The sequence below is a fragment of the Bartonella sp. OC16QHHD genome (assembly GCF_042194035.1).
GTDB lineage: Bacteria > Pseudomonadota > Alphaproteobacteria > Rhizobiales > Rhizobiaceae > Bartonella.
The window spans coordinates 1-57,671 of the sequence record NZ_JBHIMJ010000005.1; the positions used below are offsets into that span (position 1 = coordinate 1).

General features: G+C 38.0%; 31 protein-coding genes, 2 tRNA genes, 6 pseudogenes and 1 riboswitch (1 of these 40 running past the window's edge). Of the genes and pseudogenes, 18 read left to right on the plus strand and 21 right to left on the minus strand.

Annotated elements, in window-relative coordinates:
• Both ACFIK1_RS00750 and ACFIK1_RS00755 read left to right on the plus strand, forming a co-directional pair.
• Positions 1-211 (plus strand): annotated as a pseudogene (locus ACFIK1_RS00750) (late control protein); the annotation flags it as partial.
• Positions 168-1,633 (plus strand): annotated as a pseudogene (locus ACFIK1_RS00755) (replicative DNA helicase). The pseudogenes ACFIK1_RS00750 and ACFIK1_RS00755, both read left to right, overlap by 44 nt.
• 181 nt (positions 1,634-1,814) lie before the next feature.
• Here ACFIK1_RS00755 and ACFIK1_RS00760 read toward each other — a convergent pair.
• Positions 1,815-1,888 (minus strand) — tRNA-Gln (locus ACFIK1_RS00760).
• 261 nt (positions 1,889-2,149) lie between these two features.
• Between ACFIK1_RS00760 and ACFIK1_RS00765 the strand changes: the two genes are divergently transcribed.
• The 3 genes and pseudogenes from ACFIK1_RS00765 to ACFIK1_RS00775 form a co-directional block, all read left to right on the plus strand.
• Positions 2,150-2,539, plus strand: coding sequence for a VOC family protein (locus ACFIK1_RS00765; RefSeq protein WP_375661848.1), 390 nt, complete (start codon positions 2,150-2,152; stop codon positions 2,537-2,539).
• A gap of 181 nt (positions 2,540-2,720) precedes the next feature.
• Positions 2,721-2,852: a hypothetical protein gene (locus ACFIK1_RS00770; RefSeq protein WP_375612406.1), complete on the plus strand. Its 132-nt coding sequence runs from the start codon at positions 2,721-2,723 to the stop codon at positions 2,850-2,852.
• 1,238 nt (positions 2,853-4,090) lie between these two features.
• A pseudogene (locus ACFIK1_RS00775) lies at positions 4,091-4,296 on the plus strand (DNA adenine methylase); the annotation flags it as partial.
• 135 nt (positions 4,297-4,431) lie between these two features.
• Here the strand turns inward: ACFIK1_RS00775 and ACFIK1_RS00780 are convergent.
• From ACFIK1_RS00780 to ACFIK1_RS00800, 5 genes are all read right to left on the minus strand, one after another.
• A tRNA-Gln gene (locus ACFIK1_RS00780) sits at positions 4,432-4,505 on the minus strand.
• A gap of 64 nt (positions 4,506-4,569) precedes the next feature.
• A complete protein-coding gene (locus ACFIK1_RS00785) occupies positions 4,570-5,328 on the minus strand; it encodes an ABC transporter ATP-binding protein (RefSeq protein ID WP_375634197.1) in 759 nt (252 codons plus the stop codon).
• On the minus strand, positions 5,325-6,200 hold the full coding sequence (locus tag ACFIK1_RS00790; protein WP_375661849.1) for an iron chelate uptake ABC transporter family permease subunit: 876 nt from the start codon (positions 6,198-6,200) through the stop codon (positions 5,325-5,327). The genes ACFIK1_RS00785 and ACFIK1_RS00790 overlap by 4 nt, the downstream gene beginning before the upstream one ends.
• A 67-nt stretch (positions 6,201-6,267) precedes the next feature.
• Complete coding sequence (locus ACFIK1_RS00795; RefSeq protein ID WP_375661850.1) at positions 6,268-7,224, minus strand: ABC transporter permease; 957 nt, start codon at positions 7,222-7,224, stop codon at positions 6,268-6,270.
• Between the two features lie 105 nt (positions 7,225-7,329).
• Entirely contained in the window at positions 7,330-8,280 is a 951-nt protein-coding gene (locus ACFIK1_RS00800) for a siderophore ABC transporter substrate-binding protein (protein ID WP_375661851.1), read from the minus strand.
• A gap of 197 nt (positions 8,281-8,477) precedes the next feature.
• On the opposite strand from ACFIK1_RS00800, the gene ACFIK1_RS00805 reads away from it, so the two are divergent.
• From ACFIK1_RS00805 to ACFIK1_RS00835, 7 genes and pseudogenes are all read left to right on the plus strand, one after another.
• Entirely contained in the window at positions 8,478-14,999 is a 6,522-nt protein-coding gene (locus ACFIK1_RS00805; protein WP_375661852.1) for an autotransporter outer membrane beta-barrel domain-containing protein, read from the plus strand.
• Between the two features lie 676 nt (positions 15,000-15,675).
• Positions 15,676-18,801, plus strand: coding sequence for an autotransporter outer membrane beta-barrel domain-containing protein (locus tag ACFIK1_RS00810; RefSeq protein WP_375661853.1), 3,126 nt, complete (start codon positions 15,676-15,678; stop codon positions 18,799-18,801).
• Between the two features lie 1,178 nt (positions 18,802-19,979).
• Positions 19,980-22,829: an autotransporter outer membrane beta-barrel domain-containing protein gene (locus ACFIK1_RS00815; protein ID WP_375661854.1), complete on the plus strand. Its 2,850-nt coding sequence runs from the start codon at positions 19,980-19,982 to the stop codon at positions 22,827-22,829.
• Between the two features lie 445 nt (positions 22,830-23,274).
• Positions 23,275-26,580 (plus strand): autotransporter outer membrane beta-barrel domain-containing protein, encoded by a 3,306-nt coding sequence (locus ACFIK1_RS00820; RefSeq protein WP_375661855.1) that lies wholly within the window; start codon positions 23,275-23,277, stop codon positions 26,578-26,580.
• Positions 26,581-27,122: 542 nt separating this feature from the next.
• Positions 27,123-27,251: a hypothetical protein gene (locus tag ACFIK1_RS00825; RefSeq protein WP_375610851.1), complete on the plus strand. Its 129-nt coding sequence runs from the start codon at positions 27,123-27,125 to the stop codon at positions 27,249-27,251.
• Between the two features lie 28 nt (positions 27,252-27,279).
• Positions 27,280-28,006 (plus strand): annotated as a pseudogene (locus ACFIK1_RS00830) (autotransporter outer membrane beta-barrel domain-containing protein); the annotation flags it as partial.
• Between the two features lie 171 nt (positions 28,007-28,177).
• Complete coding sequence (locus ACFIK1_RS00835; protein ID WP_375661856.1) at positions 28,178-31,501, plus strand: autotransporter outer membrane beta-barrel domain-containing protein; 3,324 nt, start codon at positions 28,178-28,180, stop codon at positions 31,499-31,501.
• 486 nt (positions 31,502-31,987) lie between these two features.
• Here the strand turns inward: ACFIK1_RS00835 and ACFIK1_RS00840 are convergent, their stop codons facing one another.
• The 5 genes and pseudogenes from ACFIK1_RS00840 to ACFIK1_RS00860 form a co-directional block, all read right to left on the minus strand.
• Positions 31,988-32,170: a hypothetical protein gene (locus ACFIK1_RS00840; protein ID WP_375661857.1), complete on the minus strand. Its 183-nt coding sequence runs from the start codon at positions 32,168-32,170 to the stop codon at positions 31,988-31,990.
• A gap of 144 nt (positions 32,171-32,314) precedes the next feature.
• A pseudogene (locus ACFIK1_RS00845) lies at positions 32,315-33,108 on the minus strand (autotransporter outer membrane beta-barrel domain-containing protein); the annotation flags it as partial.
• Positions 33,109-33,641: 533 nt separating this feature from the next.
• Positions 33,642-34,613: a WD40 repeat domain-containing protein gene (locus ACFIK1_RS00850; protein ID WP_375661858.1), complete on the minus strand. Its 972-nt coding sequence runs from the start codon at positions 34,611-34,613 to the stop codon at positions 33,642-33,644.
• A gap of 10 nt (positions 34,614-34,623) precedes the next feature.
• The gene (locus tag ACFIK1_RS00855; protein WP_375661859.1) at positions 34,624-35,652 is read right to left on the minus strand and encodes a CobW family GTP-binding protein; all 1,029 of its coding nucleotides are present in this window, start codon (positions 35,650-35,652) and stop codon (positions 34,624-34,626) included.
• Positions 35,653-35,673: 21 nt separating this feature from the next.
• Positions 35,674-36,417 carry a creatininase family protein gene (locus ACFIK1_RS00860; RefSeq protein ID WP_375661860.1) on the minus strand — a complete coding sequence of 248 codons (744 nt, stop codon included), beginning with the start codon at positions 36,415-36,417 and terminating at the stop codon, positions 35,674-35,676.
• 1,480 nt (positions 36,418-37,897) lie between these two features.
• Between ACFIK1_RS00860 and ACFIK1_RS00865 the strand changes: the two genes are divergently transcribed.
• Positions 37,898-38,254 carry a hypothetical protein gene (locus ACFIK1_RS00865; protein WP_375661861.1) on the plus strand — a complete coding sequence of 119 codons (357 nt, stop codon included), beginning with the start codon at positions 37,898-37,900 and terminating at the stop codon, positions 38,252-38,254.
• An 803-nt stretch (positions 38,255-39,057) separates the two neighbouring features.
• On the opposite strand, the gene ACFIK1_RS00870 is transcribed toward ACFIK1_RS00865, so the two are convergent.
• Positions 39,058-40,392, minus strand: coding sequence for an NAD(P)H-dependent oxidoreductase (locus tag ACFIK1_RS00870; protein WP_375661862.1), 1,335 nt, complete (start codon positions 40,390-40,392; stop codon positions 39,058-39,060).
• A 163-nt stretch (positions 40,393-40,555) separates the two neighbouring features.
• Here ACFIK1_RS00870 and ACFIK1_RS00875 point away from each other — a divergent pair, with 163 nt between their 5' ends.
• On the plus strand, positions 40,556-41,035 hold the full coding sequence (locus ACFIK1_RS00875) for a MaoC family dehydratase (protein WP_375640770.1): 480 nt from the start codon (positions 40,556-40,558) through the stop codon (positions 41,033-41,035).
• Positions 41,036-41,206: 171 nt separating this feature from the next.
• Here the strand turns inward: ACFIK1_RS00875 and ACFIK1_RS00880 are convergent.
• The 4 genes and pseudogenes from ACFIK1_RS00880 to ACFIK1_RS00895 form a co-directional block, all read right to left on the minus strand.
• A pseudogene (locus ACFIK1_RS00880) lies at positions 41,207-41,505 on the minus strand (integrase); the annotation flags it as partial.
• Between the two features lie 441 nt (positions 41,506-41,946).
• Positions 41,947-42,606, minus strand: a complete 660-nt coding sequence (locus tag ACFIK1_RS00885) for a methionine ABC transporter permease (protein WP_375643374.1) — start codon at positions 42,604-42,606, stop codon at positions 41,947-41,949.
• The gene (locus tag ACFIK1_RS00890) at positions 42,599-43,633 is read right to left on the minus strand and encodes a methionine ABC transporter ATP-binding protein (RefSeq protein ID WP_375661863.1); all 1,035 of its coding nucleotides are present in this window, start codon (positions 43,631-43,633) and stop codon (positions 42,599-42,601) included. Before ACFIK1_RS00890 ends, ACFIK1_RS00885 begins: the two co-directional genes overlap by 8 nt.
• Positions 43,634-43,681: 48 nt before the next feature.
• Entirely contained in the window at positions 43,682-44,500 is an 819-nt protein-coding gene (locus ACFIK1_RS00895; RefSeq protein ID WP_375661864.1) for a MetQ/NlpA family ABC transporter substrate-binding protein, read from the minus strand.
• A gap of 505 nt (positions 44,501-45,005) precedes the next feature.
• Between ACFIK1_RS00895 and ACFIK1_RS00900 the strand changes: the two genes are divergently transcribed.
• On the plus strand, positions 45,006-45,644 hold the full coding sequence (locus ACFIK1_RS00900) for an SH3 domain-containing protein (RefSeq protein ID WP_375636988.1): 639 nt from the start codon (positions 45,006-45,008) through the stop codon (positions 45,642-45,644).
• Between the two features lie 284 nt (positions 45,645-45,928).
• Here the strand turns inward: ACFIK1_RS00900 and ACFIK1_RS00905 are convergent, their stop codons facing one another.
• From ACFIK1_RS00905 to ACFIK1_RS00920, 4 genes are all read right to left on the minus strand, one after another.
• On the minus strand, positions 45,929-46,960 hold the full coding sequence (locus tag ACFIK1_RS00905) for an aspartate-semialdehyde dehydrogenase (protein ID WP_375618537.1): 1,032 nt from the start codon (positions 46,958-46,960) through the stop codon (positions 45,929-45,931).
• A gap of 1,262 nt (positions 46,961-48,222) precedes the next feature.
• On the minus strand, positions 48,223-48,603 hold the full coding sequence (locus ACFIK1_RS00910; protein ID WP_375661865.1) for a helix-turn-helix domain-containing protein: 381 nt from the start codon (positions 48,601-48,603) through the stop codon (positions 48,223-48,225).
• A gap of 922 nt (positions 48,604-49,525) precedes the next feature.
• Positions 49,526-49,732 carry a Trm112 family protein gene (locus tag ACFIK1_RS00915; RefSeq protein ID WP_375661866.1) on the minus strand — a complete coding sequence of 69 codons (207 nt, stop codon included), beginning with the start codon at positions 49,730-49,732 and terminating at the stop codon, positions 49,526-49,528.
• Positions 49,733-49,745: 13 nt separating this feature from the next.
• Positions 49,746-50,408: an LON peptidase substrate-binding domain-containing protein gene (locus tag ACFIK1_RS00920; RefSeq protein ID WP_375610818.1), complete on the minus strand. Its 663-nt coding sequence runs from the start codon at positions 50,406-50,408 to the stop codon at positions 49,746-49,748.
• Between the two features lie 446 nt (positions 50,409-50,854).
• A riboswitch (glycine riboswitch) is annotated at positions 50,855-50,952 on the plus strand.
• A gap of 136 nt (positions 50,953-51,088) precedes the next feature.
• Here ACFIK1_RS00920 and gcvT point away from each other — a divergent pair.
• From gcvT to gcvP, 3 genes are read left to right on the plus strand one after another with little or no spacing between them, the layout of a single operon-like run.
• Positions 51,089-52,201: a glycine cleavage system aminomethyltransferase GcvT gene (gene gcvT, locus ACFIK1_RS00925; protein ID WP_375661867.1), complete on the plus strand. Its 1,113-nt coding sequence runs from the start codon at positions 51,089-51,091 to the stop codon at positions 52,199-52,201.
• 6 nt (positions 52,202-52,207) lie between these two features.
• The gene (gene gcvH / locus ACFIK1_RS00930) at positions 52,208-52,576 is read left to right on the plus strand and encodes a glycine cleavage system protein GcvH (RefSeq protein WP_375618535.1); all 369 of its coding nucleotides are present in this window, start codon (positions 52,208-52,210) and stop codon (positions 52,574-52,576) included.
• A gap of 5 nt (positions 52,577-52,581) precedes the next feature.
• Positions 52,582-55,377 (plus strand): aminomethyl-transferring glycine dehydrogenase, encoded by a 2,796-nt coding sequence (gene gcvP, locus ACFIK1_RS00935; RefSeq protein ID WP_375661870.1) that lies wholly within the window; start codon positions 52,582-52,584, stop codon positions 55,375-55,377.
• A 1,541-nt stretch (positions 55,378-56,918) separates the two neighbouring features.
• Here gcvP and alr read toward each other — a convergent pair.
• Positions 56,919-57,671, minus strand: the 3' portion of a protein-coding gene (gene alr, locus ACFIK1_RS00940) for an alanine racemase (RefSeq protein WP_375633817.1). It continues 363 nt past the right edge of the window; only the last 753 of its 1,116 coding nucleotides appear in the window; its start codon lies beyond the right edge, outside the window; the stop codon is at positions 56,919-56,921.

Genomic DNA, 57,671 nt, shown 5'->3' on the forward strand with positions numbered 1-57,671 from the left:
AGAGGGACGCCCTGAAATCATGGCGGATCAACCTCTCATCCTTCAAGGGTTTCGTGGGCAAATCAATGGACCATGGAAAGCTTCCACTGTCACCCACTGCTATGAAAAACAAAGCGGATACACAACAGAAATCACACTCGAGGCACCAAACAAGGGAAAAGAAAGCAATGAGAACACTGAACATGCTAAAAACAGAAAATCCAAGAGATAATTTTGCTTCTTCTTTTCGTCAACTTCCCCATAATATTGAAGCAGAGCAGGCATTGCTTGGAGCAATCCTGATTAATAATAATGCACTCGATCGCGTTTCAGACTTTCTCAAAGCAGAACATTTTTTTGAAACGCTACACCAAAAGATCTTTGAGATTGTCTTACAAATTATTCAAAAGGGTCATCTTGCAAACCCCATTACAATCAAGCCCTATATCCAAATGGAAGAAAAAGTTGGAGATATTACTGTATACCAGTATGTTGTTCGCTTAGCCACAGAGGCAGTCACTATTATTAACGCTGAAGATTATGGACGCGTCATTTACGATCTATTTATCCGCCGGTCTTTGATTAATCTTGGCAATGAAGTTGCCAATACAGCCTTTGATGCGCCTGTCGAACTTACACCTTCCCAACAAATTGAAACGATTGAAAATCAGTTATTTGAGCTCGCCGAAAAAGGAAAATATGGGGGTGGGTTTGAAAACTTTGATACAGCCATTGCAAAAGCACTTAACATGGCAAGCGCTGCAAAAAAGCGTTCCTCACAGCTCTCAGGGATAGCTACCCATATCAAAACCCTTGATGAAAAAATGGGGGGGGGCTACAGCCATCCGATTTGATTATCATAGCTGGACGCCCTGGAATGGGGAAAACCTCTCTGGCTACCAATATTGCTTTTAATATTGCCAATGCTTGCAAGCGTCATGATAACAGCCAAGAAAATGAAGGGGGCGTTGTAGGTTTCTTTTCACTTGAGATGTCAACTGAACAGCTTGCAACTCGTATTATCTCAGAGCAAATAAAGGTTTCTTCTTCTGATATGCGCCGTGGTAATATCTCAGAGGAGCAATTTACCAACATCATTTACGCAATGCGTTCCTTACAAACAATCCCTCTTTATATTGATCAAACAGGTGGTGTGTCTATTGCACAATTGGCCGCCCGTGCAAGGCGTCTTAAACGACAACATGGTCTAGATGTCTTGATTATCGATTATATCCAACTCATGACAAGCGGTTCAAAGCGTTCATTAGAAAATCGCGTTCAAGAAATTACAGCCATTACCACCGGATTAAAAGCACTTGCAAAAGAACTCAATATTCCCATCATTGCTCTGTCACAACTTTCGCGTCAAGTTGAAAACCGAACCGATAAACGTCCACAACTCTCCGACTTACGTGAATCTGGTTCAATCGAGCAAGATGCCGACATTGTTCTGTTCGTTTATCGTGAAGAATATTATCTCAAAAATGAAGAACCCAAAGAAGGCACTGCTGAGTATAACAAATGGCAAGAGGCAATGGAGCAAGCCAAGGGTAAAGCCGAGGTTATTATAGCAAAGCAACGCCATGGTCCGACAGGAATCGTCCCCCTTGCATTTCAATCCGACTTTACATGCTTTAGTGATTTGGAAAAATAGGAGCAGAAAAATGCGTTAAAGAGAGCTTTAAATACCCTTTGAAAGGTCTTTGAAGATCCTTTAAAACTCTTTGAGAAAAAATAAATTGGTACAAAACCTAGTGTCAAAATATACAAAACCTGCTGGCAAGCTACAATTATACAAAACCCGCTGGCAAGCTACAGCTACATACAAATACAACTGGCTGGGGAACTTGGATTCGAACCAAGATTGACGGAGTCAGAGTCCGCTGTTCTACCATTAAACTATTCCCCAATAAGCCAATTTTACCATTTCTAGCAGATTCTATAGTGTAGGCAAGTGCAAAAAATCTTTAGATTATCGATAATAAAGAGCGATAGGGATATCATTATAATCCCAGTAGGGGCGTCCTCGATATTTTAGCATATAGCAATAAGCGAGTAAAAATATATAAATAGAGCACACCGCGAACGGAGGTATCATAAACTCTTTTTGGAATATTCCCTAATATAGGTGTATCATGTCAGGCAGTTACTACTAAATCATGGAGAATTTATGAGTAATATCCCTACTTATCCTGTTACCCCAAACCTACAGTTGGTATACGTCTCAAACATAGAGTATTCTACGGCTTTTTACAAATTCATCTTCATGAAAGAACCTGTGTTTACCTCGCCACGCTATGTTGCATTTGCTTCTTCGGGGGATGCTCTCTTTGCTCTCTGGTCTGGGGGCGATAAGCCTGAGGAAAATGTGCCTCGTTTTTCAGAAATCGGCATTATGTTGCCTACTGGAGAGGACGTAGATAAGCTCTATGCGGAATGGAAAGAGCAAACCACTGTTGAGATAAATGTTTTGAAGGAACCGTATACTGATGTATTTGGACGTACCTTCCTAATCAAAGATCCAGACGGAGATATTATTCGTGTTTGTCCACTGGATTAAAAAGCTTGAGATCTGATCTTTAATTGTCTGAATTATAATACCTGAATTATAATAATTGTCTGTTTCCAAAACCTATAAGCTATGCAAGCTAAGAGGCTTACTTACGACGCGTGGCTTATCCGTTCGGTGCTGTTCCACTATATTCAGCCCCACAACCTGCCTGTTTCCACAGGCGGTCTAATTGGCTTGGACATCAGTCGGCGTTATTGCATGGCCAGCGATCAGTACTTGTAAAATCATAGAAGCTATCCCTTATCGCCTTATGTGGAGTCTTTTGTTGGAATGGGAGGAATATTTTTTACAAGGAAATTGATATCTTTATGAAGTTAAAAAGGTTTTGTACATAAAAACTAATAAAATCAATATATTAAGTGCAGTTATTTTGTATGAATCCACTTAAGAATCCCTACTTTTATGCATGTTTGAATTGATCATTTTTTATATAAGATTGCCATGGATGTATAGACTATAAAAAGCAAATCATGATGCAAATACTATAACGCATAGGTGCATTCAAATGAAATGAAAAGCGGTTATCATTCATAACAGGTCATAAATTTTATGATACGTTTTTATCACAGCACAAATCACATTGTTTTAAATTTCAGTCGTTTGGAATTATCGATAACATAAATTGCATACGTTTAAGAATGGATGTGTTTTGCTCTTTATTTGAGTGTAACCTTAAAAGGAATAATCGTTTGAAACTATCATAAGCTTATAGATTTAGTTCATAAAGATTGCATAAAAGGATTTAAAGACAAGATCATTTTTAAAAACACTTACTAAAAAGTAGTAAATGATAGGCAGGCATTATATAGATACTATCATCACAATATAGAATGAAAATCACAATGTTATGTCTTATGAAATTGAAAGCATTTCAATGATATAACGCAAGCAAGCGAGAAAAAAACGTTTTAAAAGTTACATTAAAAATACGAAACCAAATGAGCTCCCCCCAAATTTGGGGGGCACCTATTGAAAAAAGATGAGGCAGCAAAATTCAAAACCATTGTAACATCTAAGGTATGGGATTTTATTCAATTTTGAGTCAAAAGCTATAATGTTTAAAGATGGCTATTCTAAAGATAACGCCTCCAAAATTGGATTGGTTAATTTTGCCAACTCAAATTTGAGCTGGTTAATTTGCAAAGAAGTTACATTTGAGTGCAAAATGAAAAGATACTTATGAAAGCCTTATTGAGAAAACATTCATTTAAGATGCATTTTCTTTTGATTGGATTGATAAAGTTACCAAGCGTTTATAGATTCTATAATGCTAATGAATGATATCAAAATCATAGCTATCATTTACGTTTCTTTTGATAAGTTTTCATATTTCTAAATAGAGCACTTGCAATATGATACGTTTTGTATATATGAATTTATTACTCCATTGTGGATGATTCATTTGAATCTTATAATCAATATCTGAAAGCCGCGTCATATCATTTGGCTCGGCTTTCTTTTTTGAATTCTCTCTTTAGATAGGTTTATAGCTATTAGATAAGGCTTTCCCATAAACAGAGCCAGATATACGTGTATTACTATGGAAAGGATTTATTTGCGAGAGGATTACCAGACAATGTTTGCTTTGCTTGCGCAAGAGAAAAATTCTTCTCTCTCAATGATGTGTCTCAGATCCGAAAAATCTTTAGCCAATTTAAGATAAAAGAGGTTGGCACATCTTATACATGTGGTTCAAAGAATCCGCACCGGCTCAAGAGCTTATCATCTCAAATTGCAATTTTTAGAGGAAGAGAAAATATGCATTAAAGGGATTTTAAATGACCCTTGAAAGTTTTGCAGATCCTTTGAAAAAATAAATTGATGCAAAACCTGCTTTCAAATTATACAAAACCCGATGACAAGCTACAATCATTAAATACTGGCTGGGGAACTTGGATTCGAACCAAGATTGACGAAGTCAAAGTCCGCTGTTCTACCATTAAACTATTCCCCAACAAGCTAATTTTACTATCCCTAGCAGATTCTATAGTGCATGCAAGCGCAAAAAATCTTTATGATTATCGATAATAAAGAGCGATAGGGATGTCATTAATTGTTTTGATTTGAATATCGACATCATAAATGTCTTTAAGAATTTTTGGTTGCATAATTTCTTTTGGAGTCCCACAATAGGCCGCTTTCCCATTTTTCAATGCAACAATCATATCTGAGTAAGATGAGGCAAAATTAATATCGTGCATAACAATAAGAATGGTTTTTTTCAGTTCATCAGCTGTGCGGCGTAATTGCTTCATCATAGAAACCGCATGTTTCATATCCAGATTGTTTAATGGTTCATCTAAGAGAAGATAATCAGTGTCTTGGCAGATAACCATTGCTATAAAAGCGCGTTGACGCTGACCGCCAGAAAGCTCATCTAAAAAACGGTCTTTTAAATCTTGTAAGCCGAGATAGCGTAGTGCACTGTCGATAAATTGTTTATCTTCATGTGTATACCAGCCTTTTGAATAAGGATAGCGTCCGAAACTCACTAAATCGTACACGGTTAAGCGAAAAGACAAAGGATTTTCTTGACGCAGAATTGAGAGTTTTTGAGCCAAAATATCGAGGGGCATTTTATCAATATCAAAGCCGTCGATATGAATTGTCCCATTATGGTGTGGCAAAAGACGTCTTATCAGCATTAAAAGAGTGGACTTTCCGGAACCATTGGGCCCAATGAGAGAAATAATCCCCCCTTTTGGAAGATGAAGGCATAAATTATCGATAATCAATCGTGCTCCGTAAGCTTTGGAAAGATGATTGATCTCAATCATTTTAGTTTTCCCTTCATCAGTAACATTAAGAAAACAATTCCCCCACAAAACTCAATGATAAAACTTAAACGCCCTGCCATATGAAAAATTTGTTCTAAAATAAATTGTCCCCCCACCAGACAAATAATAGCCAATAATATTGCAATTGGAACAACAATACTGTGTTTTGCTTGAGGAGAAAGTTCATAGGAAAGGTTGGCAACTAACAGTCCAAAAAAGGTGACGGGGCCTACCAATGCGGTGGAAATGGATACGAGAATGGAAACAAAAATAAGGACAGCTGTCGCACTTTTGTGGTAATTAACGCCAAGATTGAGGGCATTTTCACGTCCTAAAGCCAAGATATCAAGAAGATGACGGGAATGCCATCCAATCAGACTCACAATGAGGACAATGATTGTGGCAAAGCTTATTAACGGTGTATTGAATTTATTAAAATTTGCAAACATAATATCGGTTAAATTCATCATTTGGTCTGGATTTAGTTGCAATTGCATAAACATCCGTAAACTGAAAAAAAATCCGCCTAAAACAACACCGATTAAAAGCGTCAAATGAAGCCCTTTTAGGCTTCCTGAAAAGAGCCAGCGAAAAAGGCTTATTGAAAAAAGGATAAGAATGAGGGCTTCAAGAACAAGCTGTCCTTCTTCATTCAAAAAGGGCAAAGAAAGAGAGCCTACAAAATACATTAGGGCAGTCTTTATTAAAATATAAAGCTGATCAAATCCCATAATTGAAGGGGTAAGAAGACGGTTATTAACGATTGTTTGAAATAAAACCGTGGAAACGCTTATTGCATAGGCAATAAGAAGCAGAGAGGAAAGCTTTGTAAGACGAAATTTCCATGTATGAACATTGATATTCCACGTCATGTAAAGACTAATGACAGTGCATGCTATGATGATAAGTGTTGTTAGTACACATATTGTTTTTCTTCTTCTATCCAAGACGCTTTCTCCAGTGTAAAAGCAGTATCATAAAAATAAAACTACCGATTACACCCATTATGGTGCTGATGGGAATTTCAAGAGAGGGATGAATGATTCGTCCTAAAAGATCACAAATCAAGACCAATCCTGCACCGCTGATGGCCACCCAAGGAGCGGTATAGCGCATATTATCTCCCATGAAACTTGAAACAATATTTGGAATAATCAACCCAACAAAAGGAATACGGCCAATGGTACACACAACAACAGCAGTGATTGAGGCGACAATAAAAAGACCAAAAAACATGACAACACGATAATTCAATCCAAGGTTATTGGTTAAATCTTCTCCCAAACTTGCAACCGTAAAGCGATCAGCAGTACAATAGGCCAGAATACAAAGGGGAAGAGATAGCCATAAGAGTTCATATTTTCCTTCAAGAACCATCGAAAAACTGCCAAATAAGTAAGCTTGAAGAGAAGGAAGTAACATTTCATAATCTGCAATGGCATTGGTTAAAGAGCCAATAATATAGCTTAGCATAATCCCTGTAAGAGGTACAATGAGAGCAGATTTTAGAGGAATGCGTTGCAATAAAAACATAAAAAGTAAAGTGCCTACCATGGCAAAAATTGTCGCAACGACCATTTTTCCTAAAACAGGAATATTGGGCCAAAAAATCATAATAAAAAGAATGCCAAGGGAAGCAGATTCAATGGTTCCAGTGGTTGATGGTTCGACAAAGCGATTGCGTGTTAATAGTTGCATAATCATGCCTGAAAGTGCAAGTGCTGCGCCTACTAAAAGGATTGCAATGGTACGAGGAAGACGTGTTTGCCAAAAAATAAGCCACGCATGGGGATCGGCTGCGAAAAGGTTAGAAGGTGTGACATCAGAATAACCAACAAAAATGCTGAGGATAGACAGGAAAATTAAAAGTGTTATGGTTATCCAGTAATTCTTCACGTTAAATCATTTTCTCTTAAAACTTAATAAAAAAACAAAGGTTGTTTCATAAACAACCCCTGCTTTTAAATTTTATTCATATAGCAATCAAGCTCTTTCGTGCGCTTATTTGCTCTTTGTAAAGGCTTCATTGATTTGCTTAGCGGTTTCAAGGAGTCCCGTTAAACCACCACTTGCACGATACCAGCTCCAAGAGTCCAAATAAATAATTTGGTTTTGTTTGCTCGCTTTTGTGCGGTGAACAAGCTCATTGTTGAGCAATTGTGCTGCGGATTGTCCTTCCCGTCCAATGGCTGCATCGCGATCAATCACTAACAACCAATCAGGATTGGTTTCAAGAATGAATTCAGGAGAAATGAGTTGTCCATGTTTTTGCACGGTAAGTTTATCGGTTGCAGGAGCAATTCCAAAAGCGGAGTGAAAAATATCGAAACGTGATTTTGGTCCGAAAGCACTGATTTTTCCACCAGAGGTCATGAGTATGAGCCCGGTGCCTTTTCCTTGGGTATTTTTACGGACTTCAGCAAAAGCTTCATTAATTTTTGCAATTTCCTTTTCTGCTTCTTGTGTTTTACCAAAAATTTTTCCAAGGATAGACACATTTCGTTTTATATCTTCAAGAGAATTTTCGTTTTCTACGGTTAGATCAATTGTTGGGGCTATTTTGGATAAGTCTTTATATTTTGCTTGAGTTCTGGAGGAAATAATAATCAAATCGGGTTGAAGAGTGGCAATTTTTTCATAATCTGGCTCAAAAACGGTTCCAATTCTTTCATATTTTGCATCGTCAAATTGTTGCAGATAGGAAGGTTTTTTTCCTTCAGGAAGGCCGATAACTGCTTGGATACCAAGGCGATTCATATTATCTAGCGAGGCAAGATCAAACACAACAACCTTTTGCGGAGAAGTGGGAACAGAAGTCGTTCCTGAAACATGATCAATCGTTACATTTGTCTGGGTACTCGTATTTGCAATACTCGTATGAGTCCACAAAACCGTTGCAAAGCTGATTGCAACCAGTAAAATAGAAGTCATCCATTTCATATATTTTATCATCGTGATTTTATCCTTTTATCTAATATTACAAAGGTTTGCGCACTTAAAAACTTAACTTTGGTATTTTATGCACAAAATGAAGCGTAAATAAATAACACTATGTTGTAAAGTTGACTGACATATGTTACAAATCGTTCACTTACCTCATTTTCACTTAATTCTAGTGTTTTTGCAACATTATTTAGAAAGTTTGACATATGATCAATGTATTTAAAAAGCGTACACGTTTGTACGCACTGACAACAAGTGCTTTCTTCTTTTTGCAAGGTGTAGATGTTTCTATAGGGAGTAGTTTTTGGTCACTCTCAGGCCTATCTTCTTCATTGTCATCTATAATACCATCTTTTAGAAGTCCATCAAAATCTCCTACACCTGAAGTAGCAGGATTACCTGCAGCTCCTTTAGCACAAGTCGCTGGCCCAAGCAATGGCGGTGGTGTCCCTGGTGGTGGCGCTGGTGCTGTCCCTGGTGGTGGCGCTGGTGCTGTCCCTGGTGGTGTTGGTGTTGGCGGTGTCCCTGGTGCTGTCCCTGGTGGTGTTGGTGTTGGCGGTGTCCCTGGTGCTGTCCCTGGTGCTGTCCCTGGTGGTGTCCCTGGTGGCGTTGGCGGCGTTGCTGGCACTGGTGGTCCTGACGCTGGCAGTGCTGGTGGACTTGGTGCTGGTGCTAATCGAGGTGCGGTTATTGGTGGCGCCAAAGCATGTAATGTAGGGAATTATAAAGATTATACTGATCCTTTATCATCTATTGTTTGTAGTGATAGAAAAGAACACTCAATAAAGTATAGTACGATTATGGTGAGGAAAAAGGGGGCTAATGCTGTAACAGCGGGATGGATTGGTGTTGCTGAAGAAGATGTTGGTGCAGAATCAGCAGAAGTTACTAAACCAACAATTATTAGTCTGTATTCTTCATCTCTTAGGAATCAACCTGGTTCAGAGGCTGAGCAGGATATAAGGCCGCAATATGGGAGCGCTGTATTTGCATCACAAGATGGAGAGGTTAAATTAGTGAGCTCATGGATTCGTGATTTTGACACTGGGCTTTACGCTTTATATGGTGGAAAGATCATTATGGAAAAAGGGCATATCTTTAGTACAACTATGGGTGCTGAGGCTGCGCATAAATCACTTATTGTGTTGCGTGATACAGAGATTAATGTGTCGGGCCAACAAGGGGGGGAAGGTAGTGAAGATGAAGAAGAGGATGTTCACGTTGTAGATGATAATGCAACTGGTTTGCGTGCTAGCAATGGAACATTAATAGACATGAAATCGGGGAAGGTTGCTGTGCCGATAGGTGCAACTGTAGTTTTGGCAGAAACTGGAGGGATCGTTCAACTAGATAGAGTTAGAGTTACAATCAATGAAAGCAAATCTAACAATGAAAGCAAATCTAACGCAGCAGCGCAGCAAATGAGTAGCTTTTTATTTATAGATGGAGGCTTTATTTCCTTAAAAAATGGAAATATTAATCTTTTAAATTCTGTTGGTGCATGGGTCTTTGAGAGTGATGAAGAAGATGATGAAGGAAACGGTGATGGAAGTAAAAAAGATGATCCCCGTGCCGAGTTTCTTGCTTCTTCGGCCTATGTTAGCTATCTTTTACCCCAAATCTTAGGACCAAAGACAAGGGAAGGAGCCGATGACAACAGAAGCGCTAAAGCGGACTTTAGGATTAAAGCTTCTGTAAAATCTTCAACTATAAACTTGAGAGGACAAACGTCTGTTGGCATATATTTTGATAATCAATATGATGATCAAGAACAGAGAAAATTACAAAATGACCAATTACAAAATAAGGTGTCTTTAGTTTTTTTGCAAAACACTACTCTTAAGGTTCCAGATGGTATAGCCATTTCAGGTAATCATATGAGAGGCTCTGTCCTTATAGATAGAGACTCGGATGTTTCTGGTAATTTATTCTTACAAGCTGTATCTACTTCTGAAGTGTCGGTTTTTGTTAATGATTCTATAATTAGGGGTGAGGCTTATGTTGACAAAGATTCTCAGGGTAAAATTTCATTGTTCAATGGATCGGAGTGGCATTTAACGAAAAGTAGATTTGGAAAGCGTAATAGAAGTTGTGGGGATTCATGTATTTCATTTTTAGGACTTGACAATTCTACTTTTGCGTTTTTGCCTTTACAAGGTGGCTCTAATGAACAAAATTATACTTATCAAATGCTTCGCATAGGAAATGGGAAAGGCACAGTTTACAAAGCTTCTGGGGATTCTTATATTTATTTCGGTGCATCTGTGCCGGCTGATGCATCAGAGGATTCTCAGCTATCTGATAGGCTTTTAATTCATGGTGATGTCTCTGGTCAAACTAAGGTGCATGTGCGTTCAGTTGGACAAAATGGTGATAATCGACAAGGTCAGGATGCTCAAGGTTATAAACCTCAGAGTATTTCAATTATTCAGGTTTATGGGGAGGCGAGGAGAGATTCTTTTACGCTGAATGATGCGTATGTTACGATAGGCGGTTCACCTTATCAGTATATCCTTCGTGCTTACGGTCCAATGACTCCTCCGAAGATGAAGTATTTCGATAATAAATTGGCAACAAGTAAACAGGTTTGGGATTACCGGTTAGAAAGTAAAATAGAAGCTGCAAATGGTACTAAGGTAGAACCTCCTTTGGCATCAGAAATAGTCTTAGCGGAATATACACAGTCTGTTCCTCGTTTATTTGATACAGTTCCTGATCTTGAGTATCTCAATAGTGTTGAGATTAGCGAAAAAAAGCAAAGCGGTGCCGCTGCTGGTGCAAGAGGGCCTGCTCCTGCACTCCCTCCTAGTCCTGACACTGCAGGCTCCCCTAGTCCTGGCTTACCTGCTGCAGTTCCCTCCAGTTCTGGCTTACCTGCAGGCCCCTCTAGTTCTGACTTAAAAGGTGATGCTGTAGAGAGATCTGGTACAGGTGGTGTAAATCAAGCAGAGGGTGAAAATGACTCTTCTAGAGTATCAAGTTCTTCATCTACTCCTCTACAGACTGTGACAACTGGGGAGACTGTTGATGGAAATGAAAGTAGAAGGAACCCGAATCCTTATATGCCGGAGGGAACTTTCAGTTATGGTGAAGAATTGGTAACAAGTGATGAGGATACGGGTGTTCATCTTTTTTCTGGTGGTGGATATTCTCGCCAGAATGCAGGGGAAGTAGAATATAATATAACAGGTTACGATGGTTCTGATACAGGTTATGGTGATTATACTATAGTTGGTGTGAATTCTCTAGGTACAAATAGACCTTCTCCATTACCGGAAGCAGAAAATAGATCAGAGGTGACAACAGATGAAGGTGGACTTACTCAGACTGTTGAGCCTTCTGTTACTCTTGGTGTATCTGAGAGATCTGAATCTGTAGACCCTGCTGTACCTAATTCACTTTTGAGATCTGATACCGGTCAAGAAGATCTTACAAATGGTGGATCTGACGGTGTAGTGAGTGAAGTATCTGAAGTTGTAACGTCTCTTCCTTCTCCTACTACGTCTTCTGTTATTTCTACTGGATCTGGGGAGGACGCATCTATAGGTGATGTAAGTCATGAAGAAGCTGGAAATGGGTCTTCTACAACATCTTCTGTTACTTCTACTGGATCTGAAAGAGATGCATCTCCTGATCAGGGGGAGGCTAGAACGTCTGAAGTAGTATCGACTCCTTCTTCTACTAAATCTCCTGTTACTTCTACTGTATCTGGGGGGGATACATCTACTAATCTTGTAAGATCTGATACAGGTGGGATTTCTGTGATATCGGCAGATGGGGTTTCTGGAACATCTGGGTATCATATTGTGTCGAATATGCTTACACCTATAAAATCAGCAGCTTCCACGAAGCCTTCTACTTCTGAGGCTTCTGCAAAACCTGTTGCGCTTTCTGAGGGATCTGTTGGGCGTATTCTTGTGCCTAGCCATTCTGCTAATGGGGATGTTCCTTCTAAGGAAGCGATTTCTTCTACATGTGATGATATGAATAATGGTGAGGAGAGATCACGGACTACTTATTTGTGTAGTGATGGTAAATCGCGGACAATAAAAAACTTTACGTTGAAGGCAAGTGATAAAACTCAGCATCCTATGCATGTAAAAAATCAGGATACGGTTATTAAGTTAGAGGGAGCTATCATTAGTGGTGCAGATTTTTCTGACAGTGAAACTAATGTTGATTTTGCTACATCAAAACGCGTGAGTGCTGTGCTTGCAGAAGACAATGGAGAAGTTGTTTTGGATAAGAAATCAAAAATCCAATCTTCTGTAATTGGGCTTGAAGCGCAAAATGGCGGAAAGGTTATGATGAATGATGGGACAGTCGATGCGCTTTATGTGGGCGCTTTGGCGGGTTCTGGATCATCTGTTAATTTAAAGGATACAACAATTAACGTAACGGGAGATTTGGTTGCGGCTGGTCTGGCGAGTAAGGCTGGTGAGATAACAATGAATACTGGAGCTATTACTTTGGCAAAGGGAGTGGCTGTGAGGTCAGAGGCTGGGGGAAGCGTTAAGTTAGACAAAGTTAGCATTACTGCGAAAAAAGCGCAGAATAAGTTAGATTCAGCAGAGAATTTAGAGCGTGCAGCTTTTCTGGTGAGTGATAATGCTTCTGTTGATTTTAAGAACGGAAATGTTGTTACTGATGCCCATGCTGTGTGGGTTATGAAGAGTGGGGATGCTGTTGAGACGGGTTCTTCTAGGAAAAGGAGATCCTCTGACGTTCGTTCTACTATGAATCACGTAAATATCGAGTCTTCTACTGTTAAAGTGGAAGGTGACGGAGTCTACGGCATATATTTTGATGGGGGAACACAGAAGGAAGCGAGTCAACAAAATCGAAGTAAGGATTTAGCAACTGAGCAAACAAGTGTTGTTAAGCGAAGCGCTGTATCCAAACAGGAGAATGCAACTATAGGCGTAACGGGGGCAATTTCATTGAAAAAAACTGATTTTGAAGTTGCAAATGGTATAGCTATCTATGGTAATAATTCTGGTGGTCGTGTTTCATTAGAAAATAAAACAACCCTTGCTGGTGACTTGTTATTAAAAGCCGAGAATGATTCGAACATATTGGTTTCAGTTGACAGTTCTATTGTTACAGGCGGTGTTCGCGTTGATAAAAATTCTTATGCAAAATTAGACTTGGCTAATAGTTCACAGTGGATTCTAAAAAGAAGTGCACAGAGGAATTGGGGGACTCTAGATTCAGGATGTGTGGATTCATGCATTTCTTCTGTAAGTCTTGTAAATAGTGCTATTGATTTTGCATCTTCGGAATCTGAAGGCAAATATCAGACTCTCCATATTGGAAATGGGAAAGGAACTGTTTATGCGGCACAGGGTAATGCTGTAATTCATCTCAATGCGCGTTTAAATCCTCGTGATCCGAGTGATCAGCAAGTCACTGATCGGCTTGTCATTCATGGTGATGTTTCTGGAAAAACAAAAATACATGTACGAGGTGATGCGGGCAATGTAGGAGATGGTAAAGCGAATGCCAAGATTGCTCATACTGTTTCAATTATTCAGGTCTATGGTCAAGCGAAGAAAGACTCTTTCCAACTCGATGGCAATTATGTTGCACTGAGAAACTCACCTTACAAATACACCCTTCGTGCTTATGCTCCAGAAGCGACTTCGAAACAGGAGCATGTTCAGCAGAAATTTGTTAAGGATGGTGGAGAATTTTGGAATTTCCGTTTAGAAAATCAGTATGTTAAGTCTGTTGGATCTGCTGCCCTTCCTGAACAATTTGTAAGGTCTGTTGTTCCACAGGTTCCAACTTATCTCAGCTTGCCTAATAGTGTATTCCACGCTGGTTTGATGGATATTAGCAATCAAAATAAGCAATTGGAGACGTTACGGATGACTTCTACAGGAATGGTAGAGGTTCGTGAAAATCCCGCTTTATACTTGCGCGGCTATGGTGGAAGTTATCATTATGCTTCAGATCTGTCCGCACTTGAATATGGTTACGGAGGTGATCTTAGTTATAATGGTGTAGAGGCAGGTGTTTTGCTGCAAACTATTGAAAATGCTGACAGTGCTATATCCTTTGGCGTTATGGGAACTTATGGAAAACTTTCTCTGCAGCCTGTGAATGTTGAGTACAGTCAGAAGAGTGCATTTGATAAATGGACTGCTACGGTATATGGTAGCATGCAGCATAATGTTGGCTTCTATGTCGACGGTCTTTTATCCTATGGTCTGTTCAAAGGTGATGTTCTCACCCTTGCACGGGGTAAAACAGCAACATTAAAAGGTAATCCTTTGAGTGTTTCTTTAGCTGGTGGTCAGACAATTATGACAGGATATAAGGGCTTTGTCTTTGATCCGCAGGTTCAGGTTGTGTATCAACATCTCCAGTTTAATAAGGCCCGTGATATCGACAATTTTAATATTGAAATGGGTAACCTTAATCAGTGGGTAGCACGTGTTGGTGGACGTTTAACCAAGATTCCTACAGGTTCTGAAGGCGTGAATGCTGTTGCTTTCTATGGTAAGCTTTATCTTGCTCATGGTTTTGAAGGAAAACAGTCTGTGCATTTCAATGATGCTTTCAAGTTAGGAGCTTTTGGTTCTTCTCTAGAGGCTGGATTAGGTTTTAATGCCAAATTGTTGCCACAGTTCTCTCTGCATGCTGATATTCTCTATCAACATAAGCTTAATAAGGCTGGTTTTTCGGGAACAAGTTTTTCCGGAGGAGTACGTTATCAGTTTTAATATAAGGTACACTATGTACCTTTTTAGAAAAGGCAGCACATTGTGCTGCCTTTTTTCTTTATAACAACTTGTGTTGTTCTTAAAAAATCTCGTCTTCTTGATTGAGCAAAAAAGACATAGTTTGTTTATGCATGAGAGCACTTTTCTCCGCTAAAGCGAATTTTCTTAAAATTTATGCTGCTACTGATGCGATAGAGTGCCTCGCTTTTATCGGCTTTTTAAGCGTTCAGCAGACCGGTATGCGTTACGTTATTCTTTTTGGTACTGTATTGATATTATCTAATATAATATTTGATGTTTTCTAAAGCTCGTTTTTGAGAGTTTGTTTTCTACTGATTTAAGTCATTGTTTCATTCATCTCCTTGTGGATTAATTTTTAAAGATCACAAGGTTTGATTGTGTTTTTAATTAATTGCACGCACTGGTTTTATTTTTTCTTTACACGAAATACAGAATGCATTATACACTCATAAAGTGTGTTTTTGTAATTGTTCTCTTATAGGTGGTTTTGGCGTAGAGCTTCTGCCAAATGTATTGGGATAATTCATTGCACAGTTCAGATGAGCATGAGGCATGTTCTTTTTGTTACACTTTTCGTATTTTTGAGGTGTGCAATGGGGTGTTTTGTAAGTGCTTTTGTTTTTAATGAGAGGGGAAGGAAAGTTTCGAGGGAACTATGATTAAAGTTTTTAGAAATCATCTATGTTTATGTGCTTGTACAACAGCTATCCTCTCTTTGCTTCAAAATGGAAGAGAAGTTTATGCGGCTGCAGAGGGGAAGGATAGTAAACCTTATGTTATAAAGGTTATCCCAGTTGTCTCTGCTAATTCTTCTCCTCATCTTAGCGGGAGTAATAAGCATAAGCTTCCTCTTGGTGGAGAAAGTGGGGATAATTATTATCCTCCTAATATGATTCCTGTTCGCAATAACGATGAGGGTATTCGTGGGGGGAGCGATTATCGTAAGCTGAGTGGAGAGATTGGAGAGAGTGGGCGTAAGAATAATGTAGATAACTCTGTTAAAGATGCAGACTCTGATGGAAGAGATGTGAGTCCTGGGTTTTATTACTATAATGGGTTGTATTATATATGCGATAATTGCGGGGAGTCTAAAATTGATAATAAATCTTATAAAATTACGAATGAAAACGCTTCCTTCTATCCTGATGATCCTACTGCTATAACGGTTAAAGGAATAGGTACAGAAGTTCGCGGGAAGAATGTAACGGTTAGTAGTCAAGTTGCTGATAAAACTTTTCTAATGGGGGTGCACGTATTAGAGAACGGTAAGATTGCTTTGGAAGATCCGATTATCAAAAATACAGTTATAGCCCTTCGTGCGAGTGATGGCGTGATTGAGGTAAAAAATGGCAAGATTAAGGAAAGCCATGAGGGTGTTGATGCAACAGAGAATTCGTTTGTTCTTTTAGAGGATACAGAAATTAAGACCGCTAATGGGAACGCAAGCATTTTAAGTTATGATCATTCAGAAGTTTGGATGTCAGGTGGATCAGTTGATTTTATGAATAGCCACGGGATTTCTTCGATGTTAGGTGGAAAAGTAAATCTCGAGGATGTTAAAATTACTGGGAAGGGTAAAGAAAAAAATTCGGATAATCATGCGGTTTTGCGTACGGATTTAGAGGGGACTGTTAATTTAAAAGGTACTACTATTCGTGCTATGGATGTCCATGGCATATTATTAGAAAATACAGTTGATTCTATTCCTCTGCAGGAAGTTAAAGATTTATCAAATGAGGACTCTGATTCAAAAATTCCTGTGACTGAAGTTAATATGAAATCCTCTTCTGTTACCGTAAAGGGTGAGGGATCTTATGGTATCTATTTTCAGGGAGAGAAGCCATGGAGCGAAGGTGGAGGTAAAAAAGAAGAGATTTCATTAGAGGAAGAAAAAGCTCCACCACGATTGGAAGTTGTTAATTTGGATACAACAGAGTTTTCTGTTTTAGACGATACGGCTCTTTATGGTAAAAACGTTATTTCTGGTGCGGTGAGTTTGATGAAAAGCGCTCTTCGTTCAGGGAATTTTTTATTAAGAGCTGAGAAAGGGGCTTCTATAACGGTTTTGGCTGACGGTTCTACTCTTGAAGGACGCACACACGTTGATAAAAATTCTAATGCCGAACTTTATTTGGGAGGCCGTTCTAAATGGATTTTACCACAACAGGTGCAAAAAGATCAACATGGGGCTGCTCATGATTCTTCTATTTCACTCGTTAGTCTTATGGGTGAGAGCTCTATTAATTTTAAAAGACATGAATCTTCTTCTGCTGATGATTATCAAACTCTTCGTATTGGAAAGGGAAAGGGTGAAGTTTATAGAGCACGGGACGGTGCCTCTATTTCCCTTAATAGCTATCTGAATACTGGTGGTGCTCTTGATCATCAAAAGACTGATCGTGTTTTAATTCATGGTGATGTTTCGGGAAAAACAAAACTACAAGTGCATGGAGTTTCAGGAAGTCCAGGAGGATACACGGGAAGGGGAGGAAATGATGAAGGTATTTCAATCATTCAGGTTTCTGGACAAGCAGAGCAAGATTCTTTTCAGTTGGAAGGTGGTTATGTAGCACTAGATAAATTACCTTATCAGTATAAGCTTTATAGTTATGGTCCAGGGTCTCATTTAGGAAAAGCAAACATGGATCAGAGATTAGTTGAAGGGAGCGGAGATTTTTGGGATTTCCGCCTTGAAAGTAGGTCTATAGATTCTGATGTTCAACCTAAACCAGATCCTGCTCCTAAGCCAATTCCGGGACCAGAACCTTCTCCAGAACCAGCTCCGGAGCCTCATCCTCGTCCTAAGCCGGGCGTTAAGGCTGTTGTTCCGCAGGTTCCGACTTATCTCCTTTTGCCTAATGCCTTACGTCATATTGGTTTGATGAATGTTAACAATCAAAATAAGCGGTTAGAAGCTTTGCGAATTACTTCTGGGGGCTTATTAGAAAGTCGTGAAAACCCTCTCTTTTTTGTGAGCGGTTATGGCGGCAATCATCGTTATACTTCAAATCTTTCCGCGCTTGAATATGGTTATGGCGGCGAGTTTAATTATAATGCCATAGAGGCAGGCGTTTTGCTGAAAGCAATCGAAAATATGTATGGTTCCACTTCTTTTGGAATTATCGGGGCTTACGAGAGATTTTCTTTGCAACCTTTGAATGTTGAGCAGAGTCAAAAAAGTACATTTGATAAATGGTCAGTTACGGCATATGGTGGTATGCAGCATGATGCAGGTTTTTACGTTGATGGTCTTGTGTCTTACGGCTTGTTTAAAGGTGATGTTCTAACAACTGCACGGGGCAAGACGGCAACATTAAAGGGTTTCCCTTTAAGTGCTTCATTAACTGCTGGTAAAACGTTTATGGTGGGGGAGGACGGTTTTGTTTTTGATCCGCAAGTTCAGGTTGTTTATCAATATCTTCAATTTAATAAGGTGCGTGATGTGGACGGCTTTGATATTGATTTAGGAAAACTTCATCAGTGGGTAGGGCGTGTTGGAGGACGTTTAACAAAGAGGCTGGTTGCTACTGATGAGGCTCAGGTTGTTTCTTTCTATGGCAAGCTTCATCTTGCTCATGGTTTTGAAGGAAAACAATTTGTGCATTTTAAAGATGCTTTTCAGCTAGGTGCTTTTGGTTCTTCGTTAGAAACTGGATTAGGTTTTAATGCCCAATTATCTCAAAATTTTGCGCTTTACGGCGATTTGGTTTATCAGCACAAACTAACGAAAGCTGGTTTTTCTGGAACGAGTTTTTCAGGTGGATTGCGTTATCATTTCTAGTATTATTTCTGTTTTTGATTAATCTTTCAAAAAGCTACAAGTTATACTTGTGGCTTTTTCTCATTATCTATTCATTTTGTGTTATAGCATTTTTACGAGAGTGTGACTTTGCATATCTTTAATATGCTTTTAGGTTGGACTTATTTCGTTTTTTTGAAAAGTCTGAAGGCTTGTACGTTATCGTTTCAAAACGCGTATTTCAGAGTGAATATTATAATATTTATAATATTTTGATTTATAAAGATATTTTTAATTTAGTGTGCTGAAATATTTTCAAGGATTTTATGATGAATCCATAAAAAGCACTCCTGTTCATATTATATGTAAAATTGGCAGGTGGATAATCGTTTAAGAAAGGAGTCAATATAATTTGGGGAATTATATTAAGAGGAGAGGATTTACAATATTAGAAATTAGCAAAGACAAAGATGCTACTCAGGCACAATGAGGGCTGTATCCGATGAACTTGATATTATACCCGCTGTCGTTGTGAAATGGGGATGGAAAAAATGAGAGATATCTGAGAAAATTGGTGAATGAGAAACATAATGACGTATTGTTTTTTGAAAGTGTGTTTTCTTTAAATGCATAAATAAAAAGATGAAGTCATGTGTCATCTTCACTTTTTAAAATATGGCTCTGAATGTTTTTGAATATTGTAAAGTTGAATTAAAAGGAGAAGGTAAAATCGGAACTGATTTTTACACGTTCCTACTTTTTATTAGGCTATCTTACCATGAAGATTGCCTAAAAGGCATATGTGAACTCTTGTTTCTCAATTTTGGCATATGTTTTGTCTGCTTACAGAGTGAGTGTACACTGTTTCAATATAATATTATCGTAAGGATGTTGATTATATCCGTTTTGGGGGGATTAGACGGCAGTTAAAATAGGCGTTTTTAATGCATGTCAACCGATTAAGGGTGTTTTTGACTAACAACGTTAAAGGTGATTTTTCTGTCGTTCTTCAGTTGTATTTTTGCAAATTCTTTATAAAAGCGACAGATTTAGATTGTATTTTCGAGTAATTTTTTAATTCCATATTTACATAAAACACAAAAAATAGTAATAAGCTCAAAATATTAAAACCTAAACGTATTAAATATTTTTCTTTTGGTTAAGTTTTTTGATACGTTATGTATAGATCTTAGTAAGAAGAGGGGGATTATGGTGGAATTATGGTCAATCTATTTAAAAATCGCTTCTCCTTATGTACTTTTACAACGGCACTTCTTTTTTTGACACACAATGTTGGTGTTTTTGCACGCAATGCTGAATCTCAGGTTATCTCTGGAAAAAAGCAGTCTTCATGTGATCAGAATGCAGCATTTTATCAGTGTTCTGATGGTGAAGAGCACGAAATTAATAATAAAGTTTATTCGCTAATGGATAAAAATGTTAATGGTGTTCATGGAGCCATAGAGGCGTCTAAGGAAGGTACAATTATTCGTGGCAAGAATATAACTGTTAAGGGTATTTTGGATGAAAAGAATAACTCGGAAAACAATTTTTGGAAATATGGAGTAAAGGTATCAGAAAAGGCGACCGTCGTTCTGAGCGATTCCACGTTGAGTGGGGTTTTAGTGGGGGTGGAAGCTCAAGGTGGATTCATCGTAATGTCTGGTGGATCGATTGATGCAATCAAAACGGGGGCTTTTGCAGAAGGAAAATCTCGAAGTAGAATTGATTTAACGAATACGCAAATTAGCCTAGGGAGTGTTGGGGTTAAAGCAGGAGAAAAAGGATATTTTATTTTAGAGGGTGTTTCTATTACCGGCAAGGGTAGTGCCGGCAAGGATGATCAAGGGCTGGATGCAGGTCGTCAGGCAGCTTTTCATATATCTGAAGATGGTTATGTTCAGTTTATGAAAGGGTCTGTTGATGTTACTGATGCTCATGGGCTTTTATTGCAGGGAGATAAAGGTTCTCAGATTAATATTGGAGATTCCAATATTACAGTGAAAGGTAATGCATTTTATGGTATGCATTTTGAAGGTAAGGCAGCATCAGAAGGTTCGTCAGAGGGAAAATCATTGCGCGTTGATTTGAAAAAGACGCGTTTTGTCGTTCCAGATAGTATAGCTGTTTATAGCAGTCAATCTGGAAAGTCTAAAATATTTTTAAAGGAAACAAAGCTTTTTGGAGATTTATTGCTGAAGGCTGATCGTAACTCTTCTATAGAGGTTGTTGCTGATGTTTCTGCACTTGTCGGTCAAACTCAGGTTGATAACAGTTCTAAAGTCGACCTTATCTTGAGAAATAATTCACAGTGGGCTTTATTGCAACCAAGACAGAAAAAATTACAAGATCCTAATTATAGAGGTGTTTCATTTATTTCATCGGTACATCTTTCTAATAGTTCCATTACTTTTGAAAAACCAAAGTCTAGTACTGATCATGCATATCAAACGCTTTATATTGGAAAAGGAACAGGTATTGTTTATCAGGCTTTTGGTGATGCTTGGATTCATTTGAATGCACGTTTAGATCCTAGTGATACAAGTGATCATCAAGTAACGGATCGTCTTCTCATTCATGGTGATGTTAAGGGAAGAACTATAGTCCATATACAAGGGGTTGCGGGAGGTTTAGAAGAAAAAAACGAAAAAGCGCATAGTGTTTCAATTATTCAAGTTTATGGAGATGCATCGCCTGACTCTTTTCAATTGAATGGGCAGTATGTTGCATTAGAGGGGGCGCCTTATAAATATGTTCTTCGTTCTTATGGACCCAAAGCTACTGGAGGGGAGGAGCATGTTAAACAGAGATTTGCTTTGAATGGAGGAGCATTTTGGAATTTTCGTTTAGAAAATGAATATGTTCAGACACCTGCTGTTTCTAAAAGCACTCCTATGGTTTCTAAACGTACACCTCCTGCACGTGCTTCTTTTGAGGATATTGTTCCAGCATCTTCTGAGGATATTGTTCCAGCATCTTCTGAGGATATTGTTCCAGCATCTTCTGAGGAGGTTGTTTCAGCGCCTTCTGCGGATGTTGTTCCAGCGCCTTCTGCGGATAGTCTTTCTAAAATTGAAAATGTTTCTCCGTCTCGACGAGCTGTAAGATCTGTTGTTCCTCAGGTACCAACTTATCTCCTTTTGCCAAATAGTTTGTTCCATGTAGGTTTGATAGATATTAGCAATCAAAACAAGCAGCTGGAGACAGTACGGACTAATCTTAGTGGAATGTTGGAAATTCGTGAAAATCCTTCTTCATTTTTGCGTGGCTATGGTGGGAGTTATCGTTATGTTTCAGATTTATCTGCGCTTGAATATGGTTATGGGGGGGATCTAGGGTACTATGCGCTAGAGACAGGTGTTTTGCTACAAAAAATTGAAAATGTTGACAGTGCTATATCCTTTGGGGTTATGGGGGCTTATGGAAAGCTTTCTCTACAACCTCGAGATGTTGCACAAAGCCAAAAAAGTACATTTGATAAATGGACTGCTACAGTATATGGCAGTATGCAGCATGATGCAGGATTCTATGTTGATGGTCTTTTATCCTATGGTCTGTTTAAGGGAGATGTTCTGACAACTGCTCGGGGTAAGACTGCAACATTGAAGGGTAACCCTTTAAGTGTTTCCTTAATGGGTGGTCAGAAAATTGCCACAGGATATGAAGGTGTTGTTTTTGATCCACAGGTTCAGGTTGTTTATCAACATCTTCAATTTAATGCGGCTCGTGATATTGATAATTTTAATATTGAGATGGGTAAACTGGATCAATTGATGGTGCGTATGGGTGGTCGTTTGATGAAGACCCTGACTGCGTCTGAAAAAGATCGTGATGTTTCTTTCTATGGCAAGATTCATTTTGCCCATGATTTTGGCAAAGAAAGAGCTGTGCGCTTTAAAGATTCTTTCCAGTTAGGGGCTTTTGGTTCTTCTCTAGAGGCTGGATTAGGTCTTAATGCTCGCTTGTCTCAAAAAGTTGCGCTTCATGGTGATTTGGTTTATCAGCATAAATTGAGCAAAGGTGGTTTTTCTGGGATCAGTTTTTCTGGTGGATTGCGCTATCGTTTTTAGGATGATCATCTTGAGGTAAGTTGTTTAAAAAACCACAAGCATAGCTTGTGGTTTTTTATTATTTGTTTGCAACTTTTTAAGTAAGTTTTTTAAAAAAATGTTTTTTTTGCATGAGCAAGTTTGTTTCTTTTTAGAAACGAGATAAGGCTTTCTGGTTTACAGTTTTTGCTTCTTATGCTGTTTTTCTTCCTTTAGTGTATTTTTATTAAATTCTCTTGAAATCACCGCTTTAGGGTGGAATTTTTATTTCTATCTATATTTTTACGCGTTTTTATAAATAATACAATTTTAAATTGTGATATTTTGGGATTCTGGCTTTACATAAAATATAGGGTGGATATATAAAATACAAAACGTATTTTAAATTATCACGCGTAACCAAAGTTATTAAACAGAACGCGTGTTTTTTGTTTTTAGAGAAGGGGAAGAAAGTTTGTAGAAAATTATGTTTAAAAATCATCTCTCTTTATGTCATTTTACAACGGTTATTTTTTTCTTTGTATACAATACTGATGCAGGTGAGATTTCTTCTGAGAAGAAGCAATATTCATGTAACGAAAGTGCCTCATTTTATCGCTGTAATGATGGTAAAACGCATGAAATTGCCAAGAAAACTTATCAACTTACGGGTGAAAGTTCTGATGCTGCCATAGAGGCATCAGGGAAAAATACAGTCATTGAGGGAGAGGCTATAATCATTAACGGTGTTTCGAATGCAAATGGCCATTCAGAAACAAACGCTTGGACAACAGCTGTAAAGTCCTCAAATGGGGGAGGCGTTGCTCTATTTGATTCCATGTTAAATGATGTGTCGATAGGGGCCGATATTAATGATGAGGGAGCTTTTGAGATGCAGGATGGGGTGATTAAAGCAACCAGAATGGGGATCAGTGTTGGGGGTAAAGGGTCGTTTGTTTCTTTGACCAAGACAGAGATTAAGACATCTTCTGATGCGATAGGTCTTTTGAGTCATAATGGTGCAAAAATTTATATGAAAGGAGGAAAAATTGATTTTGCTGATGGTATTGGTGTTCAAACAGGAGGAGATGGAGAAATTAATTTAGAGGGTGTTTCTATTACTGGGAGGGGGAAACAGGGAACAAATATAGATAATCATCGTGAAGGCTCTGCTTTTAGTATGCTTCAGGGGAAAAGCTCTCTTAATTTCCAGAAGGGAAACGTTAATGTCGACAATGCTCATGGCATTGTAGTGCAGGGGAATAACCATAATGCTGCTCATATAAAATATTCCAATGTTTTTGTGAGAGGGAATGGATTTAATGGCATGCACTTTTTTTGGGAAGCTGTCTTAAATGATAAAAAAACAATTATACCTGGAAAAGGGACTGTCCATTTGACAAAGACAACTTTTATGGCTCCAGAAAGTACGGCTATTTATAGCCGCGAATTCGAAAGTTCTGTTAAACTCTTACAAAATTCAAAAATTTCTGGAGATTCACTCCTGAAAGCTGTTGAGCGTTCTAATGTAAAGATTGAGGCTGATGCTTCTACCCTTGTAGGAGGCGCACATGTTGATGAAAGTTCTACAGCTAAGATAGATTTAAAAAATGGTTCAAAGTGGATTTTATCGCGACCAAAATATGACAAATTGCAAAATTTTGATGCTTCTGGTTCTAATTTAGGGGACTATTCCTTCATTTCATCGGTTAATCTTACGGATAGTTCCCTTATTTTTGAAGAATTAAAATCTAAAACAACAAATGGTTATCAGACACTTCTCATTGGAAAAGGATCTGGGACTGTCTATAAAGCGCATGGTGATGTGAATCTTTATCTTAATGCATATTTGGATCAAGGGGGAGAGCTTGAAAAGCAAAAAACTGATCGACTTTTAATCAATGGTGGTCTTGAAGGAAAAACAACAGTTCATGTTTATAAGATTCCTGGAAGTCCAGGGGCATTGACGGGAGAGGGCGGTAATAATCAGGGGATTTCCATTATTCAGGTTTATGGAAAAGCCGCTGAAGATTCTTTTCAGTTAAATGGGGGGTATGTCACACTTGAAGCCTCTCCCTATCAGTATCATCTTAAGAGTTATGGTCCAAGCTCTGCTTTAGGGGCGGCAGATTCCAATCAAAGAGTGCTTAAAAATACTGAAACATTTTGGGATTTTCGCCTCGAAAGTCAATTTGTTGATTCTACTTCTCTCGATTCCACTAAAGTTTTTCCTGTTCTTGATTTGGTTGTCCCCCCTTCTTCTGATGATATTCCTTCTTTTCCTAAAATTCATCCTAATATTACTGGAGGTGAGGATGGTTCTATTGATTCTAACTCTCAGCAAAAATCTCAGGAGCCAAGTCTTTCTTCTCCTGTAGATTCTCCTGATAGGGTTTCCCATCTTACGACCACACCTAATGTATCTGATGTTTTTGTGCTTGAGATCCCCAATCCTCTTTCCTCTCTTGCGCCTGTTGTTCCCGCTATTGCTGAATCTAATCCAGTTGCTCCACCTGAATCTGGTTCACTTGTTCCGCCATCTGTTTCACCCACTCCTTCTGTTGTTTCCCCAGTTGCATCTATTTCACCTGTTCCGTCATCTGTTTCACCCACTCCTTCTGTTGTTTCCTCAGTTGCATCTATTTCACCTGTTCCGTCATCTGTTTCACCCACTCCTTCTGTTGTTTCCCCAGTTGCATCTGGTTCACCTGTTCTGTCATCTGTTTCACCCACTCCTTTTGTTGTTACTCCACCTGCGTCTGGTTCTTCTGTTTCGGCATCTGTTTTTGAGCTTTCTTCTCATTTTGAGCCAAATGTGAGAGTCGTTGTTCCACAGGTTTTGACTTATATTCTTGTGCCAAATACCTTATTTTATGCTGGATTGATGGATATCAGTAATCAAAGCAAGCAGTTGCAAGCGCTGCGAATTGTTTCTGGTCGGTTGTTGAAAAATGATGAAAATCCCGCTTTGTTTTTGCGCGGTTACGGTGGACATCATCATTATACTTCAAATTTGTCTGCATTTAAATATGGTGATTATGGCGGTGAGCTTGATTATAATGCACTAGAGGCAGGTATTTTACTCAAGAAAATCGAAAGTGCATACAGTACGACATCTTTTGGGATTATGGGAAATTATGGCAAACTTTCGTTGCAGCCTCGAAAGGTTAAACAAAGTCAAGAAAGTATATTTGATAAATGGACAATCACAGCATATGGAAGCATGCAGCATGATACGGGTCTCTATATGGATGGTCTCTTCTCTTATGGTTTGTTTAATGGAAATGTTCTCACACTTGAGCGAGGTAAAACGGCTGCATTGAGAGGGAAGCCCCTAAGTGTTTCCTTAACTGCTGGTAAAACGTTTATGATAGGCAGCCGATATTTTATTTTTGAACCACAGGTTCAGTTTGTTTATCAAAATCTTCAGTTTCATAAGACTCGTGATATTGATAATTTTAATATTGATATGCAAAGCCCAGATCATTGGGGGATGCGTATTGGTGGGTATTTAACGAAGACACTTACATTTACTAAAGATAAAGATGCACATGTTCTTTCATTCTATGGTAAGCTTCATTTCATTCGTAGTTTTGATGATAAACAATTTGTATATTTTAAAGATGCCTTCCAGCTTGGTTCCTTTGGGACTTCTTTAGAAGCTGGATTTGGTGTTTTTTCACAATTATCTCCCAAAATTATTTTTCATAGCGATCTGATTTATCAGCATAAATTTACGAGTGACGGCTTTTCCGGAACGCATTTTTCTGGTGGATTAAGGTATCATTTTTAATTGTATTTTTCTTTAATACATCCTTTGTGAAAGACATAAGCACAAAACATGGTTTTGTTTTGTTGTTTTTCTGATTTTTGACTTTACATATAATACAAAACAAATTATATGTAACGGTACATAATAAGAATAATAAGTAGATGAACCAGGTGTGTCTTTTCAGTTTTTTATGAAGATAAAATAAAGAAAGTTTAGACTAAATTATGATTAAAGTACTAAAACGCTATGTGTGTGTGTTCTCTTATGACCTCTATTTCTTTCTTCGCGCACAATATAGATGTGAGTGCAGAAGATTATAACCCCTCGTGTAATTCTCTTTTTAAGTCGTATTCGTGTGATACAGTTGATGCTTCTCGTACTTTTGGAAGTCGTAATAAGTTATATATGAGTGGATTGGATAGGAGGACTACAGGTGTTATTTTTACAATACGAATTCATAATATAGTTATTAAGCCGCAAAAAAGTAAAGGGGAAAAAGGCTTTCAGGAACTGATGGAATTTTAGAATTAAAGAGATCTGAGAAGATTACATCAGCAGTGGTTGTGTCAAAAGATAATAAAACTTCTTTTAAAAAGAGTTCTATTACAGGAAATGGCGAAAAGAAAAGTGGTAGAAATGCTACGTTATCTCAATCTGTGTTTGGTGTGAAGCAGGGTGGTTCTTTCCTTTGATGAAGGTAAGATTCAGGTTTCTGATGTTCATGGTATAGAGGCAAGTGTCTTGCTCAATGCGATTGAGGATACACATCACACTTTGAGCTTTGGAATAATGGAGAATAATGGAAAAAAACTCTCTACAACCTCAAGATGTTAAAGAAAGCAAAAAAGTACATTTGATAAATGGTCTATTACAGTATATGGCAGCATGCAGCATGATACAGGCTTTTATATAGATGTCCTTTTTTCCTATGGTTTATTTAAAGGGGATGTTCTCACGCAAGCAAGAGGCAAGACAGCAACATTGAAGGAAACACCTTTGAGTGCTTCATTGATTGCGGGCAAGTCATTTACGACAGGGCATAAAGGGGTTATTTTTGATCCGCAGGTTTAGGTTATTTATCAAAATGTGCGGTTTGATAAGGCGTCTGATATTGATGGTTTTGATATTGAGATGGGAAAACTTGATTTATGGGTGATGCGTGTTGGTGGTCTTTAAGAAAGATGCTTGCTGCTTCTGAAGAGGCTCTTGTTGTTTCTTTCAATTGCAAGCTTCAGCTTGCCATTAGTTTTAGAGGAAAACAACGTGTGCGGTTTGGAGATGAATTCCAATAAGGGCTTTTGGCTCTTCTCTAGAAACTGGAATGGGATTGAAGGCTCAGTTGTCTTCAAACTTTGCTTTGCATGGAGATGTAACTTATCAGCATTGCCTTAGAAAAGGTGGTTTTTCAGGGATTATTTTTTCAGGTGGTTTATACTATCGTTTTTAGATACCTATGAAATATAGAGTAGTTTTTACATAAATTATAGAGTGTTTTATGAAGTATAAAGTGATTATTTAAGTTTTATACTTGCTATTTTTAGTGTGTTTAACTTAATGTTATGGGGAATGTTTTTTATTTTTAACTAACAGGGGAGAAAGGCAAATTGGGAATAAAGTTATGGTTAATGTATTAAGCGGGTATAGATTTTTATTTATTACAACGGCTATTGTTTCTTTTTTGCCAATCATGAGTGTTAATGCGAATTTTAATAATTTAGGAACTTCCTGTAATGTATCAGGGAGTTTTTTTACGTATAGCGATAGTAAAAAACATACGATAAGTAATAAAAATTATACTCCTTCTGTCTCTTCTCTAGATGATTTTATTGCTGTCTTCTCTATAGAAAAAGAGGGAACTGTTTTAAATTTATTAGAGACAAATATTATCTCGCATAGGCCAAAGCAGTCATTTTTATATAGTGCATCTGTAAAAGATGATGGCAAGCTTGTTCTAACCAATTCAAATATTAAGGATATGTCCGGTTTTCGTGTTCAGAACGGGCAAGTTGTGATGAATAGAGGGAAGATTGAAGGTAGTTTGCAAGCTGTATGTGCAGAAGGAAAAAAAACCGATATTGCTTTAGTGAGCGTAAATATTGATATTGCATCAGATAATTTGAATGCAAAAGGGATTGGATTTGTTAGTAGTTCTGATGCATTCGTTAGGATATCAGGCAGTACTATTACTTTTAATGAGATTGGTGCGTTTTCAACACAATTTGGGGGAAAATATCTTATTGATACAACCAATATTCAGGGCAAAGGTAAGAAACACACGATTGTAGTTGATAATGAAACTATTGATGAATTTCCAAGAGCTTTTGACATATCACAGGGTGGTAATGTTCATTTGCGTGGTGATTCTATTCAGCTGACTGATATGCATGGCTTCTTGATTACGAATTTTGCAGGTTATGCAGATGCTGAAGGTAAATTGATTCAAGAATACGCTTCATCAAATGCGTTTAAAAAGACAAGTATTAAGATAGAAAAAAACAATATTTCTGTTCAGGGTGAGGGAGTATACGGTCTGTATTTTTATGGATTAGATCCAGATGTATGGGGTGATATGTTTAAGGTAGGGAGTGAAAAACTTTCAAAAGTAGAAAAAATTGTTTGGGGTGAAGCATCTTTGCATTTGTCACAGACAACTTTTTCAGTTCCTGATGGTATTGCCATTTATAGTACGGGAGATGATATTTATGGAGCTGAAGCTACCATTGAATTAACAGAAAGGACAAAGATCTCTGGTGATTTATTGTTAAAGGCTCAAAATAATTCTTCTCTATTGGTGAAAGCAAAGGATTCTATCCTTACAGGGGGTATTCGTGTTGAGGATGCATCAACTGTTCACTTAGAATTAACAAATGGCTCTGCATGGTATCTCACCAAAAGGAAACATACAGATTTACAGGAATCTCTTCCTGTAGATTCATTACTTTCGTCTATAAGCATTTCTGATAGCACAATTTTTTTTGATAAATTTATATCTCAAGATTATCAAACGCTATATATTGGAAAAGTATATATTGAGAAAGGAAGTAATCTAAATGACATAAATCCAATAGAGGGGATACAATATGATAAAGAAGCCTATAATGCAAAGGGAAATGTGCAGATTAAGATGAGTGCGTTTGTGAATAATGACGGCTCGTTTAATCCTCAAAAAACTGATCGTATTTTGATCTACGGGAATGTTTTGGGAAGTACACTGCTCATGATGGAGAAATTTTCCAAAACCTTAGAAGGAGAAGCTGGCAATAAAGGAAGTCAAAGTATTTCACTTGTTCAAGTTGCTGGGACAGCAGAGGAAAGTTCTTTTAAGTTAGCCAATAGTTATACTACGGTGAATGGATTTCCTTATCAATATAAACTTCGTGTCTATGGTCCAAGTTCTTCTTCTGGAAATGCAGATCCAAAGAATAGATTGGTTGTTGGAGAAGGGGATTTTTGGGATTTTCGTCTCGAAAGTGTTTACATTGGTCCTGAATTAGATTCTTCTGAAACTGCTTCTAAGCCAACGTCTACAGTTTTACCTCCTCAATCTGAAGAAGAGACGGTTCCTTCTAAACGACCAACAGAGACTATTTCACCTGAACAACCCCCTTCTGTTGAGCCTCCACTTATACCATCTACACCTTCTTTGCCTGAAGGATCTGAACCGTCTGAAACATTTATCCCTACGGATTCGACGCTGCCCCCTTCTGCACCAGTTCCGTCTGAGCCTCCCTCTGTACCAACAGTTCCGGAGGCTCCTTCTGCTGTGCAACCTATGCCTGCACCGTTTGTTCCAGTTGAAGATTCTACTAATGATGTTCTGCCATCTGAGCCCTCTGCTCCGGAGGACACTTCATCTCTGGATACTGTTTCTCCTCCTTCTGCCCCTGTTGAACCAAAGCCTTCTCAGTCCTCTGATCCTTTAGATCCTTCGTCTAATCTCTCTATACCGCTTGATGTTCCGCCTGAGCTAGGGATTAGAGCGGTTGTTCCACAGGTTCCAACTTATCTTCTTTTGCCAAATGCCTTATTTCATGCTGGTTTAGTGGATATGACCACGCAAAATAAGACGTTAGAGACAATGCGGAATGCTTTTCATTCCTTTGGGAAAGATGATAAAAAGACAGCCTTTTTTCTGCGTGCTTATGGGGGGAGCCATCACTATGCTTCCAATTTATCTGCTTTTGAATATGGTTATGGTGCTGAGCTCGATTATAATGCATTTCAAGCAGGTGTTTTGTTAAACGAGATTGAGAGTTTATATGGTCGTACATTCTTTGGAGTTTTGGGAAACTATGGAAATCTTTCTCTACACCCTCAGGATGTTGAACAAAGCAAAAAAAGCGCATTTAATAAATGGTCTGTTGCTGCCTATGGAAATTTGCAGCATGATACCGGTTTTTATATGGATGGGGTGGTATCGTATGGTCTTTTTAAGGGAGATGTTTTGACCCTTGCACGGGGTAAGGTTGTGGCATTAAAGGGTAGACAGTTTAGCGGTTCTTTAACGAGTGGTCGAACGTTTGCAACAGGGTATAAAGGTGTTGTTTTTGATCCGCAGATTCAGGTTGTTTATCAGCATCTTCAGTTTAATCAGGCGCGTGATATTGATAATCTTGATGTTGATTTAGGAAAATTTCATCAATGGGTGGGGCGTGTTGGTGGGCGTTTAAGCAAGACGTTAGGTGTTGTGGAAGAGGGACGTGAAGTTTCTTTTTATAGTAAGCTTTCTTATTTGCATAGTTTTGAAGATAAGCAATTCGTTTCTTTTAAAAACGATTTTCAGTTAGGTTCCTTTGGTTCTTCTTTGGAAGCAGGGGTTGGGTTTAATGCCCGTCTCTCATCAAAACTTTCTCTTCATGGAGATGTCACTTATCAGCATAGATTTAAGAAAATTGGTTTTTCTGGAGCCAGTTTCTCTGCTGGGTTGCGCCATCTTTTTTGAAGAGGTGCAATATGTATTTTTAGTTAAAAGGCAGAAGATTTTCTGCCTTTTAATGTATTGAAATTTATTTTGCCTCATCAATATGGTTATTTTTTTTGATATAAAAGATTACAATAGATGCTTTCTTTTATGCGATGAGAAATTTTTCTAAAATTTTTGATGTCAAGATATGAGGACAGATTTCATTGTGAATATGAGAAGTTTAAATGCTGAATGCTTGTGGCATAATCTTTCAAAAAATGCGATATTGATGATTGTTTTTGTCCATTTCTTTATTAATTTTTATAGATCATAAGTTTAGTCTTTATGAGTTTTATGCATTGTTTTGAATTTTGTTTTAGAACTTTATTCACGTTTATATCATTTAATACGCATATTATTTGTTTCCTTTTTTAGGATTTTTACTTAAGAATTTTGGATAAATATTTATTTTTAGAACAAACAGAGGGAGTTTGAGGTCAAATTATAATAAAAGTAAAGTATGCTTTATCGTGTTGTTACGGTTGTTGTTTTGTAAATGATAGGTACCAGAGCAATTTCGATAAGATACAGGATATTATTTTTATTGCGGTCATGCGCGGATATCACCATTCTTTTTTCAGCATTCAATATTTGCGCAGATTTTAGCACTCGAGAATGTTCATAAGAAGCTAATTCACCTTTTTTCAAAAGTCCTTCTTTGCATGCCAGCTTCGTTTGTGATGGACAAGGGGTTAATTGATTAAATATAAACAGGTTTGAAATGAAAGAAATTTATAATATTCAGTTTTTATTCAATATGTAAAATGATGAATGAGCATTCTGAATTATTGCATGAAATTTTCCTAAATCAATATCACGCGCCTGATTAAACTGAAGATGCTGATAAACAACCTGAATCTGCGGATCAAAAACAACACCTTTATACCCTGTTGCAAACGTTCTACCACTCGTTAAAGAATCGCTAAACTGTTTACCCTTTAACGCCACAACCTTACCCCGTGCAAGGGTCAAAACATCACCCTTAAAAAGACCATACGATACCACCCCATCCATATAAAAACCGGTATCATGCTGCAAATTTCCATAAGCCCCAACAGACCATTTATTAAATGCGCTTTTTTTGCTTTGTTCAACATCCTGAGGGTGTAGAGAAAGATTTCCATAGTTCCCCAAAACTTCAAAGAATGTACGACCATATAAACTCTCAATCTCGTTTAACAAAACACCTGCTTGAAATGCATTATAATCGAGCTCAGCACCATAGCCATATTCAAAAGCAGATAAATTGGAAGCATAATGATGGCACCCCCATAAGCATGCAGAAAAAAGGCTGTCTTTTTATCATCCTTCCCAAAGGAATGAAAAGCATTCCGCATTGTCTCTAACGTCTTATTTTGCGTGGTCATATCCACTAAACCAGCATGAAATAAGGCATTTGGCAAAAGAAGATAAGTTGGAACCTGTGGAACAACCGCTCTAATTTGGAGATTAGACTGAACATCAAGCGGTATAGAGAGATTAGACGAAGGATTAACAGGGGCAAAAGACCCAGAAGGCTTTGGTTTAACAAGGGCAGAAGGAGAAGGAACAGAATCCGGAGATGAAGGAGATACCGTAACAGAGGGCGGTAATAGAAGCTCTATGAAATGATTATTAGATGGAATTTTCTAGGCAAGAAACTGAAGTGTAGAAGGCTGCTCGTAGGAAACTTTGCCCTTTAGAAGGGGAAATCAAAAAATTTTTTATTTAGGAAAATAGTGTTGCATTCCCTTCTTCTGATCGTAGGAATAAATCGTTGTTTTAATGATGATATCAGCTATTTTTTGCCAAATTTTTAAGAAAAATGCTTTTGTGGAAGTATGTAGCCTATATAGATGTTTATAGGGAGATGGGGGGGCGGTCTTGAGGGTGATGTTTTTATTCTTGTATGGGGGTAGCAATGTTAAAAGGTCAAAAAACATGTTTAAGGTATTTTCTTGTCTAAAGGGGGGGAGGAAAGGAAGAGGGAAGATTTAATGATTACGAAGATTTTAGGAGATTTTGGGGGGGAGATTAGGGAGATAGGATTTCTGAGAGCTCTGGAGATGCACGGGGATAAGATTTCTGGAGGATTGTGTGGGCATTTTTTATAGGCGATAATTGCGCTTGTCGGTGTAATTTAATCAGTGATATTGATTATACCACATTCACCATTTTCGCTACCGAAGGAGAGGTTTTGCCCTGCTTGATCCCAGTTAAGTGCTGAGATAGCGCTTTTCCCACAACCTTTTAGAAGGACTTCTTTTCCATCATGAAAATGTGCCGCTAAAATCATTCCATCATTGAAGCCTATTGCTACAATTTCTTTGTTTGGGTGGCATGAAACGGTGCTAACAAGTGCATTTGCTCGTGTGCCTAGTTCTAGTGGTGTTTTTCCTATGGGGCCATCTTTTGTATGAAAGGGCCAAACAATTGCGGCAGAGGCACCTGATGTTGCTAGCCATTTTCCTTTTGCGCTCCAAGACCAGCTTTTGACTTTGCTTGGATAGCCACTCATGCGGAGGTGCTGATTATCAGTGAGACGCCAGCCATGCAAGGCGTTTTCTTGCATGGTGGAAATGACATAGCGGTTGTCTGGTGAAAAGGTGACACTACAATGAGCTCCTTTCCATACCAATGTGGTGGGAGATATTTGCGTTGATAACCAATGAAGAGTGACTCCATTGTAATGGGCAACGGCAAGTCGCAAACCTTTTGGGGCAAAAGCAAGGCCTTCTACACTGCGTTCATGTGTGAGCTCTTGTCGTTCTTTTCCAATATGCGCAAATGCGAGGCGTGAAGAGGAAAAAGCAAAAGCTTTTTGTGGACCAAAAGCAACGTTGTTTATCCATTTGCGTTCTTTTTGGCTTAACAATTCCGTGTGATCTGCTGCGGTTGTTTGACAGACTTTTCCATCTTCTCCACCGGTGATGATCGCGGTATTGTCATGGGAAAAATGGCTTGAAATTATTCCTTGGTGAACTTCAACGATTTGTGGGGTTGGATTAAAAAAAACAATGAAACCTTCTACGGAAACAAAGGCTGGTTTATTGCCTATAAAACCGCAGGAAAGGCAGTAACTTTTGAGATCATAATGGGTAATGTTTGGCATTATCACTCACTTATGCGCAATTTTCAAAACCAGTTTTTAATTTTTCAGCATCAAGAGAGCGTCCTATAAAGACAAGGCGGCTTTCTCGTTTTTCATCTTCACGCCATGGGCGTTGATGTTGTCCTTCAAGAAGCATATGTATCCCTTGAATGACGTAACGATCATCGTCTCCTTGAAAGGCGATAATGCCTTTAAGACGCAAGATATCAGGCCCTTGTTGCTGTGTAACCTGCTGGATCCAAGGGAAAAACTTTTCTGGTTGCAGAGCATCTGTTTTTAAACTTACAGAAGTGATGGTAATATCATGAATGGTGGATGCGTGATGATGGTCATGATGACAATCGGGACCGCACACATGGTTGGCATGTTGGTGTGTATGTTCGTGATCGAGAAAATGAGGTTCATGATCGAGAGTCCGTTGGAGATCAAAAAAACCACGATTAAGGAGTGTCTCAAGAGGGATATTGGTGCGCTGTGTTGTATAGAGTATAGCGCGAGGATTAATGGCCAGAATAAGGGATTCAGCATGGCTGCGTTCTTGTGGGGTGACAAGATCAATCTTATTTAAAAGAATAATATCCGCGAAAGCAATTTGGTCTTCAGCTTCACGACTTGTTTTTAATTGAGAGGGAAAATGCTTTGCATCAACGACTGCTATGACACTGTCGAGAGCTGTTTTTTCATGGATAGTATCATCCATGAAAAAGGTCTGTGCTACGGGAACGGGATCAGCAAGCCCTGTCGTTTCTATAATGATCGCATCAAATCGATGAGAACGTTGCATCAGACTTTCCAGAATGCGAATGAGATCACCACGCACGGTGCAGCAAACACAGCCATTATTCATTTCATAAATTTCTTCGTCTGATTCAATGATCAGGTCATTATCAATACCAATTTCACCAAATTCATTGACAATGACGGCATAACGTTTGCCATGATTTTCATTGAGAATGCGGTTGAGAAGGGTGGTTTTCCCAGCACCAAGATAGCCTGTGAGAACCGTAACGGGAAGTTTTTTGGGGTGTATCGTTTCCATGGAGAGACCTTTTATTGTTCTTTATTGCCATGTGTTTATGTTAAATCGATTGATATCATCAAGTAAATCACGAAGCTGAGACAGAACATGAGAAAAGATTGCTTCACCGGCTTGTGGTGTTGCTTTGCTTGCATTTCCTGCCGCACCTTGCGTATTTAGATCTTTCATTGTCCAACCAAAGGCATGAGGACCATAAGCACGTAAATACCGATAATTGGCAATCATATCCGCTTGTTTATTATGAAAATTTTCTGCCTTTTCCATATGGACTTTTTCTGGTGCTAAATAGAGCATGAGAGAGGTTTCGATAAAGCCTCCATGGATATCAAGATGTTGTTGAGATGGCTCCATGAGACCTTGTGGTAAACCAAAACGGCTCCAGCTTGTTGCTACAGCGAGCATGGAAAGGCGCTTTCGTAATTCGGTGATAACAATGCTCATTAAAGGTGAATTTCCTCCGTGAGCATTGAGAAGAAGAAGACGGTTGATCCCTTTGTGATAACAGTTTTCACCAATCTTTATCCATCGCTTAATCGCATCAGAAAAGGTAAGGGTTTGTGTACCTGTAACATCCATATGTTCTATAGAATAGCCAATCTTTTCAACCGGTAAAAGTGCGATATGAAACTGCTCTTTTGTTTGTAAAGTGAGAGCTTTTGCAAAAGCTTCAGCTATAATCCAGTCGGTTTCGAAAGGAAGGTGCTCTCCGTGATATTCGTGTGCGCCCAAAGGTAAAAGAGCGAGAAAAGGCCTGTTAGATACCATAAATTATTGCCTAAAAGAGAAGTTAACATAGACAAAGTGATCGAAGGTGCTGTCACTATTTAATCTATCTATAAGAGAAACGCAAATAGGCGTCTTTTTACATCACATATGGATGCATAAAAATGAGAGCTTTGTTAAAAATAGAGAAGCTTTTATTGAGCAAAGCCAACGCAATTTTTCTGTAATATGAGGCAATATTTCTCAAGATAGTTATCTTTTGTAATTATTTCTGATATATATTCTCATTTTTAATAAGTAAATATTCATACATATTAAATTATTATACATCAAATAATGAAAAATATTTTTTATTATTTATTGAAAATATGATTTTTTAGTAATTTTATCCTATTCCTTTTATTTCAAGCATTTGATTAATTATTTATTATTATTTATTTTGCACAAATTGCAGACAGTTATGTGAATATTGCCAAAAATTTTTTTCAAAGAGAATTATTTTTTACTAATACAGAGTAAATATAATTACTCAAAATATAAATAAGGCTGCGCTCTACAATATTGACGAAAAATATGGAATAACTTTTATGAAAATTAAGAAAGAAAGTTGTTTTTCAGTATTTTGGGGATCATTTCATTTTTCATGACTCTCTTTTTATTTAATTTTAGGTAGTTTGTTGGAGCTCTAGTATTGCTTATAATGTTTTTGTAAATCTGATAGATTTACTTATTTTATGCGTTTGTTTTGTTAGGTTTGAAAGTCAATATTTTGTGTTCTTTATGCTGTATGAGATAAAGGGGGCTGAATTACCTCTTTGAAGATGCTATGCGATATTTTTTTCTTTATATATCAGTAAAATTTGAGAATCATTTTATTAATGTCTTTTCCATTTTAAAATAGAGATCTTAATTGCTTTTTTACATTTTTATACCTATTTTATAGAAAATGAGTACACTATTTTAAGGTTGTTTTATTAGGATAGATTTGTTTTAGATCAAGTTTTTATTCGCTACCAATTTTATTTTTCAATATTACTGATAAGTGATATAATAAAAATCCATTAAGTACTATTTCATTTTTATTTTTATTGAAATAATAGACAATCATATATCATTATATTGGCAGTTTTAAATTTTATAGTTCTTTAAAATTAATTACATTTTAAATTATTTATAAAAGCTCTATTATATAATTTTTTAAATTAATTTGTTTCGTAATATTTCTTATAATAAGAAATTTAACAAATTATTATTATTTTTAATTATATCAATAAAAATGACAAAATAATATTACTGTTAGTATCTTGATTTATTATGGTGTAAAAGTAATAAATTATTTTTTATCATTTATTGTTTTTTATCTTTACATGTAATACACAATGTGTTATATTATAATAACAAAATTACATATAATATTTTATTATGTGAAATTATATAAATGATTAAATATAATTTTTGGTTTTTATATATGTGAATATTCTTTCATTTTTTTCAGTGAAGAAAAAGAGGAGTAAAGAAAGCTATGTTTAAAATATTTAAAAATCGTGTATGTTCATTTACTTTTACACTATTTATGCTTTTTTTTGTACAAACTATAGAGGGAAATGCAAGTTTTGTAAAAAATAAAGTTCAAGAGAGAATAGCAATTACTATTCCTACACTAGAAAAAAATGTAGCTATTAAAGCTGTGGATAGAGTTGTTATTCAAGGCGTTGAGAAACAAGATGTTATTGCTTTAGGAAAAGCTGAAAAAGCTGCTGCCTTTTCAGGTTCAGCCTTTTGGGGGGGAATAGGTATTTTATCACTTCTTGCTTCTTTAAGTATTGGGGATGTATTAGGTACTGTTGTATCTCTTTTTGCAATATTCAGTACACTTTAGCAGAAAGATCATCGACAAAGTCGATGATTTTTTTGTTCGCTTCATGATTTTGAAAAAATAAATATTTTGACTTATTTATACTGTATTGGATAAAAATCACTATTCTTAATACTAAATATGGCTTTTATTAACATTATTAAAGTTCAAGGTCCTGCATTTATGGTTTTTTACAAAATAATGTAACCTGATTTTTTACAGTTTATGTTTATTCCCTAGTAATAAGGCTAGTATACTCATTATCTTTATCAGCTTTTTAATATTGTCTATCTTCTCTCATATGAAGATTATTCATCAAAGGCATATTTTATCCTTTTTAAATTTTTTTATTTTTTATAAGAGGATAAAATAAAAATATCTCTGTATTCATGGCTCTTATGCAATAAGAAAAATGAGAAATTATTATTTATCATTCAAATTTGTTTATGTTAAATACATCAAAAGTATTTTTTATGTATAACAAGTTGTGTTCGTGTATGGACAAAATTATTAAAAAAAAGAGTAAAAATTCTTCTTATGAATTATCTCTAAGGTTCAAGGACTGTTGTAGTATTGGCAAATAAATGATGGTGCTGGTTTGTATCTTTATAGAGTAAAGATAGTAATACACAATGAATCTTATGCCATCTCATGGAGTGGTTTATACTGTCGCATTTACGGGACATATTGTGAGAGGGAAGTGGTAATGTGCATCGTTGGAAAATGCTTTTATTAAAACATAAACCTGTATTTGCGATAGAAGTGTATTCTGGGTTATTCTGTTGCCTAAGGGAAGGATACTGTTAAGTAAGGTAATTCAGGAGTATTTATAGCTTAGCGGAAGAAGGGCTATGAAGTAAAAGGTCTTGTTTAGCACGAAGACGCGCAATCCATTGATCTTCACGAATAGCAGTATTATGTATTGTAATGAGTTCGTTTTTTTTAATTGCAGCTGTTACTGTTGCTTTTTCTAGAAGACCACAAGGAATGGCGTGGTGAGCGCGTGCTTCTGCGATGTTCATTATCCAAGCACGATAAGTATAAAGACCGATAAAGTCTAGCGGATCACCTGGATGTAAATCTTTTTTAGCAACAGCACAGACTTCTACTACGGGATGGCTAAGAGGGACCATATCTTTTTTGCCATAAAGCATAATACGTGCGCAGGTGAGGGGAACTTCCATTGCTGTTAAATGATAGGGGCGATGAAAGGTGAAGTAAGGTCCCTGGCCAATTTTTAAATCTTCCATACGTTCGCGTAAACGTGGGTGTGCTATTTCGGCAATGACAAAGACACCTGGTGAAACACCTTGACCTATTGAATAATCTACAACACCATATTGCTGTAAAATGCCCCCATCTTGTTTTGGAATAAGCACTTTGTTTAAATCTTGTAGCGCTGCTCGTGGTCCATGCATTCCTGGGCAATCGGGGAGAAGTCCGGTGGCATTGGCAATGGCTGCCATTTCAACCATCGTTTTGGAACCATCAATAAATTCAACCAACATACGCACATTCATATTACGCCGGAATGCTTCTTCTTCGTAAGCATCAGGTGTAGCATCAAAGCGCAGAGGATTATTTTTTCCTTTACCCGCTGCAACAATCTTATGTCCAAGGGCTGAAACAAATTCTATGAGTTCCATACAAGAAGTAGGTTCATCGCCGGCACCAAGTGTATAAATGAGCCCTCGTTTTTCTGCTTCATGTTTGAGATAAGCGCCAATTGTAACATCTGCTTCAACATTCATCATGACAAGATGTTTGTTATTCTCAAGCGCTTTGATACCAATCTCTGCTCCTGCTTCGGGATAGCCTGTTGCATCAACGATAATATCAATTTGTTCATGGCGCAAAACAAGGTTAATATCATCTGTTGCTGCAATCAAACCCTTTTCAATGCTTTGGGTGAGAGCATAAGTATTTTCAACTTCACAGACATGTCCATCTTCGCCATAGGCTAGTGTAGCGGCATCAAAAATACGTGACAGTGTCCTCGTGGCTACAGCAGCGACTGTTATACCATCCATATGCGCAATACTTGATAATAAATCTGTGCCCATTTCACCACAACCAATCAGTCCAATACGGATGGGGGGATGGTTTTCTGCACGTTGTTTCAAATCATGCGCTAAACCTGTTAGGTTCACATTGCTTGCCATTCTTTTTTCCTATTTGAAAACTATTCTGCTAAAGAACTTTTCTCATTCATAAGGTGCATTTGTTTTTAAGACAATTAATCTTTTATTCTTGATGCTCTAATCAATGGATTTTATAAAAGCAAGAGGGGTGGTTTCTTTTATCAAATAAAATAGGAATAGCGTTATGCAGCAAAAAATAACAGTACAAGATGTCACCAGTTTTATTGGGAAAGAAGTGGGATTATCGGAGTGGCGTCTTGTTACACAGGATATGATTAATCAGTTTGCATGTGCTACAGATGATCATCAATGGATACACGTTGATGAGGAAAAGGCTAAAAAAACACCTTTTGGCGGCACGATTGCTCATGGTTTTTTAACATTATCGCTTTTGTCTACGCTCGCTTATGAAGCTCTTCCAGAGTTGGAAGGGAGCACAATGGGGATTAATTATGGTTTCGATAAAGTACGCTTCATGAGTCCTGTGAAAACAGGGGTACGGATACGTGCGCATTTTGTGTTAGACGACGCAGAAATTCGCCCTTCTGGTCGAGTGGTTTTCCATTATGGGGTTACGGTGGAAATTGAAAAGTTAAAAAAACCAGCTCTTACAGCTCAATGGCTTATTGTTGCTGTTGTGGAAGAAAAACCTTCCAATATCTAGATTATTTGAGTGCTTTATTTTATAAAATTTTTATACAATTCTATTAGAAGTTTCTTCAATGATGATATTGAGAATAATCTATAGGATGATAGATATGGTGGAGCTATCATAGCGTTGATAGCCATAGCAGGTTGCTATCTTTCCTAGATCGTTTTGAAGAGGAGTTTCCTAATGAAGATAGTGCATTGCTTCACGCTTTTGTTTATAGCGTTCTTTAATGGGATCATACCCATCACGTAAAACAGAACGCTTCAAATGGAATATACTTGCGTTGCCAATTCACGGGCTTATTTTAAAGCAACATCTCTCAACGCTCGTCACACCCATTTCGCAATGGCGCCTGTGAATAGTATAACGATAAAGCCATTGAGCACCCCTATCTTTATGCTTGTGAAGAAGAAAGCCGACACCATCATATTATATGCTAGCCGCCAATGTTAAGACAGGTCTTGGCGCTTGAGATAATTCATAAGAGGCATGCCTTTCTTTCTTGTATAGTTTTACTCACACGTCTCTTCCCGCTTTTAACGTGCAAGCGAGAGGTTTTGGTTGATTCTATATGGAACAAATTGGGAATGAGAGGATCTTACGGTATTCAGAGTTCTCATTCAATATGAATAACGCCATATTATCATTATAAATTCAATGTGTTATCTAAGGTTGGGAAAGGTCGTGACCAATGTCTTAATTTAAAGAGAGTCTCACATACTGTGAGATCTCTTATTTTATCCCCTTTTATATTAAAGCCATTAAAACTATTTTCTTTCATGTTACAAACGGATGGGGAGAGATAAAAACTGTTTAAGAAAAAAGTTTCTAATCTCTTATGAGCGTTTTCGATAGGCAAGGGTTGGTGCACTTGGAAAGTGGCAAAGAGGATGATGGTATTGGCATGTGAAATTCTAAATCTTTTAATGTTTTGTTTTATCAAGTTTTTGTACGATTTTATCAGAAGTCCATTGGGTTGTAATATTGAGCACGATCAAAAGGATGATGACGATGGTCATGATGAAGGTATTGTAGCGTTGGTAGCCATAGCGGATTGCCATATCCCCTAAACCGCCTCCACCAAGATATCCAGCAAGTGAGGTGGCTCCTATAAGAGAAATGACCATGACTGTAAAACCTGTAATCAGGCTAGGGAGAGCTTCAGGAATAAGAACATGTCTGATAATTTGAAGACGACTTGCACCCATCGAGCGGATCGCTTCAATGAGACCGTTTTCAACGGTTTTAAAAGAGAGTTCCGCCATGCGTGCATAAAAAGGGATAGCTGAAATGGTCAGTATAAAAATTACAGCAGGCATTCCTATCCCTCTTCCTACAACGATACGCGTAACGGGAAGAAGATAAAATGCAAGAATGATAAAGGGAATGGCACGAATACTGTCAATGATTATGCTTAAAGGGCGATTGATGAGAGATGAGGAAAAAATCCCTCCGCGTGCTGTTGTGTGAAGAAGAAGACCAAGGGGAAGCCCTATAATAAATGCCATAACAGAAGCACTAAGTGTCATCAATATTGTATCAATAACAGCTTGGGGAAGTTCATGAGACAGAACATTAAACATAGCCTAAGACCTCACAATATCGTCCTTTTTTCGTTAACCATTGAACAGCTTTTTCTAAAGCTTCTTTATCTTCTCCAGGAAGAGCCAAGAAGAGTCTCCCGATGGTTTCATCTTGAACTGTATCAATGCCACCATGCAAAATACGTGCTTTTAAACCACTCTCATTTTCTAGAAGATGAAGAAAAGGCTGCTGGGCAATTTCACCGGCAATATTAATTTCAATGACAGCTTCTCGTCCAATTGGTTTGAGATTTTTCGCAAATTTTTCAGGAAGTTGCGGGGTTACAAGCTTGAGCATAGCTATGGTTGTATCGTCTTGCGGTGATGTAAAGATGTCTTTCACACGTCCTTCTTCTACAATGTTTCCCTGATTAAGAACAACAACGCGATGCGCTATGGTGCGTACAACTTCCATTTCATGGGTGATGAGCACAATCGTGAGATTGAGGTGTTTATTAATATCAGCAAGGAGCTCTAGAATAGATTGTGTTGTTTCAGGGTCAAGAGCAGAGGTGGCTTCATCTGATAACAATATTTTAGGATTAGCAGCAAGAGCGCGTGCAATGCCAACGCGTTGTTTTTGCCCTCCTGACAATTGTGCCGGATAGCAATATTCTTTCCCAGATAACCCAACCAATTCAATCAGTTCAAGGGCACGTTTGTGGCGTTGTTTTTTACTTACACCACTTAATTTAAGCGGCAATGCAATGTTATCAAGAATATTCTGCGATGAGAGAAGATTGAAATGTTGAAAAATCATCCCAATTCGTTGACGGTAAGGCGCCCATTCTATCTCTGATAGATTGGAAATATCAGCACCTTCAAAAAAAATGGACCCTGCATCAATCTTCTCTAACCCATTTAAACAGCGAATAAGTGTTGATTTTCCTGCTCCACTGCGCCCAATAATGCCAAGGATTTCACCAGCATGGATATTTAAAGAGAGATTATTAATTACCGGAACGCCAGCCGTTTTGTTAAAACAACGGCTGATGTTTTTTAAGGAGATAAGAGTAGGTTTTTCCATTCACAATTACTCGGATACTTGGCACAGTTACTCAGATATTTGGCACAATTACCAAGATGTTTGGGCGGTATTGCCAAAAATCTCTTTGATTTTTGCACGGATAAGATCGTTGTTGTAAGCGGCAACTAATTTTTTAACCCATGGCTCATCTTTTTCGCTCGTGCGTACAACGATGATATTATCATAAGGATTATTTTTTGCACTTTCCCATGCGACGACATCTTTTTCGAAGTTTAATCCGGAAACAATAGCCCAGTTTGTGTTTATAATTGCAAGATCAAAATCGTCAATAGCTCGCCCTAACATACCAGCATCGAGCTCACGAATTTGCAGGTTTTTAGGATTTTCGATAATATCAAGTGGAGATGCAAGAATATTATGAGGATCTTTTAACTTAATGAGACCTAAAGAATTGAGAAGAAGTAAGGCTCTTCCACCATTAGATGGGTCGTTCGGAATACCAACATGTGCACCATCACGAAGATCTTTTAAGTCTTTGACTTTATGCGAATAAACACCGATTGGAGCAATAAATGTATAGCCGACAATTGAAAGTTTATAGCCACGTTGTTTCATTTGTTCATTAAGATAAGGGGCGTGCTGAAAAGCATTCGCATCGATCTCTCCTGCGTTAACAGCGTCATTAGGCAAAGCGTAATCAGAAAAATAAACGAGTTCGATATCTAAACCGGCTTGTTTAGCCTGTTCAGCAGCAGTTTTCCAAATAATCGCATCCCGCCCTTCCATAATACCAAGTTTGATTTTTGATTTGTCTGCGGCCATGGAAAAAGCAGTAGACAAAAAAAGTGCAAAGAGAGAGAGGAATAATCCTATAATCCGACTACGAGAAAAATTTTTTAATGTCATATGCTTTTAACTTTCTTTTTCGAGAAATTTTTTGAGGGAAGTTTCAATATACTCTGTATCTTTTTAGGCAGATTTAAAGTTATACAAGCTTTAGAGAATATTCAATCACTTTTATTTTTTAAAGAGTATTATTTTTCCTTCTATTTTAGTTGTTTTGGGGGCTGATCATCATTTGTTCATAGAAATTCTCTGAAATTCAAATAATTAATTCTTTTATTGCAATCATTTGTTGAGGGAACCAATGCCCCTTTAAAAACTTCTGTAAGGGACAATTGGTTGAAGAACCGGACAATCAGATGATGCTTTAGCCGTAAATTCATGAAGAACATACTGCGCAATCAAGATCAAAAGGCCGTGTTCGTGTAGGCGATAAAGAGAGATTTTGTTGCAATGTTGTGGGGTTTTGGGGGGGAATAAAGGTTGCTGATCATTGGATTTAAATGCGGCAAATTTTTGCAAAGGCGAATTTTTGTCCTTCATATGTTTTAAGAGAGGAAGAAAAATAATGTTAAGAAAGAAATTTTTATCAACAATGATGACTTTATGGGCTTTAGGAGCGTCAGGGGTGGCTGTGACTGCTTTTCACGCGGAAGCTGGAACCATTACAGGAACAGTTGCTCGTGTTGCATCAGGTCAGGTATCTTTACGCACAGGTCCTGCGACAGCTTATAAAGTTATCGCAATGGTTCCAATGGGAGCAAAAGTGCAAATTTATGGCTGCCTATCCAATAAAACTTGGTGTTCTCTTAGTTATCATGGAAAAGTTGGTTGGGCATCTGCACGTTACGTCAATGTTAACGATGTTCCTACCATTGCTTTTAAAAAGATGCCAGCAAAATCAAAATCCATGGTAAAATCGCCAAAAGAAAAAGTAAAACAGGCTGTTTCCGACTTTAAAGCTCTTCCGGCGATTCAAAAAACACGGAAAAATATGCAAAAACTATACAGAACAGATATGATTATCGATTCTACAGGTGTTAAAAAAAGGGATGAACGAACAATTTTAAATCCGTCGCAAAAAGCACAAGGCGTTTCTGTAAAGCACGTGAGTGCTTATAATCCCTCCTTTCCTGATAATGTCAATTACAAAAATTTTGAACGTAATGAAACGCGTTACCGTGTCGTGACCTATCCTGCTCGATAAGGGTAAAGTTAATTTCATAACCGGAATGACAAATAGGATCAGCAGCATGAAGCAAACAATGCTTATGCTGCTGATCCTATTGTACCGTAAAATGTCATTAAGGCGGCAATGCTTAACTTAAGGTGGCGAGGCATTCAAGGATATTCAGAGTCAAATTTGACAATACCTTGGATTACAGTTCTTTAGGATGGTGATATGAACCTTCAGCTGGGGAAGGTTATACTGAAGAGAAGCCGGACTTTTGACAGGACCGGCTAGGGGCTCTTTGTCCTTCGGACAGGGCGTTAATTTGCGGACTTAGGCTTTATCAAATTACGAGAAATGAGCAATTCAGCAATTTGAACAGCATTCAATGCTGCTCCTTTTCTTAAATTATCGGCGACAACCCAGAAAGCTAAACCATTTTCAACGGTGATATCTTCACGAACACGGCTAATAAAGGTATCATCTTCTCCGGTACCTTCATAAGGTGTGGTATAACCACCATCTTCGTGTTTATCGATAAGCTGACAGCCTGGTGCATCGCGGAAGAGCGCTTGTGCTTCAGATGCGCTTAGTGGTTTTTCAAATTCAACATGGACGGCTTCGGCATGACCGATAAAGACAGGGACCCGAACAGCAGTGGCTGTTAATTTAATTTTCGGATCGAGAATTTTCTTCGTCTCAACCGTCATTTTCCATTCTTCTTTTGTATAACCATCTTCCATGAAAACATCGATATGAGGAATGACATTAAAGGCAATGCGTTTAGTGAATTTTTTTGATGTAATTGGGTCTGCAACAAAAACTGCACGTGATTGTTCGAAAAGTTCGTCCATTCCTTCTTTACCAGCTCCAGAAACAGACTGATATGTAGAGACAACAACACGTTTAATGATTGCAGCATCATGGAGAGGTTTTAAAGCTAAGACCAGTTGAATTGTTGAACAATTAGGATTTGCTATAATATTACGCTTAGAAAAGGCATTTATAGCTTCGCCATTGACTTCAGGGACTATCAACGGAACATTGGCATCATAGCGCCACGTGGAGGAATTATCGATGACGACACAGCCGGCAGCAGCAATTTTAGGGGCGTATTCTTTGGAAATGCTCCCTCCCGCAGACATAAGACAAAAATCTGTGTCAGAAAAATCGTAAGTATCCAGTGCTTTTACTTTTAAAGTTTTATCTCCATAAGAAACTTCTTGTCCTAATGAGCGTCGTGATGCTAGAGGGACAATTTCATGCGCAGGAAAACCACGTTCTTCTAAAATTGTAAGCATTTCACGACCAACATTTCCGGTTGCGCCGACAATTGCAACTTTATAACTCATTTTCTATATACTCCTCATGTCTCTCCACGTTTATTCCCCGTGCTATACTCAGGAGAGAGTGAGTTGGTCAAGGAACATCATTAAATTATATTTTTGATTTTCAACAACTCAATTTTGTGCACACCAATCATCATTGTTAGCACAATAAATTGTTTTATTTCAAATAATACGTCTCTTTTAATCTTTCAGAATTGAAAAAATTGAATATTTTACGCTAAGCTATTATCTCTTTAGAAAACACTTTAATTAAGTGAATTTCTTATCTTCTGTCAATTGTTTACCTTCTCACTTTTGAATTTTTTAAGGATGGTATTACGTATCGCGTTGGTGGAATCTTTTAATACTTTATCTGTTAATTGTTGAATTATTTAATTTTCTCCCTATACCTTTAAAAGCGAAGCTTCCTATTACAGTCTGTAAACAGCTAGATTCTAGCGGCTTCCCATTTTTCACTTAAACTAAAGGCTCAACAAGCAGGCCTAAAAATATTTAAAAAGATATTGGGCATCTAAAAAACATTTGAATGTTTCAAGGAGGTATGCGTGCTTCATATCCTCATGCCTTAAATGATAGAATTTATGGCACAACAGGATAAACTTAAGTATCCATATATAGATAAATTCTTATGAAAGTTATATATATTTTTTTCGTGTCTATTTTTTACTTTATATTTCTTATTTTTACTTTAATCCTGTTATGCTATAAAATATCATTATTTGGAGTATGGTAGTATAAGATCTTTGATTTTTCTCGATATATTTAAGTGTTTTTTTAGTGCGTTGGAATATTCTTAGGCTTGTTTGGAGAGCCTTTTGTTTAAGTGACTCATATGAGTGGAAAGTTGTTGAACACTCACATATTTATGTTTAATAAAAGAGCAAGTTAGCACCTCATACATTTTTTAGCACCCAATGTCGTTACAGCTCTTGGTTTGTGAGACGATTCAATAAGAGGTATGCCTTTTTGTACATTTTTACTCACACGCCAACTTTGCTTGTAATGTGCAAACAAGTGATTTTGATTGATTCAATATAGAACACGTTTGAAATGAAAGAATTTTACGATATTCGAAACACTTATTCAATATCAATAACGTTAGATTATGATTATAAATCAATGCACTATTTCTAAGTTAAACTCGTTAGAATTCGGATTATTTACAAATCAGATTAGATTAAGCATTTTCATTCTCATGAAGTGTGGGGAGACAGTCACAATTCTTGTCAAGATTATTAAGGACTTTGATTATCCTTGCAATGAACTTATGAAAATAAGGGGTTATTTTTTTCATCAGAAATCAACTGCAAAATTGCTCTTTGTTTTTTGCGGGTCAGTATTCTGAAATTTTTTAAAAGTAAATATTCTGCTTTGCTTGCTATTCTGTCATCACAATGATAGAGGTTCTCTTCTTTTTTTGCGCCATCAGAATAAAAGAAGGAAACGGGAACATCTAATATATGAGCAATTTCCTGTAAACGTCTTGCACTTACGCGATTTAAGCCTTTTTCATACTTTTGGATTTGTTGGAATGTTACGCCTAAATGACTTCCTAATTGTTTTTGAGAAAACCCCATGACGTTTCTTCTAAAGCGAATTTTTTTGCCTAAAGAAATATCGTAAAAATGTAGATTTTTGGCTTTCACTTGATGTCCCCACCGGTTGCGAGCGCCCTCGCATTAGTATTCCGGGGTCTGGAAGTGCTGAAACCGAGTCAGCCCCTTGCTTTTAGTGCTGAAAGCACTTGGACATAACAAGAGCCCCCGGAAATTCCGGGATATCCGCAAAAGCGGGCTAATCTTTATGCTCGGTTTCGGGCTTCCAGGCCCTATTGATCGTCGCGTATACGACCAAAAACACAAGCCTTCTTCATAAGGCAATTACTTTCAATCGTCAATTGAAATTACAACAGTGTTTCTTGTTTGTTTTTTCAAGTTTTCATGTAATTAATGCGTATATTATACATAAAAAATATTGCTTGAGATACTTTAGATACTTGTAAAAATTGTAAAGCGAAATTAAAGGGTGATGGTAAGGTAATGGGGTGATTTTCTCCTTTACGATTTTATGTTTTTTCCCCAAAATTAGGTTGCTTCTCCGTTTCAAAGATTACGCAAACAGATGAATATTCTTGTCCCGATATGGTATACATAAGATGATATAACTTGTCGTTTTTATTCATCTTAAATCGAGGTATCTCAAATATGTTGTTCGTAAATAGTATAAATTAAAGTCCATGAAATATAACAATCTTTATGTTTAATATAATAAATTTCATTTACCTGAGTTGGTTAAAAATGTTATTATAATTCTTGCTTTTAAGAAGTTCATAAGAGCCATTTTTATTCAGATGCTTGTGTGGTGCAAGCGAATGGTTTTGATTGCTTCAGTATGAACAGGCTGGAATGAGAGAATCTGATGATATTTTTGGCTTTTGTTACAAGGTGTAAAGCGATATAAATATCTTTATTGTAAAACTCTTTTTTCAGAAATCGTAAATATTGAGATATCATATTAATAGAGGCTTGATAATAGTGGGCTTGTAGAGGGAAATTGCATGAGGATTTTTTATTTTTTATGCGTTATTTCTTCATTGTTTTGCAAAGGGCGCGCTTCTGAGGCAAGCATAATGGGAACGCCATCACGAATCGGGTAGGCAAGTTTGGCTTTGAGAGAAATGAGCTCTTGTGTTTTTCGGTTGAAAGAGAGAATACCTTTCGTCATTGGGCAGACGAGCAATTCGAGCATTTTGGGATCTGTGGTCATTTTTTTCATGTTTGGACATTCATTAGTTTAAGCGGTAATCTGTTCCTGTTTGTTTCATGAGCGAGCGTTCTGTTAATGCAAGAAGAGTTTGAGCACGGCTTTCGATATCTGGAGCTTCAAGGAGAGCTTGTTTTTCTGCTGGTGTAAAGGGGATAAGAGCTGAAAAAGCATTAACCAATATAGGTGTAGGGGCTTCTATGATGCTGCTCCAATTATATTCCATTTCATGTATGGTTAGATATTTTTCTACAACGTCGAGTAAGTTCTCTCGGTTAATGCTTTCTTCAATATCAAATTCTTGCAAGTCTTTTATGTTTGATTGGATGAGAGCTGTTCGATAGGATTTTGTGTTTTTCAATTCTTGTTCTAAAGTGAAGCGGCAAACACCTTGTAAGATAATGAACAGTTGTCCGTTTCCTGTTTCACTGTAGTTTGTAATGCGCCCTATACAGCCTGTTTTATAAAGTTGTGTAGAGAAGCGATCTGTATCCGATGAAAGTGGTTGAATAATGCCCAATAGACGATCAGTTACCATAACATTTTCAATCATTTCAAGTGATTCTGGTTCAAAAATATTGAGTGATAAAAAACCACCGGGTAGTAAGAGTGCACCTTCTAAAGGAAAAAGAGCAATTTGCTTTGGAAGATCATTTTCGCAATTGTAAGAGATATTACCAGCTTTCATGAGTATTTTGTCACCTTTGTTCGGTAGTTTAGTCTGTAAATAGTCGCAATTTATGACACTATTGAGAAAGAAGAAAACCCACTTCTTGTGCATTAAAATCATACTTATAAAATACTTGAAGTCCTTATTCTAAAAAAAGAATATGAAACCCTATATTTAAGGTTGAACTGCGCGAGAAAGAATATTGCTTTGCGATCTTGTTAGTGTGTGACGTTTTGCATGATTTTCAAGAGGTATTTTTGTTTATAGCTTTTGATTTTTGTCTTAAATTTCCTAAAATGTGTTCCTTGCAATTTTTGTAAGGTTCAAAAAGATACTATTATAAATCTTTTGAAGCAGCTTATGCAAGTTTTAAAATGAGAACATTTTCATCACTTTACTAATGACAGTGTGATAAAGATGGGTTATAGATTAGAACATGCTGGAAAGAGCGTTATTGTTTCTTTCATTCTTTTGCGGGAGAGTGCAGATTGCGAGTTTTCGCATTGCCGCCGAAGGGGAAATAGCCCATAATCTCTCAGGCTTTAAGGACCGTAAAAGGAAGAAGGCAGATCTGGAAAGTCGGGAGAACCCGCGCCGAAGGTGTAAGCGAAAAATTTTTTCGCGAGTCTCTCAGGTTGATGACAGAGGGGGCAGAGACGACCATATTCTGTGGGCGTTAGCGCAGCTTTGGAGTTATTATGGGTACAGCACAAGAAACATCTTTTTTAAAAACACTTCCTTTATATGATTTGCATGAAAAAGCAGGAGCAAAATTTGGTGCTTTTGCGGGCTGGAACATGCCTTTAACTTATCCTCTTGGCGTTTTAAAAGAGCATCTTCATACGCGTGCACATGCAGGACTTTTTGATATTTCTCATATGAAATTGATTGCGGTTGAAGGGGCACAAGCTGTGGAATTTTTGTCCTATGCTTTTCCCATTGATGCAGCAGCTTTAAAGATTGGGCATTCACGGTATAATTATTTGCTTAATGAGCAGGCTGGTATTCTTGATGATCTTATCATTACCCGTTTGGAAGAGGGTCGTTTTATGTTGGTCGCCAATGCTGGGAATGCACAGGCTGATTTTGTAGAATTGGAAAAGCGTGCGGTTGATTTTGAATGTCAAGTGATTGCCCTTGAAAGGGTATTGCTTGCGCTTCAAGGTCCTGAAGCGGCAGCTGTTCTTGCTGATGCTGATTTACCAGGGAATGAATTGTTCTTTATGCAAGGATTCGAACCACAACAGGATTGGTTTATAACGCGTTCTGGTTATACGGGAGAGGATGGTTTTGAAATTGCTTTGCCTATAGGGCATGCGCATATGTTGGCTGAAAAATTGCTGAGTGATTCTCGTGTTGAGTGGATTGGACTTGCAGCACGCGATAGCTTGCGGTTGGAAGCGGGGCTGTGTTTGCATGGAAATGATATTACCCCTGATACGACACCTATTGATGCGGCTCTAACATGGGCTGTTCCTAAAAGTGTTCGAGAAAAAGCACAATTTTATGGTGCGAAGGCTTTTCTTGAAGCACTGCAAAAAGGACCGGCTCGTTGTCGTGTTGGATTAAAACCGCAAACGCGCCAACCTATTCGTGCCGGTGCGGTGCTTCTTGATGATCAAGGTAATGAGATTGGCGTTGTAACATCAGGTGGTTTTGGTCCTTCTTTTGATGGTCCTGTCGCGATGGGTTACGTTCCTGTTGATTTTAAAGTTGAAGGGACACAAGTCTTTACAGAACTGCGAGGCAAAAAGATTGTATTATCAGTTCATTCTCTTCCCTTTGTTGAACAACGTTATTTTAAAGGATGATTTTTTATGTCTAAAACTTATTTTACACATGACCATGAATGGCTTAGCGTTGAAGGGCAAGTGGTGACTGTTGGGGTTACGCATTATGCGCAAGAGCAATTAGGGGATTTGGTTTTTGTTGATTTACCACAAAGTGGAACAAAACTTTCCAAAGGAGAGGCGGCGGCTGTTGTAGAATCAGTGAAGGCGGCTTCAGATGTTTATGCTCCTCTTGATGGTGAAGTGGTCGAAATAAATGAAGCCTTGGCTGATAATCCTGAATTGGTAAATCAGAAAGCCGAAACAGAAGGCTGGTTATGGAAAATGACATTGCAGGATGAGACACAACTGGAGGGGTTGTTGGATAAAGATGCTTATAAGGCTTTGATTGGATGAGTGGCATGATCGAGCGTTCTTTTTCTTCTCGACATATTGGGCTGCGTCCTGATGAAACACAAAAAATGCTTGATGTTTTAGAGCTTGATTGTGTTGAGACACTCATTTCTCAAGCTGTTCCACACTCTATCCACTTGGGACGTTCATTGAATCTTCCAGAGGCTGCTAGTGAAGGACAAGCCTTGGAAGAACTCTCCAAGATGATGGAGCGTAATTGTGTGCACAAAAGTTTTATTGGGCAAGGATATCATGGAACTTATGTGCCTCCGGTTATTTTACGAAATCTGTTTGAAAATCCTGCTTGGTATACTGCTTATACGCCTTATCAAGCAGAAATTAGCCAGGGTCGTCTAAAACTTTTGTTTTATTTTCAGACATTGGTTAGTGAACTAACAGGTTTGCCTGTTTCTGCTGCTTCCCTTCTTGATGAAGCAACTGCTTTAGCTGAAGCCAATGCCCTTGCTTTTCGCTTTTTCCGTGAGAAAAAAACAAAAATTTCTCTTCAGAGTCTTTTACACCCTCAGATTTTAAGTGTTGCGCAAACGCGTGCTGAAACACAAGGGATTCAGATTAGCCAAAATGGCGAAATTGATTCTGATACAGCGGCAATTGTTTTATCTTGGCCAGATACAAAAGGTTCTTTTCATGATTACAGTGAGATCATAAAAGAGGCAAAGGAAAAGGGAGCTTTAGTTATCGTTGTAGCTGATCCTTTAGCGCTTACCCTTCAGGAGCCACCGGCTCAATGGGGGGCAGATATCGTTGTTGGCTCTATGCAGCGTTATGGCGTTCCGATGGGATTTGGTGGTCCACATGCTGGTTACCTTGCCGTGAGTGATGCGTTAACGCGTCTTATTCCAGGGCGTATTGTTGGTCAATCCGTGGATACCAAAGGACGCGTTGGTTTTCGTTTAGCTTTGCAAACACGTGAACAACATATTCGGCGCGATAAAGCGACGTCAAATATTTGTACAGCGCAGGCTTTGTTGGCTAATATGGCAACCGCTTATGCTGTTTGGCATGGGCCAAAAGGCTTACAAGAAATTGCGCAGCGAATTCATCATTTAACATGTCGTTTTGTTGCTGGTTTAGAAGCAGCAGGGGTTCGTGTTGAAGGGAAAAGCTTTTTTGATTGTGTGAGTATTTCTGTTAAGGGAAAAGCGCGAGAGATTGCGCATCAAGCCAAAATAGGTGGGCGCCTTATTCGTGTTCTCGATGATGACACTATTGCAATCAATTTTGATGAATTATCGACAGAAGAAGATGCTGGTGCTTTAGCGCAGCTTTTTGGGGCAAAATTAGGCGATCAGGTTTCTCCACGACTCTTTGGAAAAAAACGGGATGCTGCTTTTCTTTCTCAGCCTTTTTTTCATGCGGTTCATTCAGAGACAGATATGATGCGCTTTTTGCGTCGTTTGGCGGATAAGGATTTGGCGCTGGATCGCGCTATGATCCCTCTTGGTTCTTGTACAATGAAGCTTAATGCCGCGGCTGAATTAATGCCTGTAAGTTGGGCTAGCATGGCCAATATACACCCCTTTGTTTCACAAGAGGATGCAGCGGGATATTTGGAGATGATCAACCAGTTAAATGCGTGGTTGTGCGAAATTACAGGATTTGCGCAAGTTTCTTTTCAGCCAAATTCTGGTGCTCAAGGTGAATATGCTGGGCTTTTGGCTATCCGACGATATTACCAATCACGGAGAGAACATCAACGTACAGTTTGTCTTATTCCTGCATCTGCGCATGGTACCAATCCAGCCTCGGCCCATATGGCAGGGATGGAAGTCGTTGTGGTAAAATGTTTAAGCGATGGTGATGTTGATGTAGACGATCTCAAGATGAAAGCGCAATTGCATAAAGATAAATTGGCCGCTCTCATGATTACTTATCCTTCAACCCATGGTGTTTATGAAGAAAGTATTAAGGAAATTTGTTCTATTATTCATGAAAATGGCGGACAAGTTTATTTTGATGGTGCTAATCTCAATGCCCTTGTGGGTCTTGCTCGTCCTGCGGATATTGGCGCTGATGTTTGTCATATGAATCTTCATAAAACATTTGCTATTCCTCATGGTGGTGGTGGTCCTGGTATGGGACCAATTGGAGTTGCAGCGCATCTCAAACCATTCTTACCAGGTCATGAACAAGATGGGACAACACATGCGGTTTCGGCTGCTCCTTATGGAAGTGCGTCTATTCTTGCGATTACATGGATGTATATTCGAATGATGGGGGCTGATGGCTTAAAATATGCAACACAAATAGCCATTTTAAATGCCAATTATATTGCTGCACGTCTTTCAGCTGCTTATTCCATTCTTTATCGGGGCAAGCATGGACGTGTTGCGCACGAATGTATTGTGGATACACGCGTGTTGAAAGAGCAGTATGGGGTGAGTGTTGATGATATTGCAAAACGTCTCATTGATTATGGATTCCATGCGCCCACGATGTCGTTTCCTGTTCCGGGAACTTTGATGATTGAGCCAACGGAATCGGAACCAAAAGCAGAGATTGATCGTTTTTGTGATGCTTTACTCTCTATTGCTGAAGAAGCTAAGAAAGTTGGTAGCGGGGTTTGGCCAAAAGACAATAATCCATTGGTGAATGCCCCTCATACAGTGGCAGATACTTTAGATGATGCTTGGGCACGACCCTATTCGCGACAAGAAGCTGCTTTTCCCAACAGTTTTCTTGATCCAGCCAATAAATATTGGCCTCCTGTATCGCGTATTGATAATGTTGCGGGAGACAGAATGCTCATTTGTTCGTGCCCGCCATTGGGAAATACCTATTAAATAACAAATATGTATTTAATTTGTTTATTTGCATAAACAAAAAAGCCCACACATTTTGTGTGGGTTTTATGCTTGTTGATCATGTTACTATGGAATTATTTGTCTATTTTCTAGAATTTTGCATTGTTTTTTTATAACATGAGCAAAATCAAAAAAGTCGACAAAAAGCTGTGTTTTGTCGGCAATAGGCATGCTCTCCTTTGCCTTCTACCGTATGGCATGGTTTTAGTGACTAGGCGGCATCGGTCTCGCCAGCTAGTTCACGTAAACGAGAGCGAAACCTACGGGGGATAGGGTCACGTCTGTTGCATGTGTTGTGATATACTCCTTCTCACTAGGGTGACGACGACCGGTTGTAGAAAGAATAAAATCAATTTTAGTGTTTTTGATGATAAAGACACGCGAAACTCTGTTGTTGCATCTTTTCGAGTCAAGAATTGTCTAAATATTTCTCTTTAATCTGCTTTTTGTAAATATGACGCAAAAATATGTAAAAACACCTGTTAGAATGAGCAAACGCAAAGCCAAATGTATTATGGGTGTTTTTTACAAGGTGTCTTATAAAAAGCCGGCACATCTTTCCACTTCATTGCAAGTCAGTTTGTAACTTTACAGCGCTGTTTTTCTAAGAGCTCGTGTGCTTTAGCTGTTGCTTGTAAATCAACATCCAAACTTAACGCAGCCACATGTTTTGAGTCAGAGATTGAGAAAAAAAGAGCTTTATGAGTAGTTCCAGCTTTTGTCTGTCAGATGAGGGCGAGGGGATTGCGTATTTCTGTTGACGTAACCTTTGAAACTGGAAGACAATCTCATTTTGGGAAAATGTAAAGCCGTAAAGGTAAAACTCAATCCTCAGTTTGTCATCTCCTTTTAATTCAGCTTTGCGGCTTTCAAAAGCATTTAAAGCAATGTTTTTTTAATAATGGGGATTGCACATTGCTCCACACTTTTATTTATTGTGTTTTTTAATGGGGGCACGACCCTCATGTAAAACAGAACGCTCCAAAAAGAATATACTTGGGTTGTTAATTCACATGTTTGTTTTAAAGAGATATTTCGCTCCTAATCCCATTTCGCGACGGCGCTTGTGAATGGTGTAAGGGTAAATCTATTGATCCCCCAATCTTTACGCTTCATAACGGAGTAAGCCGGCACTATCCATACACTTTGCCAGCGCCTAATGTTATAGCTCTTGGCACTATGGTTCATAAGAGGCATTATTCTTTTCTTAAATCATTTTTATCTACACATAGTCCAGCTTGTGGTATGCAAGCGAATGATTTTAATTGGGAAATTAATTTTAAAAACTTTGTAGTAGATTCTTTTTTGTCAATTTATGGGGAAAGGCTAAGTTTTTGTATTTTAGATGAAAGCTACTTCCATAAAACAGTCCATTAACTTGTCTGTTTTGAGATTTCTGTGAATGTACGGTATCTATGACCATTCTATGTGGTTGATTGTTGTAAAATCTTTTGTAAAAGCCCCTCAATTTTCTAAAATGATGATTTTTATCAATTTATTTCTTTATGGCTAAAGAGTTTTTATGTGTAAATGTATTTATAGCGGGAGCCAAGAGATGTTAGAATTTCATTGGGGAGGGTATCGGCATCTATAGATACTTTTTCAAGTGTTTGATGGCGACCAATGAGCTCTACCCAGTCACCAGTTTGAGGTTTTTGTTCAAGATCGGTCGTATCTACAATAATGGAATCCATAGAAACCCGCCCAACCATGGGAAGTTTGTGCCCGTTGAAATAAACAGTTCCTTTATTCGAAAGAGCACGGAGCCAGCCGTCTGCGTAGCCTATAGAAATGGTTGCAAGAGTGCTTGGTCTGTTGGTTATAAAGCTTTCTGCATAACCAACAGGTGCTCCTATATCAACAACGCGGCTTTGAATGACTTGGGCTTCAAGTTTTAAAACAGGTTTCAGAGGTGATGGGTGTTTTCCCCGCGGATCAACTCCGTAAAGTGCAATGCCTGGACGAACAAGATCAAAATAAAAATCTGATCCTAGAAAGATACCTCCAGAATTGGCAAAGGAAACTTTGCAAGCAGGCAATTGCGCAAGGATAGTTTTGAAAGAAGTCAATTGGGCATAATTTGATGGGTGGGTATCATCTTCTCCGTTAGAAAGATGACTAAGAATATATTTTATTTCTGCTTTTTCGAAAATTGTAGGGTGTTTGATGAGTTTTTGTAACTCTTTTTGATCCAGTCCTAATCGGTTCATATGGGTATCGATTTGAACAATTGCTGGAAATTTTTTATCTTTTTTTTGACAAATTTTTTGCCA

Bases quoted from the DNA above. Each gene is read 5' to 3' on its own strand.
- ACFIK1_RS00765 (WP_375661848.1), top strand. From the start codon at position 2,150: ATGAGTAATATCCCTACTTATCCTGTTACCCCAAACCTACAGTTGGTA.
- ACFIK1_RS00785 (WP_375634197.1), bottom strand. From the start codon at position 5,328: ATGATTGAGATCAATCATCTTTCCAAAGCTTACGGAGCACGATTGATT.
- ACFIK1_RS00790 (WP_375661849.1), bottom strand. From the start codon at position 6,200: ATGACGTGGAATATCAATGTTCATACATGGAAATTTCGTCTTACAAAG.
- ACFIK1_RS00800 (WP_375661851.1), bottom strand. From the start codon at position 8,280: ATGATAAAATATATGAAATGGATGACTTCTATTTTACTGGTTGCAATC.
- ACFIK1_RS00805 (WP_375661852.1), top strand. From the start codon at position 8,478: ATGATCAATGTATTTAAAAAGCGTACACGTTTGTACGCACTGACAACA.
- ACFIK1_RS00810 (WP_375661853.1), top strand. From the start codon at position 15,676: ATGATTAAAGTTTTTAGAAATCATCTATGTTTATGTGCTTGTACAACA.
- ACFIK1_RS00815 (WP_375661854.1), top strand. From the start codon at position 19,980: ATGGTCAATCTATTTAAAAATCGCTTCTCCTTATGTACTTTTACAACG.
- ACFIK1_RS00820 (WP_375661855.1), top strand. From the start codon at position 23,275: ATGTTTAAAAATCATCTCTCTTTATGTCATTTTACAACGGTTATTTTT.
- ACFIK1_RS00835 (WP_375661856.1), top strand. From the start codon at position 28,178: ATGGTTAATGTATTAAGCGGGTATAGATTTTTATTTATTACAACGGCT.
- ACFIK1_RS00850 (WP_375661858.1), bottom strand. From the start codon at position 34,613: ATGCCAAACATTACCCATTATGATCTCAAAAGTTACTGCCTTTCCTGC.
- ACFIK1_RS00855 (WP_375661859.1), bottom strand. From the start codon at position 35,652: ATGGAAACGATACACCCCAAAAAACTTCCCGTTACGGTTCTCACAGGC.
- ACFIK1_RS00860 (WP_375661860.1), bottom strand. From the start codon at position 36,417: ATGGTATCTAACAGGCCTTTTCTCGCTCTTTTACCTTTGGGCGCACAC.
- ACFIK1_RS00865 (WP_375661861.1), top strand. From the start codon at position 37,898: ATGTTTAAAATATTTAAAAATCGTGTATGTTCATTTACTTTTACACTA.
- ACFIK1_RS00870 (WP_375661862.1), bottom strand. From the start codon at position 40,392: ATGGCAAGCAATGTGAACCTAACAGGTTTAGCGCATGATTTGAAACAA.
- ACFIK1_RS00875 (WP_375640770.1), top strand. From the start codon at position 40,556: ATGCAGCAAAAAATAACAGTACAAGATGTCACCAGTTTTATTGGGAAA.
- ACFIK1_RS00885 (WP_375643374.1), bottom strand. From the start codon at position 42,606: ATGTTTAATGTTCTGTCTCATGAACTTCCCCAAGCTGTTATTGATACA.
- ACFIK1_RS00890 (WP_375661863.1), bottom strand. From the start codon at position 43,633: ATGGAAAAACCTACTCTTATCTCCTTAAAAAACATCAGCCGTTGTTTT.
- ACFIK1_RS00895 (WP_375661864.1), bottom strand. From the start codon at position 44,500: ATGACATTAAAAAATTTTTCTCGTAGTCGGATTATAGGATTATTCCTC.
- ACFIK1_RS00900 (WP_375636988.1), top strand. From the start codon at position 45,006: ATGTTAAGAAAGAAATTTTTATCAACAATGATGACTTTATGGGCTTTA.
- ACFIK1_RS00905 (WP_375618537.1), bottom strand. From the start codon at position 46,960: ATGAGTTATAAAGTTGCAATTGTCGGCGCAACCGGAAATGTTGGTCGT.
- ACFIK1_RS00915 (WP_375661866.1), bottom strand. From the start codon at position 49,732: ATGAAAAAAATGACCACAGATCCCAAAATGCTCGAATTGCTCGTCTGC.
- ACFIK1_RS00920 (WP_375610818.1), bottom strand. From the start codon at position 50,408: ATGAAAGCTGGTAATATCTCTTACAATTGCGAAAATGATCTTCCAAAG.
- gcvT (WP_375661867.1), top strand. From the start codon at position 51,089: ATGGGTACAGCACAAGAAACATCTTTTTTAAAAACACTTCCTTTATAT.
- gcvH (WP_375618535.1), top strand. From the start codon at position 52,208: ATGTCTAAAACTTATTTTACACATGACCATGAATGGCTTAGCGTTGAA.
- gcvP (WP_375661870.1), top strand. From the start codon at position 52,582: ATGATCGAGCGTTCTTTTTCTTCTCGACATATTGGGCTGCGTCCTGAT.